Raw genomic sequence first — 50,960 nt, forward strand, 5'->3', positions numbered from 1 at the left:
AAAACTATCAACAACTTATGCTTGTAAAGCTTGTACAATAAGGCTTTGAGTTTTTGTTAGATTGATATTTATCAACTTTAGAACATTGCTGGACAGAGAGGGAGCTTGGGGACTTTTCTACAGTGTAAGTTCGGAAGAACCAATTTTTATAGCAATCTAGAATTTTTTGATCGCATTACTAGAGAGTACGAAGAAGCTTTATTTTGGCAAGAAGTTACGGGGAAATATGAAAATCTAGAGGCAGAATTACAGCAACTGTTAGAAGAAGTATCTGTTCAGGAAAATCAACAGTTAGATTCTACAGAAATTACTATTCCAGAGCGTTTATCTTGGCAGTGTTTCCAAACTCTTAAAGGTCATCAGGCAAATATTGGGGCGATCGATGTTAGTCCTGATGGTAAAATTATCGCTAGTGCGGGAGAAGATCAAACCATAAAACTTTGGCAGCGAGAAACGGGTAAATTAATTTATTCCTTTGTGGGAGTTAATGAACCGCTCCAAACTCTGGCGATAAGTCCTAACGGTAAATCGATTATTGCTGGTGGATTAGATGGCAGAATTAGTCAGTGGCAATTAGACACTAAGCAGTATAAAAGTAGTTTTTTCGCTCGTGTCAATGCTCCCCATAGCCATGATGGTGTCATTTTACAATTAGCTTTTGCTGCCAATGAAAGATTTATTGTTAGTGCTAGTAACGACAAAACTCTGCGAATCTGGGGTTATCATACAGGAGAATTAAAGCGAACTTTAATCGGTCATGAGGAGGCAGTTAATACCTGTGCTATTAGTCCCGATAGCCAAATTATTGCTAGTGGTAGTGATGATAAAACTATTAAATTATGGCGATTTGATCATAGTTATGCTTATCAAACTTTTATCGGTGACAGGGCAGCCGTTAACAGTTTAGCTTTCAGTAATGATGGTCAATATCTAATTAGTGGCGGTAGTGATAAAGTGATTAAAATCTGGGATATAAAGACAGGAGAAATGATTAAAAGTTGGCAGGCACACGAGCAGGCAATTATCAGTATTGCTATTAATCCTCATCGCCATCTAATTGCTAGTGCTTCCCGAACAGAAATTAAAATTTGGCAAGGACAAACAGGAGAATTAATTAAAATTTTACGGGGAACTGCTCCCTTAAAATTTAGTCCTGACGGTCACTTTTTAATTACAGGTAGTTATGGACATAAGGTAAAAATATGGTCAGAAATGTTAGGAGAATTAGAAATATTGCCCTCCGATTCCGAGGATTGGTGGGAGGTTTTAGAAATTTCTAAGAATGCCAGTTTTTCAGAAGTTAAACAAAGATATTATCAGCTTGCTCGTCAGTATCACCCCGATCACAATTCCTCCGCCATGGCGATTAAAATTATGCAAAAAATTAATCGAGCTTACGAGCGGTTTTTATTTTCTATCTCCCAACAGTAAAATTGTGAGCCTAGGGTGAAGTATTTAACTATCTTTCGATTCTCCCTTGATCCCCCCTTGATCCCCCCTTAATAAGGGGGGTGTCGATCCCCCCTTGATCCCCCCTTGATCCCCCCTTAATAAGGGGGGTGTCGATTCCCCCTTAATTTCCCCTTGATAAGAGAGGTGTCGATCCCCCCTTGATCCCCCCTTAATCCCCCCTTGATAAGGGGGGTATCTGATAATTTTTAACGCCTACCTACTTATCTCACCATTAAGATAAATGCTATAATTATTCGATTCAAGAGCCAAAAGTAAAACCAGAAATATAGAGAGCTTACTAACAAGCTCTCTATAAAGTTTAGGTCTTTTACCACTTATCTTCCAGACTAGGATTTCTTAGCAGTATTCAAGCTACCCACTTGAATATTCAGATTAATTTTTTGTCCTTCCCGGCTAATTTCTACGGGTAAATTATCACCGATTTGAGTATTAGCCACAATTTCCTGAACCGCATCGGGATCGGTAACATTCTTACCACCTACAGACTTTAACACATCACCCGATCGCAATCCTGCTGCTGCGGCGGGAGAATCTCTCATCACCCGCACTAACAAGACACCAGAATCATCGGGGATAGTCCAATTATCAGCCATGGGACTATCGGCTAATTGTTCTTTTACCTCTGGGGTTAACTGTACCATTTGAACACCGAGATAGGGATGTTCCACCTTACCCGTGGCGATTAATTGTTCAGCGATTCTTTGGGCAGTTTTAATCGGAATAGCAAAACCTAAACCCTGGGCATTTTGAATGATAGCGGTGTTAACTCCGATAACTTCTCCCCGAGCATTTAACAAAGGTCCGCCGGAATTTCCGGGGTTAATTGCCGCATCGGTTTGCAGGAAATCCACCCGTTTATCACTAGCACCAATTTGGGAGCCATTGCGTTCCTTGGCGCTAATAATCCCCGTGGTGACAGTGTTATCTAATCCCAAAGGATTACCGATAGCGATCGCCCATTCTCCCACCTGTAAACTATCAGAATTACCTAATTTAACCGTGGGTAAATTGCTCGTTTCCACCTGTACCACTGCCACATCAGTTAAAGGATCACTACCTAAAACTTTACCATCAATAGTGCGACCATCTTTGAGGGTGACAGTCACCTTATCTGCTCCCTCGACAACGTGAGCATTGGTGATAATTTTACCGTCATTACTGATAATAAACCCGGAACCTGTACCCCTTTGAACTTGTTTTTCTCCTCGCTCCGGTATTTGGGAACCGAAGAAGCGACGGAAAACAGGATCGTTAGCAAATTCCGAAAAATCACCGCCTCCATTGACTTCCCTAGAAGCATTAATTCTCACCACCGCCGGCCCCACTTCTTGCACCACAGAAGCGACAAAATTGGTGGGAATAACTAGGGTTGAGGGAGCGGCTGCGGCTGGTGTGGAGGGGCGAGGATTATTGGTAGCGGTGGCAATATTTTGGGCTAATTCTAGAGGATTTTGGCTGTAGGCATAGGTGGCACCGATACCTAACCCGGCACCCAAAACCAGTAAGGAGGAATAGGCAAAAAGTTTTTTCATTGCAGAAGATTTGGAGCGTTTGGGATTACCTTCGTTGAGCGGGGAAATATTATCGTTAAAAATATTGCGAGTCATAGTTTTTATTGTTTAACCATTTTGAGAAGGGAATAAAAGTCAGTCCTAATAATCGTGGGTGTGAGAGGAGTGTTTTGGAAAACGGCTTGGGACTGACTATCTCTAATTTAGGTGGGGGATATGAACTTACTGTGACGCAGACATGAACTTTTGATTACAAGCTCATTGTTTTATAGTTTTTGACAGCTATAAGCATTAATACGCATGGCACAAGTGAGATGCTCCTCAGCAGAATAGACTCACTACTATGGCACAATTTAATTTTTGGGTTGCATTAATTAACCTAATCTAGGGAAGATAACAATAGAAAAAATGGAATTGTGAGGATAGTTTTATGTTTTGTTAGCCTTTGGAATGCAGGAGAAAAGCCAATAACCAACCGCTTGCTAAACCGCTTAAATTTGTAACCGCAAGAATCAGAAAAATATTGAAATAACTAAAGTTTTTCTTATCTAAATTGATTGTAGTATAAACCTGAATAGATAATATTACTATGATCATTATTCCCATTACTATTACCCCAACAAAATTTCCTGACGTAACACTTAAAGTAATACCGCCTATCAATCCAGGAAAAACAAAGGACAAGAGAGTATGAAACCAAGCCGTATCTTTCCAGGGATCAAAAATTGAAGTTTTCTCTGAGAGCCAAAACACAGCCCAAGCCACAACCACAGCCCAAGCCACAACCACAGCCCCAGCCCCAGCCACAGCCACAGCCACAGCCACAGCCGCAACCCCAGCCACAGCCACAACCACAGCCCCAGCCACAGCCACAGCCACAGCCCAAGCCACAACCACAGCCCCAGCCGCAACCACAGCCATACCCACACCCACAATCACAAGGTCCCAAGGTGATGAACTCCCACCTAAAGTGTAACCAATTACACCATAAACAAGAAACACACCGATTAACCAACCCCAGGGAAGAGCTTTTAGTTTTTTCTGAAGAGAATTATCAGAAGGGTTTGGGTTAACAGGGGCTTTTGTTTCAGCTACTTTTGGCTCTTTCCTTGGCTGTGGGGGATTAACTTTTTCTTGACGATATTTTTCTTCTACAGGAGGCGGTGGTAATTCCAATTGTTGAAGCCAATCGGACATAGACTGAGGGCGGTTTTCTTTTTCCAAAGCCATCCCCAGAGTAATGGCTTTGTTAAGATGATCACTTAAATTAGGATTAATTTCTTTCGGTGATGTTAAGGGACGATTATCTAAACGGCGTTCCATTGAAGGAGTCGGTTTTTGCCCAGTTACCGCATAATAAAAACTGGCGGCTAGGGCATAAATATCCACGCTCGGCTGACGATTGGCCTTGCTACCTTTATAAACTTGTTCATAGGGGGCAAAACTGGGATTTGCGGCATAATCCGTCGAACTACTACCAGCCGGAATAATCTCTTTAGCAATGCCAAAATCAATCAAGATAGCATTCCCATTGGGTTGAATCATAATATTGCCAGGGTGAGCGTCTCGGTGTACCATTCCTGCTTGATGAACTGCCTCTAATGCGCTGCCAATTTGCCGAATATATTTTAAACATTCCGCTTCCGATAATTTTCCTTGAGTTTTCACCCTTTCCATCAAAGTTTGACCCTGAATAAAATCCATCACCAAACAGGGAACTTGACCTTCAGTAAAAAAATCGGAAATACGGACGATATGGGCATGGGGAGGCTGGGAAAATATGGCTAACTTGAGTGCTTCCGCCTCAAATTGTCTAACATAATACTCGTATTCCGGATCTCTTTTTTGCAAAATATCAGGAGTTTTGATCACCACTTCCATAATGAGTTGGCGATGACGTGCTTTATAGGTCAGGCCAAAACCTCCCCGTCCCAAGACCTCAAGGATCTCGTACTTGCCATTGTGGAGGAGTTGTCCCGCTTGCCAAACCATAGAATTTTGCAATAGTTATTTTTATCATACCAAAAAATCTGCTTTTGTCTCAAAATTGGCTTATGTTTTGGTATTTGAGTTTGTAGGGGCGAAGCATTCGGATAAAAAATTTACGGTTTCAGCGATAGGTTATTGCCCAAATGCTTCGCCCTTACGGGAGTTTGGTGGTGCTTAAGTTTACACCAATGGCACGTCTTGCATCCCATTGTGGTTAGTGAGTTTATCGAACTGCAATCGCCCTTGATCCCCCCTTAATCCCCCCTTGATAAGGGGGGTTTGATCCCCCCTTGATCCCCCCTTGATAAGGGGGGTTTGATCCCCCCTTGATTCCCCCTTGATCCCCCCTTGATCCCCCCTTGATAAGGGGGGTTTGATCCCCCCTTGATCCCCCCTTGATCCCCCCTTGATAAGGGGGGTTTGATCCCCCCTTGATCCCCCCTTGATAAGGGGGGTTTGATCCCCCCTTGATAAGGGGGGCATTTGATAATTTTTAACGCCTACCTACTTAGGAGAAGATGGGGGAGAACCTGTCGGAGTTGGTTGAGGTGTAAACTTTTGCTTCATCAATTCTGGTACACCTAAAGCCGTTAATAAAGTAGCAATCGCCGCGACACCAGCCCACACTAATGTCCAATTAATAACAATGGGTTGAGATATTTTAAATTGTTCTTGTTTGGGAATAGACAAACCTAAATCCTTAAACCATGCTTGCACTGACTGAGGACGTTTATCTGCGTCTAATTGCAATGCCCAAAGAATGGCTTTATTGATATTAGGGCTGATTTTTGAATTGTAGGTTTTCGGCTCAATTAAAGGCGGATGATCAATTTTTCGAGTCATCGCATCTTTTCTAGTCATCGCATTCACTGGAATTTTACCCGTTAAAAGCTCGTATAACACGGCTCCTAAACTATAAATATCGGTAAAAGCTCCGCGTTTATTATTAAGAAAATAACACTCAATAGGCGCAAAACCTGAGGCTAATTCCTGGGTACGAATTTTGGTTAATTCCTCATCAAAATCTAAGGCTAAACCAAAATCAATTAAGACCGCTTCTGGTTTACCAGTCCGAATCATAATGTTACCCGGTCGAATATCTCGATGCAGAAAACGGCGACTATGTACCACCATTAAAGCCTGTCCAATCTGCTCAATGTAGCGTAAGGCTTCTTTTTCTGGTAAAATTTTTGTTGATCGCCGATCTAAGGTCGTCCCATCAATATATTCCATAACCATGCAGTTAGCTTTACCCTCTGAAAATAACTCTTTAACTCGCACGATATGAGGATGATCACAACCTTTTAATTTACTCGCCTCCTGCCAAAAAAGTTTCTGTAAACGCTTAGACTCCCACAATTTAAAACCCACATCCCTCGGCGTTTTGATCACCACTGAATCACCATTGCGATCGCTGGCTCGATAGGTAATGCCAAATCTTCCTTCACCCAATACTTCCTGAATCCTGTACTGGCCATCTTTAATTTTCTTGCCCAGATCCCAAACCATTAACTCCTAGCTCCTCTGCTCACAAACATTAATTAAACTTATTTTAATAGCGATGTCATTTTCCTAGAAGTATAACCTAATGTGGTGTTAACGACCGGCGACCGGCGACTGGCGACCCAATTAGATAAATTTGACCTAATCTTAGGTTTTATGGCTAGGATTATCTCTTGTCTTTTTTCTCCTCCTGTCTCCTCATCTAAGGGAAGATTTTTGATTTTTACAGGATTTCTATTAATCTTTCAGCAACTCTAAGCGATAACGATACAAAGCCACAGGACGATTCGGCGCTTGGAAAAAATCCGGCGATTGGGGGGAAAGATAAATGGCTGTCACCTGATCGCCTAGAATTTTATTAGGAGATAATAACTGATAGGCGGTGGTGGTTTCCACCTCATTAAGATAAGTGTTGGTTTCTCCCCGGAAAATTTGTTGACTAATTTCTGTGGCAATAAATTGATTTTGGCTAGGAGTTTCGCTATTTCTGGCAATTACGGTGGAAATTAGTTGATGAGCGCCGCGTAAAAAGGTAATCTGACGATTGGGATTATTAGGGTCAGTTTTTACGGATAATACCGATTGATTACCTAAGTAGGCGCGACTAATTGCTAAACCATTAAAGGATCGATCGGCCACAATTGATGGTTTACTGATAATGGTGGATAAAAAGGCAGCATTTATCGGTCTGGAAATAGCTTTCTCGATGAATCTCACCGGAAACTCGATCGATTGTTCCAGGTAACGACGATTACTTTCAAAACCTGGTGTGATAATCTGGGGAGCAAGAGGAGCGGTTAAATCGATTAGGGTACTGGTGACAGTCCAATTGCCTACCATCCAATCGGGATAAACTAAATCTCCGCTGGCAAAACTAACCACTGGTTTAGTCATCCAGCGAGGATAATCGGTTAAGCGATCGCTTAAATTTCCCGCTATAGATAATTCTAAATGGTTACTACAGCCTAGAATCAATGCTAACAAGAACAAAACTATCCTTTGCATGGGTAAAAATATTTTTTAAGTAATATTCTTTAATTATGAACGATTTTATCAACTCCCAAGCCTTTAATCTCGATTCGGCAGTAATTCCCATCGCACCCACTGGTTTTAAATCTGGTTTTATTGGCATTATTGGTCGTCCTAATGTGGGCAAATCCACCCTGATGAATCAATTAGTGGGACAAAAAATCGCCATTACTTCCCCCATCGCTCAAACTACCCGCAACCGTTTGCGCGGCATTGTCACCGACGAGCGCTCTCAGATGATTTTTGTCGATACCCCCGGCATTCACAAACCCCATCACGAATTAGGCAAAGTTTTAGTTAAAAATGCCGAAAACGCCATAAATTCTGTAGATTTAGTTTTATTTGTTGTCGATAGTAGTAATTTTTTGGGCAATGGCGATCGCTATATTGCCGATTTACTGACTAAAAACCAAACTCCCACGATTTTAGGGCTAAATAAAGCCGATCAGCAACCGGAAGACCGAGAGCCTATCGACGATAGTTATCGCACCTTAGCGGCAGAAAATAACTGGCCTCTGCTCAAGTTTTCGGCACTGGAGGGGACGGGAATCGAAGAATTACAAAATCTGTTAATTGATTTCCTCGAAGTCGGTCCCTATTACTATCCCCCCGATTTAGTCACCGATCAGCCGGAAAGGTTTATTATGGGCGAATTAATCCGCGAACAGATTTTACTGCAAACCCGTCAGGAAATTCCCCATTCTGTGGCGGTGGTGATTGAACGCGTCGAGGAAACTCCCGCTTTAACCAAGGTTTTTGCCGCCATCAATGTGGAACGAGCTTCCCAAAAAGGGATCGTCATCGGTAAAAATGGCAGTATGTTAAAAGCGATCGGCTCTTCCGCGCGATCGGCTATTCAAAAGTTAATCGCCGGGGAGGTATATTTAAAATTATTTGTGAAGGTAGAACCGAAATGGCGACAATCTCGCTCACTTTTAGCAGAATTTGGCTATCGCACCGAGGAGTGAAGGGAGCGGGGAATTATGAATTATGAATTATCAATTATCAATTATGAATTGGTGAGCGGGAAGAGGGAATTATGAAGTGGGGAGAAAAAATAAAAATAATCTCCTGACTTCTGAAGACCGACTTCTGAAGACCGACTTCTGAAGACCGACTTCTGAAGACTGACGGCTGATAATTTTCACTTTTGTAGTAGAATGGAGAACCACTAATAACTGATTTCTGGAATAATGGCCGATATTACAAACCTAATCAAACAGGTACACCAAGAGGCAAAAAAAGAGGATTTTCCCATCGATACCCTGATTTACCAAGAGGCAAAAAAAGACCCCTTTGAACCAGTTTTATATGCTGGTAATCTTGCTAGTCAGTTATGCTTTTTTGGCCGGGATTTAGGACGAGATGAAGTGTACGCAGGACAACCTTTGATCGGGGCTGCCGGTAGAATGGTAAGAGAGGGATTTTTTCAAGCTTGGCAGGGGAGAAAATCTCATGATCGTCAAGAGTTATTATCGGTGTGCGATCGAATTTTCCTAACTAATACAGTTCCCTACAAACCGCCGGGTAATAAAGCTTATTCTGGGGAAGTGAAAGATCGTTTTCGTCCATTTATAGAAAAACTGCTCGTTTTTTATTGGCAAGGTGATCATATCATTCCCCTTGGCACGGAAGCTTTTAAATGGTTTGAACCCTACGGTAAACCGAAAGAAGTAGATAAATTCTATCTTGATAAAGAACGCTTTACCAAAAAACTGCTAGTTACCCTTACCGCTACCGATGAAGATGGATTAAAACAGCAAAAGAAAGTGACTTTATTGCCTCTCCCCCATCCTTCTCCTCTCAATCAAAGATACTATGCCCTTTTTCCTGATTTATTACAAAAAAGATTAACTGAATTTGCCTTTTAACCGATGAGAATTTACGGCAATCGTCCCATAAAAACCCTAGCAGGACAATTAACCCGTCCGACGACAGCAAGGGTGCGAGAAGCTTTATTTAATATCTGGCAACAGAAATTATCTGGCTGTCGTTGGTTGGATCTTTGTGCGGGTAATGGTTCCATGGGTGCGGAAGCTTTATGTCGAGGTGCGAGTCTAGTAATCGGAATTGAACAATCAGGACGCGCTGGCGAAATTATCAAGGAAAATTGGCGCAATTTAGCAACTTCTCCCCAGCAATTCCAAGTAATTCGGGGAGATGTGCTGACAAAGTTAGCCACTTTAGCGGGGAAAAGTTTTGATCTAATTTATTTTGATCCTCCCTACGAAAGCGGGTTATATTTACCGGTACTAACTGCCATCTCTCAATATAATTTATTAGATTCTCTGGGGGAAATTGCCGTGGAACACAATCCCAAATCTTGGCAAGCAATTAATCTAGAAGGTTTAACCATTTGTCGTCAAAAACGCTACGGCAATACTACCTTAACTTTTTATCAAAAAACAGATGAATTATGAATTATGAATTATGAATTATGAAGTGGGGAGAAGGGAGAATAAATAAAAATAATCTCCTGCCGACCGCCGAAAATGGTCAACTTTATTTGGCAGTCCAGAAAAAATTATTATTTCTCAACAAAATCACATAATTTGTCACTTTTCTTGATAATCATCCTGAGCAAATCGAGAAACTTTCTGGCAACCGCAGTTAATCGCTCCCTGTTTAAGCTATTTAAAGAAAAATTAGGGCTTATTTCGATAAAATTAGCATTAAATAGGCTATAGCTCCCTTAAAAACCTAAATCCCTTCTCCTAGTCCTTTTTTTGACCTAAAATTACCCCGAAGTTTCCTGACACGGCAGCGCAACCATCTCCCCTTAACCCTTGCTGCTCCCCAGATTATCCCCTATTTGTTGTATAAATTTATACCCGACAAAAATAGTCGGGTATATTTGACACCAAGATTTTGCCGGTGATAGGATGTGTGTAGATTCAGTTGACGGCAAGACAGGAAAATCATGACCCTAGCGACAAACATCAAAACCTCAAAATTCATCCCCACCTTTACCCGCTTGGTTTCTAAGGAAGGAGGGACTTCTTACCCCCTGAAAGCGCTGAATATCTGCGAAGAAACCTTTGCCCCCCTAGAAGTGGACTACGATTACGACCTCATCCGTCGCACCGTTACCAGAGAAAGCATTCAAGCAGGTCCCAATTCCATCTGGCGCTATCGTTCCTTTTTGCCGGTGGAAAGTGAAAATCCCATCGATGTGGGTACGGGTATGACTCCCCTAGTTAAATCCCACCGTTTAGCCCGGCGCTTGGGTCTCAAAAATCTCTACATTAAAAATGATGCCGTCAATATGCCCACTCTCAGCTTCAAAGATAGAGTGGTATCCGTCGCCCTTACCCGGGCCAAAGAATTAGGTTTTACCACCGTTTCCTGTGCTAGTACGGGAAATCTGGCCAATTCCACCGCCGCTATTGCCGCTCACGCCGGTTTAGACTGTTGTGTTTTCATTCCCTCCGATTTAGAAGCGGGTAAAATTCTCGGCACCCTAATCTATAATCCCACGGTAATGGCAGTTAAAGGCAACTACGATCAAGTTAACCGTCTCTGTTCAGAAGTGGGCAATACCTACGGTTGGGGTTTTGTCAACATCAATCTGCGTCCCTACTATTCCGAAGGTTCCAAAACTTTAGGCTTTGAAGTGGCTGAACAATTAGGCTGGAAACTCCCCGACCATATTGTCGCACCTTTAGCCAGTGGTTCCCTCTTTACCAAGATTTATAAAGGCTTCCAAGAATTCGTCAAAGTCGGTTTGGTGGCAGATAAAGCAGTGCGTTTTAGTGGCGCTCAAGCGGAGGGTTGTTCCCCCATTGCCCAAGCTTTCAAGGAAGGACGGGATTTTGTCGCCCCAGTTAAACCCAATACTATCGCCAAATCGATCGCTATTGGTAATCCCGCCGATGGTGTTTATGCCCTTGATATTGCGCGTAAAACTGGCGGTAATATTGAATCCGTCACCGATGCCGAAATTATCGAAGGTATTAAACTTTTGGCAGAAACGGAGGGCATTTTCACAGAAACCGCAGGCGGTACAACCATCGCTGTCTTGAAAAAATTAGTAGAAGCGGGTAAAATCGACCCTGAAGAAACCACAGTTGTTTATATCACCGGTAATGGTCTAAAAACCCAAGAAGCGGTACAGGGTTATATCGGTGAACCCCTGTTAATCGAACCGAAATTAGAAAGCTTTGAACGGGCCCTGGAACGTTCCCGCACCCTCGAACGCCTCGAATGGCAACAGGTTCTCGTCTAGAATTGATGTTCGGGGATGATGGGGCAATTATCCTCTTGCCTCATCTCCACAAGCAATTTAAATTCGCGCGCAGCTTACCGTCCTTTCCACTTTTTCCTTGATATCTATGGCTGTAAAAGTTCTCATTCCTACTCCCCTGCAAAAATTTACAGAAAATAAGGCTACCATCGAGTGTAGTGCTAGTAGTGTCGGTGATTTAATCGAATCCTTAGAAGCAAGTTTCCCCGGTATTAAGGCCCGCTTATGCGATGAAGAGGGCGCACCCCGGCGCTTTTTAAATTTCTACGTCAACAGTGAAGATATTCGCTTCCTCGATGGGACAAAAACCCCCTTAAAAGATGGCGATGAAGTCAGTATCGTTCCTGCGGTGGCTGGAGGTTAACCTCCCCATAAGTTTGTTTTCCGTCAATTGTAATTAAACCCCTAGAAAGTGATGTTTTCTGGGGGCTTTTCTTCAGGTAAGTTTTAGTTAGGGTTGCCAGAAAAACCTAATCTTTGTGTCCTTTGTGCCTTTGTGGTTGTTCATTAGTTATATTTAATCGACACCCAACGCATCTTTTGCCTTATAAACTCACTGACCACCTTGCGCCCCTACAGCCGGCATGATATTAATTAATGGTAGGGACATAAGGCTTATGCCCTTTTTTCGGTAAGATAAGCTTATCACCTTAACTCCAATAAAACCGCAGTTAAAACTATGCCTTTAAGTTGGAATGAAATTAAAAATCGGGCGATTACTTTTCAAAAAGAGTGGGAAGGAGAGACTTCAGAAAAAGCAGAATCTCAGTCTTTTTGGAATGATTTTTTTAATGTCTTTGGCATTTCACGGCGTAGGGTAGCTAGTTTTGAGCAACCGATAAAAAAAGCAGATAATAAACAGGGTTTTATTGATTTACTCTGGAAAGGAACGATTTTAGTTGAGCATAAATCGAAGGGGAAAGATTTAGAAAAAGCCACACAACAGGCTAAGGATTATTTTCCCAATTTAAAGGAACATGAGTTACCGCGTTATATTTTAGTATCGGATTTTCAACGGTTTAAATTATATGATTTAGATTCGGGCAATCAATGGGAATTTGAATTAAGTAATTTTGTTGATAACGTTCATTTATTTGATTTTATTGCTGGTTACGAAAAGCGAGTTTATAAAGACGAAGATCCCGTCAATCTTCAAGCTGCCGAGTTAATGGGAAAACTTCATGATTGCCTGAAAGAAATTGGTTATATGGGGCATAATTTAGAAGTTTATCTAGTGCGTTTATTATTTTGTTTATTTGCCGATGATACGGGTATTTTTAATAAGGGTATTTTCTGGGAATATATCGATTTACATACCAAAGAAGATGGCAGTGATTTGGCGATGCACATTGATGCTATTTTTCAGGTTTTGAATACACCAGAAGACAAAAGATTAAAAAATCTCGATGAGAATTTAACTCAATTTCCCTACATAAATGGCAAGTTATTTGAGGAGTCGTTACCTTTAGCGGCTTTTGATAGCAAGATGCGAGTCATGTTATTAGAAGCTTGTGCTTTTGATTGGGGAAAAATTTCTCCTGCTATTTTTGGCTCTATGTTTCAAGCGGTAATGAATCCAAAAGAGCGACGCAATTTAGGGGCGCATTATACCTCCGAGAAAAATATTCAAAAGGTTATTAAACCATTATTTTTAGATGATTTACACAGAGAATTTGAGAAGGTTAAAGGCCATCGCAATAAATTACTAGAATTTCATAAAAAGATTGCTAATTTATATTTTCTTGATCCTGCCTGTGGTTGCGGCAACTTTTTAATTATTACCTATCGGGAGTTACGCGATTTAGAGATTTTGGTATTACAGGAGTTAGATAAATTAGATAAAACGGGGCAGTTAGTAACAGATATTAGTACCATTATTCAGGTAGATGTTAATCAGTTTGCGGGTATTGAATACGATGAGTTTGCGGTGAGGGTGGCAGAGGTGGCAATGTGGTTAATTGATCATCAGATGAATATTAAAGTTAGTAATACTTTTGGTCAGTATTTTGTGCGTTTACCATTAAAGAAAGCGGCAAAGATTGTTAATGGAAATGCCTTGCGGATTGATTGGGAGGAAATTATATCAAAAGAGAAGCTCAATTTTATTTTAGGGAATCCTCCTTTTGTGGGGAAACAGTTACAAAATGCCGACCAAAAGGCTGACATGAATAATGTTTTAGGGGACATTAAAGGAGCAGGTGTTTTAGATTATGTGACCGCATGGTATATTAAAGCTGCTGAATTTATTCAAAATAGTTTAATTCGTTGCGCTTTAGTTAGCACAAATTCTATTTCTCAGGGTGAACAAGTTGGGATTTTTTGGCAAGAGCTTTATCAAAAATATAAAATTAAAATTCATTTTGCCCATCGAACTTTTAGCTGGAGTAATGAAGCAAAAGGAAACGCCGCAGTTCATTGTGTGATTATTGGTTTTGGTATGCAGGATGTTGAGAATAAACGTATTTTTGATTATGCTAATATTAAAGGTGAACCAACAGAAAGAAAAGTTAAAAATATTAATCCTTATTTAGTTGAGGGTAATGACTTAGTAATTTTAACTAGAAGAAAAACCATTTCATCTGTTCCAGAAATAAACTTTGGAAGTATGCCAAATGATGGTGGTCATCTTATTCTTTCACAATCTGAAAAAGAAGAATTAGTTAAGAAGGAACCTGATGCTGATAAATGGATAAGACGCTATACAGGGGCGCAAGAATTTATTAATGGTTATTCTCGTTATTGTCTTTGGCTTGTTAATATTCAACCTCAAGAATTAAAGAAGTCAAAAGAAATTTATAGAAGAGTTGAAGAAGTTAGAAAAGTGCGAAGTGAAAGCAATCGAAAAACCACTCAAGAATTATCTAAATTTCCAACTCTTTTTGGAGAAAATAGACAACCTGATACTAATTATTTACTTATTCCATGTGTTTCATCAGAGAATAGAAAATATATTCCAACTGGATTTTTATCTCCTGATATAATTACAAGTAATTCATGTTTAATTATTCCTTATGCAACTCTTTATTATTTTGGTATCTTAACTTCAGAAATGCACATGGCATGGGTTAAATATGTGTGTGGAAGATTAAAAAGCGATTATCGTTATTCAAACACCATCGTTTATAATAACTACCCCTTTCCAGAAAATATCACCGACAAACAAAAACAAACCGTCGAAACTTGCGCTCAAGCTGTGCTAGATACTAGGGTAAAATATCCTGATAGTAGCCTTGCGGATTTATACGATCCTTTAACTATGCCTCCCGACTTGCTCAAAGCTCACCAAAAACTCGACAAAGCCGTTGATTTGTGTTATCGTCCCCAACCCTTTACCAGTGAATTAAACCGTATTGAATACCTCTTTGAACTCTATGAAAAATTAACCGCTCCCCTACTCCCTACCAGCAAACAAAAACCCCCGCAAAGAAAAAATCCTCAATAACGAAGGCAAAAGGCAAAAGGCAACAGGCAAAAGGCAAAAGGCAAAAAGCAGCTTTGTTCTCCCCATCACCCCACACCCAACTTCCTCATCACCCCATCACCCCACTTCCCCACACCCCACACCCCACACCCCACACCCCACACCCATCCCTAAGCGCCGCAATTCCGGAGATTATATAAAAAAACACCCAGAACAATCGAGGTGATGGACAATACTAAAGGTTGTGTAGGTCATCAGAAAAGCCCTGTCAGGGTAAAATACTATGAAACTAGCGTCACGAGTCAATCAAGTCACCCCCTCCCTTACCCTAGCTATCGACTCTCTGGCCAAGGAAATGAAGAAAAACGGCGAAGATGTCTGTAGTTTTAGCGCCGGGGAGCCAGATTTCGACACACCCACTCACATCAAAGCTGCCGCGAAAAAGGCCCTCGATGAGGGAAAAACTCGCTACGGACCGGCTGCCGGAGAACCGGGGTTAAGAAAAGCCATCGCTGAGAAATTGCTGCGGGATAATCAACTAGCATACAATGCCGATAATGTCATCGTCACCAATGGAGGTAAACAGTCTCTCTACAATCTAATCATGGCGTTAATTGAAGCGGGGGACGAAGTAATTATTCCCGCACCCTACTGGTTGAGTTATCCTGAAATGGTGACGTTAGCGGGGGGAACATCGGTTATAGTGAACACTAGCCTAGAGAATCAGTATAAAATCACCCCCGAACAGCTAGAAGCGGCAATTACACCGAAAACTAAATTATTTGTTCTCAATTCCCCCTCTAATCCCACCGGCATTGTCTATACTCCCGAAGAAATCGCAGCTTTAGCAAAAATTGTGGTTGAAAAGGATATTTTAGTGGTTTCTGATGAAATTTACGAGAAAATCCTCTATGATGGCGCAATTCACCGCAGTATCGCTTCTTTTGGTCCGGAAATCTTTCGGCGCAGTATTATTAGTAATGGTTTTGCTAAAGCTTTCTCGATGACGGGGTGGCGCGTCGGTTATGTGGCAGGACCGGTGGAAATTGTCAAAGCTATGACTAAGATCCAAGGTCATAGTACCTCCAATGTCTGCACTTTTGCCCAGTACGGTGCGATCGCTGCTTTGGAGAGTCCCCAAGATTGCATCGAGGAAATGGTCAAAGCTTTTAGCGAGCGCCGACAGTATATTTTAGAACGAGTGCGAGCAATCCCCGGACTCAATTGTCCTACTCCCAACGGTGCTTTTTATGTGTTTATTGATATTAGTCAAACTGGTTTAAAATCACGGGATTTTTGTCAGAAACTCCTCGAAACCCAAAAAGTAGCCGCTATCCCCGGTATTGCTTTCGGTGCTGATGATTGTATTCGTCTTTCCTATGCTACAGACCTAAAGACGATTGAAAAAGGATTCGATCGCATTGATCAGTTTATCGGCAGTTTGTAGGATGATTACTTTGTCTGTTAGGGTGAATTTTGTTCGCCCTTTTTTTGGGTTTTCACAGCCAATTAGCTCTAATACTAAATCCGTTGGCTCTCCCGGGTTTGGTGGGTAAAATGTATTCTAAGATACGGTATTGCGGACGAGTGCGTAGAACGAACCACAGAGACACAAAGGACACAGAGATCGATCACTACTATATAAGTTAAACTTATCATACAAAGAATAAGACTGAAGTGCGAAATATGGGGTTAAATGAAACGGCCCTACCCCTGAACGGTTACAAATTTTTGTTAACATATTATCCACCGAAGAACCATAAATGTTAGAATCGCTGGCAATTCCCGATCTGAATCTTTACTATATGAGAGCAGTACAACCCAGCCAAACAGAGCCTGTTATTGTCGCTCAATCTTCCCCTGATCCTTCCCGATCAAATCCACCGCCAGGTAACGGCTTAGTTCCGATAGGAGTAACTGTTGTGCTTACTTTGATGCTGGTTGCTTTGTGGTCGCAAAAAGACAAAATTATTGGGGGTTTCAAGGCATGGACTGAACCAGAACCAGACTCAGACACGATTCGATCCCAAGAATTTGCTGTTGATATAGAAGTCTCAAATATTCGTACTCAGGATTATTTACGAGCCAATGTACAAGCGACAATTTATGTCTATATTGCCGACACAAAAGAAGACAACCAAAAGGCTCAAAAATTTTTGGTAGAAGAAGACAGTATTTCAACCATAGCCGTAGAGAAAGCTGTTAAAAAACGCGCCGAAACCGCCCTACGAGGAAGTGCCAGTAAACATACATTAGACTATCTCCATACAAATCGCACAGAGGTGGGAAAAGAAGCTACGACTATACTTGGTAACTGCCTAAATCCTCTAGGATTAACTGTTAGAGACCTAGTTATTGGTGAAATTGAAGAAAGTGCCAACTATACTGCTGACAACTATTTCGATGCCAAGGCAGTTGAGGCTCGAACAAAAGTGATTCAACCGGCAATTCTGGCAACTCGCACGGAAGAGTTAGAGACGGAAGAAGCAATACGAAAACAGGAATTAGAGAAAGGCAGAGATATAAGGCTAAAGGAATTACAGATAGGAATTGAACTGGAAAATCAAGAGCTTACACATCAAGAAACATCTTTGAAAAATTTAGGAACACTAGAAAAAGTCGAAAAGGCAAAGATCGACCACGAGCTAAAGATCGAAACCTACCAAAATGATAAAGAAAAAGAACTACAGGAGGCGCTCGAACTCTCTGAATTAGCTTTAAAGAAAAAGCTCGAAATTGCTGAGTTAAACGACAAAGAAGAGCTAGAATCTCTCAAACACGAAACAGAGATTAAAATTCAACTTAACAAGCTCCAACAGGACACAGACTTAATTGAGAAAAATAAAACGTTTCGCTTAAAACAAGCAACAGTCAATCAAGAAATAGAAACGGGAGAAATTGCTGCAACCATCTCGATTATTAGTAAAGAAAAAGAACGGCTGGAAACAGAAAAAGAACGCGCCCAAGCCGAAGAAGCTGTTACTACAGCAATTGAAAAAGCCCAAGCAGAACGCCAGAAGCTGCAAGCGGAAATAGCCGCAGAGTCAGTGGAGAACGAAGCCAAAACTATCGAACGTTTGGCACAAGCAGAAGGCAAGCGTTACCATCTGATACAGGCTACAGATGCCGATCGCACGGCTCAAATGATTCGGGAGTTAGCACCTCAACTAATAGAAAATTTACCCCAGGTTGTTGAAATTGCTAAAGCATTAGCTCCCCAAGCGGGGATTTTGGGAGACTCCAATATCTATAATTTTCCCAATGGAAATGGAGAAGAGATTAACAAGTTGATGCTTTCCACCAGTGGTATGTTACTGATTCAATCTTTACTAAATGGTAAGTTAGGAGATTTATTAGGTAAATCGCTCCGCTCTTTGAATAACGATAGCAGCAACGGACAGGATAATTCTGGCGTATAAGTAACAGCGAGATTGATTCATCTAAGCCAATTAATACCCGCCAATAAAACTAATTTTTCAACAGTAAAAAACTGAGTTTTGGATTTAAGTTCATGAACAAAGCAAAACAAAAACCTCCGCTAACATTTCCCCCCTTTCCCAAGACTACTAATTTCATTCTTACTTTTTTATTAGGACTTGGTATGAGTCTGTACTTTGCTAAGTTAATCAGTTTTACAAGTTTTGCGAGTAACAATGGCACCAAAATTAGCGGTTTGCAAGGTTACTTACAATGGTTCAATGGCATAAATAATATCTATCTAAGTCTGGTATTGGCTGGGGGATTAGGCGGGTTACTTTACTCCATATTGCTTGACGGCGAGTTAGAATTGCCGTCTTGGAGTAAGAAAAATCCCAATAATCTCAACCCCGGCTTTTTGGGAGAAATTTTTGTTGGCATAGGTGGGTCACTTATTGCCTATCAGTTCTTACCCCAGGAACTTAGACAAACTTATGATACAGGCGTGGAAATCACGATTTTTGTCACTGGATTGGTGGGCGGCTACGGTGGTAAAGCTATCCTAGATGCGGCATTAAAGAAGGTAATTAACCGTATAGACACGGCTGACCTAGCCAAAGAGAAAGCAGAATCTCAGGCAAAAGAACTCGAAGAAAAAACATACATCCGCAATCTAGTCAACCAGCAGATTCAAGAAGGGCTAAATCAGTCCGAATTATCAGAAATGCAAGAGAAACTTGAATCTGCTACTGATGATGTTAAAGAACGTGCTTTTAATCTTGCCCATGATGCCCGTAGCTTGGGAAGGAGAACTCTAACATTTAAAGATCGGGTCAATAGAACAATTCCGATTTTTGAGGCTCTGGTAGCCAGTGATAACAATAATCCTTCGTATAATGCAGAGTTAGGTTATGCTTATATCAGTTCACAGCCTCCTGATTTAGACAAAGCCATCTCCTATCTCGATCGCGCCATCGAACTACGAGTACCGGGGTCATCAACGGAGGGAGATAGCTGGAAGTATGAAATGAATCGGGCAATCGCCAGAATTGGCCTTGGCAATTCTCAATCAAGGGATGATATCCTAAAAGATTTGTTTGCTGTTGAGCAGAGGAAAGGACTAGCGCAAGCTATTGACGAGTATGAAAGGGATGGAGTAGATGGGGGAAATAATTCCATAAAAAACTGGCTGATCCAAAATCAAGATTGGGTAAGTCAACAGACTAACGGGAAAGCCTTACTTGATAAAATTCAACTTTCTGCGGCGGCGAAACCTGTCACCTCAACCTTATCAGTAACCCAGAATCGGGAAGATTTGGTCGCTGCTCCCCCCAATACAAAGATTAAAGCAACCATTAAAACCTATCTGAAAAAGCAACCCATGGATTCATCACAACTCGGTGAAAACGAGAAAAAAGAAGTTCCCGTGGGTACAGAGTATAAAATCCTCAAGCATTCACAAGAATCTGATGGACATTACCTCGTTGAATTAGACTACGGCCAGGGAATTTGGTATGTTTGGTCAGATCACTGGTACTTACCCTGGGAACACAAAATACTATCATCTGTTCCCCAGTCCAGTAAAAATGGTTCAGCGCGGGAAGCCATTGACCAATTATCAAGAATGTCTGCCATCTCCTCAACAAATAGAGGAACCCTCAAAGCCGCGGCCACCCGCTCAATTCAAAGATCAGCTACAGCCACAAAGGTAGAACCCGAAAATTGGGTCATTGCGCCCCCCAATACCATCATCAAGGCAACTACTAAAACCTATCTGAAAAAGCAGCCTATTGATTCATCAGACCTCGGTGAAAACGAGAAAAAAGAAGTTCCTGTGGGCAAAGAATACAAAGTCCTCAAGTATTCAGAAGAAATTGACGGACATTGCCTAGTGGAGTTAGACTACGGTGCTGGCATTTGGTATCTTTGGTCGGATCATTGGCATTTACCTTGGCAAAAATCTAGCAAAGACAATGGCCGATCATCTGTATCCGCGCCAGAATCAAGTCAGCATCAAGGCGTTAATCTTGTAACTCGTCAGCAAGCTGAGTCTGTCTATGGACGTAAAATGAGTGATAAACAATTCAATGACTTAAACTCTTGTTTACAGCGATTTGAAATTAATACAGTGCCACGAATTAGACATTTCCTCAGCCAAACAGCCCATGAATCAGGAGGACTGCGTTGGATGGAAGAAATTGCCAGTGGTAGTGCTTATGAAGGTCGCCGAGATTTGGGAAATACCTCTCCCGGTGATGGTCGTAAATATAAAGGTGCTGGTGTTATTCAATTAACTGGACGGCATAATTATCAGAAATTTGCAGACTTTATCAAGGATCAAAAAGTCATGCAGGGACATAGCTATGTTGCTCAAGTTTATCCTTTTACCAGTGCTGGATTTTGGTGGAAGAATAATAACATGAATGCTCTTTGCGATCGGGGTGCAACTGTTAGAGAGGTAACAAAAAGGGTTAATGGTGGTTATAACGGACTATCGGATCGTCAACGTTATTACGATAAAGCTTGTCAAGTTATCAAACAATTACCTTCTACACCTTTACATACGGAAGAGTTAGCCGCAAAGCCTGAAACAGGCAAGGCAGCGACAGAATCTAGCGATCAGGTTAGCAAAGTCGAAGTGGTTAGGGAAATGCCCAAAATTTTGACTCCGAAAGATGTAGATTGGAGTGATATGTCCACCCATTTAACCCCCCATTTCACTCTAGGAGAAAACTTACGAAACGACCCCCGACGCATTCCGCACGACACCACTTTGCAAAATAACATACTCACGATTATGCGAGAGTTGGAGAAGATTCGCACTGACTACGGCAAGCCCATTATCATCACTTCTGGGTATCGCCCTGAGCAAATCAATCGTGCTGTGGGAGGGGTAAGTAACTCGCAGCATATCCGAGGAACTGCGGTCGATATTTGCCCTGCTCATGGAGATGTGTTTGAATTTCAAAAGTGGGTAGATCAACACTGGTATGGTGCCTTGGGTTGGGGGGCGAAAAAGGGCTTCGTTCATATTGATTGTCGCAATGGAAAGGGATGGAAAACGGGAGGCGAAAAAGGTGTCAGATGGAACTATTGATGCCATGTAAAACTTTTAAATACACACTTAGGAGGATTCCTCATAATCACACTCACAACCATCGGCAGGGTACCGATTACTGCCGGACAGACAGCGTGAGAAAGTTGTTTAATAGCAGCGGTGCGAGAAACAGGAAAATTAATCTTTTTGTTTCTAAGAGACTTAAATGTATTCCTTCCTTCAATTCCCGCATAAAAATCGGCAAAAGTCAAGCAACTATGGGTAAAATTTTTGTTAGCTGGACGAATAGGTAACTGGTTCATAATGTTGATTGAATGACCGAGCGTCTTATCTCTTTTCTCAGATATTATTGTACTAGATGCTCAAGGGGACAGACGGACAGGGGGAGAATCTGATTAACTTTCCCCAGGGGCTTTTGTTAAGTTACATTAAGCCCTACAATAAAATTCTGGTGAGTTAGACGAAATTCGCTCGATCGCTCGGTCTTATCCGCTCCTAGCTGAGATAGAGAAAAGATAGCGCATCGAGAAACAGAAAACTTGAGCTACTCAAGCCTTCGTCAATACTGCTCTGTCATCTATCTTGAGTTATAACCTAGTGTCCCAAACCCTACCTAAACCCTCCCTAAAAAGAGAATTTTTGCCATTTACCCTACAGGATATCCGTCTAGCTATCCCGGCCCGTTGCTTCCAATCAAGCGTTTTTCGCTCTTTAGCCTACTTTTTTTTTGATATTGGCATTATTACCCTACTTTACTGGATAACTTACCAGATTAATCAAGCTTGGTTCTTCCCCCTTTTTTGGTTTATGCAGGGAACCATGTTTTGGGCCTTATTTGTCGTCGGTCACGATTGCGGTCACGGTTCCTTTTCCCGTTATCGTTGGTTAAATAACTTAATCGGTCATCTCAGTCATACTCCCATTCTCGTACCTTTCCACGGTTGGCGCATCAGTCATCGCACCCATCACGCTAATACCGGTAATATCGACACCGATGAAAGTTGGTATCCCGTCACGGAAACCCAGTATAACAATATGGCCTGGTACGAAAAATTAGCTCGTTTTCAGCTAATTTTATTTGTTTACCCCCTTTATCTTTTCCGTCGTTCCCCTAATAAACAGGGGTCCCATTTTATGCCCGAAAGCCCCCTCTTTCGCCCCTCGGAACGCTGGCAGGTACTGACTAGCACCGTTTGCTGTACCTTTATGTTAGGTCTATTAATCGGGGTTGGTGTTAGCCAAGGCTTTTGGTTTCTGTTTAACTACTACATCATGCCCTATATCGTCTTTGTGGTTTGGTTAGACCTGGTGACATTCCTACACCACACCGAAGATGATATTCCCTGGTATCGCGGTCAAGACTGGTACTTTCTCAAAGGGGCGCTTTCTACCATCGATCGCGATTATGGCATCTTTAATCCCATCCATCACCAAATTGGTACTCACGTCGCCCATCATATTTTTATCACTATTCCCCACTATCATCTCCAAGAAGCAACCGAGGCTATCCGTCCCGTCTTAGGAGACTATTATCGCCTCTCGAAAGAACCGATTTTCAAATCTCTCTGGCGGTCCTACCGCAATTGTCATTTTGTCAGTGACCAAGGCAGCAAGGTTTTTTACCTCAAAAACTGATCCTATCTTAGCTATGAGGGGGAAACGGCAGCAAAATCTGCCTCCTCCTCTCACACCGAGAATAGTTGCCAGAACTAGCGGTAAAGTCTTTCTCTGTATTTGGTTCACTGGCAAGGAATTAAGCTGATGCAGCGAAATTGAACAACATACAAAGGGAATGACATCGGCAGCATTGGCCAAGAATCAAAGAAATATCTAATTGGAGAAGCAACTAAAAATGTACCAAAGGAAATTAAGTCTCGCTATCCTCTTATTCCTTGGCCTTTAATCGGAGGAATGAGAAATATTTAGAAAAGGTGCTATTATGCTGAATAATACTTAACTTGTGTTAGAATCGGTTGCGCTCTTGTTGTTAATTTAAGGGATAGTTACATGAAAATTGTTACTGTTACTGAAGCCAAAGAACAAATTGATGAATTAGTGAATGATACCAATGATAATCATCAACCGATTTTGTTATCTGGTACGAAAAAGAATGCTATTTTAATTGCTGAGGAAGATTGGAACTCTATTCAAGAAACGCTTTATTTGTATTCTATTCCTGGTATGGTAGATTCAATTATTGAAGGTGGCAACACTTCCATTGAAGATTGTGTGGATGAGGCGGGTATCAGAGCAATTTTAAATGGATAATTGGCAGTTGGTTTTTACCAAACAAGCGAAAAAAGATGCTGAAAAGCTGGCTCGTACTGGGTTGGCAAAACAAGCTAACGAGTTATTAAATATTCTTCAGTCAAATCCCTATCAATCTTATCCTGTTTATGAGAAACTCAGTGGCGATTTAGCGAGCTATTATTCTAGACGTATTAATATTCAGCATCGTTTGGTTGATCAGGTTATTCCAGAAGAGAAGGTTGTCAAAGTTATACGGATGTGGACTCATTATGAATAACTACTCTTATTTATTTTACACTGGTAACATTATAAACTGAAAATGATTGATTTGGATTGTAAAAATACAGCAATTTGCGACTGAGGGAGGTACATACTAGAAACATGAAAAGCTTATGTTATAAGACTTTTGTCTTCCGCAAAGCAGTATAAATCCCCTCAAAATAACATAAAAATACGATATAAATTCCCCTCCTCAAACAATTGAATGAAGGGGCATTTATATCGTATTTTATAAGCAATTTAGCCTACTTTTCTGGTTTCTTTTTCAGTAGATTGGGAGGGTTTTAGTTTGCGCTTCAGGGTTGAAACTGCGCCAAGTGTACTGACTACCAGGAGACTTAAAGTTCAAGTTTTCCAGAAAGAAAGTTAAACTAATTAAACATTCATATTAGGGTTTTATGTTAAATCTAATGTGTATCGCATCGCTTCTTCCAATTGCTGTAAATAACTAGAAGAAAGTGTCCCCAACTGTCTCTGAAGTCGTTGTCTATCAATAACGACAATTTGATAACATAAGGCTACTGATTCCTGATTTAAACCTCCTTGTCCTGCGGGAATAACCATTGTTCCGGGGATTTGTGCACGACGTAAATTACTGGTTAATGGAATTACAACAACAGTGCTAGTGAAGCGATCAATATTGTTATATTCGACAATAATAACAGGTCGAATACCAGCTTGTTCTGAACCACGAATCGGATTCAAATCAGCTAGATAAATATCGCCTCGCATTTATTCCTTATCCTCTTGTTCAAGGTGAGATAAATAATCGGGTAAAATACTTTCTGAAAAGCTAATATTCTCTTGAGCAAATTCATTTTGTAACGATTGTGCTTCTGCATCTGAAATATTATCCCATTTCTGAAAACGTGAATTTCTTTGTAAGGATTGAGCGAATTCAAGGACTTGTTGCTGTTTTTCTAGCGGTAAAGTCTTAATACTTTGCAAAATCTGGTCTTGAAGATTATTAATATGGGTGATAGACATTTTAACTTTTACCATATCTACACTAAGCCAACCATTTTACCATAAAAAAACGCTCTTGTTGTCAATTAGTTAGCAGCAATTAAATAATAGACAATACACAATAGACAAAAAATACCCCCTCAACTGACTAAATGAAGGGGCATTTATGGTATTTTTAGAAGCAATTTAGCCTACTTTTGTGGTTTCTTTTTCGGTGGATTGAGAGGACTTCAGTTTGCGTTTGAGAGTTGAAGCTGCGCCGAGAGTACCGAGGGCAAATAGTCCAAGAAGGGAATTGGGTTCGGGAACCGCTTCGGAAACCGGTTTCATCGTCAGTGGCCCAGCGCCGCTGGTGAAATCAAGGAAGGTGGGGAAAGCCGTGGGATCTGCCGCATCTACTAGGGGTGAAATGTCGCGGAGGCTGAAGGCTGTTACGTTAGCTAGGCTGAAGTTAGTAGAGAAGAAATATTCCGTTAACCCATTAGATATGAGATCGCTTGCTATGAGAATGTCACCCACATAGAGATCGATGGTACTGTTGAATCCAGGTGGGAGGATGAAGCTTAAAAACTCGCCCAAGCCAAGGGAGTAGTCAAATCTTGAGACAAAAGGTGGGTCAAACCAACGGCGGGGCTCGGGATTAGGGAAAAGGAATTCGCCTCCTGCCACAACCGAGGGCAGCAACGGGTTATCTGGGGTGGAACCAGGTGGTGCGACGACAACCGCTTGGGCTACTTGCGGTGACAAGGCGCTCAGAGCAGTCGCCAGTCCAAGTGCCGCGCCTGCAAGCAAAAAATTAGACAGGTTCTTAATGTTCATGATGTTCATGAGAAGCTGAGAGATTTTTAAAATGGGAGCGCCCCCCTCGCAGCTAGATCAAGCAACAGCCCAACCCAACACCAAAGGGAGATAGCAAGAGCCTACAGACTCCCCCCCCTCCCACAACTGTATCAAAAGCTACAATTTAATAAATCTTTACATTCTTTTCTTAATCCCGATCAAGAAACCGCAGAACCGAATCGGTTGTGAACAGCCCACCGCTTTTACCATTTTTGGTTAGTATCTGGATGTGGTATTATTCGAGGTGTGTTCGGATTATCTGATACGATCAAGGTCTATGACAACTTACCATGAAATCCTCAGCCAAATAGAGAATCTTCCCCTTACGGATAAGTTGCGACTTTTAGAGGATTTAAAAACTATCATCAAGCCGACCCTAGCGCCAAAAGATGACGATGAGATCATTCCAGCCGAAGAACTTGCTGAAAGCCAAGCAGCATGGCAAGATTATTTATCCGGTCGAGATACTGGAATCACTTCAACAGAATTAAAATACAAATTATTTGGAGATAAACTTGGCTGATTATATTCTACTTAGACAAGCAGAACGCTACTTAGAAAGGATGCCTAAAAATGATCAAATTCGTCTTCTTGAAGCTTTGGATACTTTGATTTCGGATTCTACAAAATTAGATATTAAACCCCTTTACGGAAGAGATGAACTAAGATTGCGAGTAGGTAAGTATCGAGTGTTGTTTTTTGAAGATAGAGACAACAATCTATAGGTCATTACAACTATTAAACCTCGCGGCGATGTCTATAAATAATACCAGAACTCTTTTCTAGACTGCTGTTTCTCCTTTCGCCATAAGACAGTGATTCACAGAAGAAGGAGTCTCAGGTGTTTTTCCCTGTTTTGCCCCTTTTCAGGTGAACTATCCACTTCCGTGAGGGATTGTGACGCGGTATGTCGGATTTGCTGCCTCATTATTGGGAATTAATGAAATCTTGAGGATGAACGATGGTAATATTGGGAATAGGGATAAAGTCATCAGGATTAAAGGTTAATAAATGGGTAATGTTAGAAGCTTTCATAACAGCAAGAAGCCTAATATCATGAGTGCGTTTTCCTTTAATGTTGTAGATGGTGACTAATTGAAACCAAAGGGGAAAAATATCCGGCGTTTCTGCAATTAATGTAAAGTTATCTAATAAATCATTGACATAATTTGTAGCTTGTGCTGGAGTCCAACCTAAACCATTAACATCAAGGGGGCGGGTTGCAACTACCCAAAATTCAATTAAAACTTGAGGAATAATAACACATTCATTATAGCGGTGTGCAGTCGTATGAGGTACAGTGTCACGAGCTATAAACCATGCTAGGCAAGGCTTGGTCTGTATCTCACTCAAGCGCTTACCGCTATAGCTGTTTCAACGATTTGAGTAATTACATTATTAGCAAGAGAATAAGTTGCTGAAGACGTATCAGCCGCCCGAAGCAAAATGTTAGTATCCAGTAAATATTGAGTCATTAGTCTTCATACATAGTGTCACGGTGTAAAGCTTCATCAGGTAAATTCGCACTTGTTTTAGGAAGTTTAGCGATTACTTTCTGCCATTTTTGAGCTTTTTCCTGGGGAGTGAGACTATAATCTGGGGAAGGGAGGGAAATTCTTGAGGTGAGAGATTCGGTGAAGGATAACACCTCTTGTTGTTTTTCTAAGGGAAGTTTTCTTAGGTTTTTAATGATAACTTGTTCAATGTTCATTTGACTTAGACTAATAGGCAACCATATCGATCATATCTCATGCCGCAATTTCTCTATATTTAATAAATCTTTACATTCCTCTCCCTCATGGCTTACGCTGGTATCTGCACTACTTCCTTGTCAGCATCAGGATTTTCAGTGATTTGGGGATTTTGAGGATGGGTGATGGGTGAAGATGGAAACGCTCTCGACATTGACCTTGTAGATTATCATTGAGGGAAAAAACATGATGACCCTGAAAAATCCCGTACATCCGGGCAGAATTGTCAAAAGTTCGATTGAAGAGCTTGAATTGACCGTTACAGCTGCGGCAAAAATGCTGAACGTGTCACGCTCTAGACTATCTAACCTAATCAATGGCAAGGCGGGGATTTCCCCAGAAATGGCTGTGCGTTTGTCAAAGACAATCGGTAGCACCCCTGCTTTCTGGCTGCGCCTCCAGATGAATTATGATCTTGCTGAGGTTAAAAAACAGGAAGATAGAATTTTGTGAATCCGATTGGGTTACAACACCAAACAACATTGGGTTAGTGCGATCTCGAAGAGAGCCGCCTTCGACGGTGCGCTGCTTCTGTAGCTGATAAACTAGGGATACCAGCTTTGATCAAGGCATCAGCATGACCACTAACGCGGCAAAAACTCAATGGCAGTATTTAGAGAAACGTCCTCATTCCTGGCGACAACAGCTTTGTTTTCAAGGTAGGAGGCTGAAAGCTTTTGATGTCTGGTCAGATATGATTGTCAACGATATGACTCCTCAAGAAGCAGCTCTTAATTGGGAGTTACCTTTGGCTGCTATCTACGAAGCAATTGACTACTGCGAGGCTAATCAGCAGCTACTCAAGCAAGAAGCAGAAGAAGAACGCCACCGTCTGGAAGCAAAGGGGATTAGTGTTGAGCCTAAGATTATTGCTTGATGAGGACTCGCAATCCCAACTTCTGGTTAAGTTACTTACGGCTGCTGGTCATGACGTACTGACGATCAATAAAATTGGTTTGACTGGCTGCACAGATGATGTCGTACTTGACTATGCCATACAGGAAAATCGGATTCTGCTAACTCATAACTGCGATGACTTTGAAGAGTTGCACCAAGCCAATCCAAGCCATTCGGGGGTCTTAGCGGTTTACCGTAACGCTAACCGCTTTAAAAATATGGACTTCAAGGCAATTGTCAATGCGATCGCCAATCTGGAAACGGCTAACGTCCCTCTTGCTAATCAGTTCATTTCCCTGAACCACTGGAACTATTAATTCTGCTTTGTCGTGATCGCGTCACAAATTTTAAGTTATATATCTCTCTCACTAGCGATCGCTTTCTTTTCCCTGTTTTACTGCTTCTCAGGCGAACTATTCTCATTCCGTGAGATATTGTGGCGCAGTGTGTCGGATTCGCCTTTGCCTTCTCCCTTGACTGCGCTTCAACTCGATCGCAAACTAAATTAAACAGGATTACCTCGTACCAACCAGATGATAGACTGGGGATAATAGAAATAATTGAATATGGCTACATTACCGGAGGAAACCTTAGCGAGCATTTTTGATCTACTGCGTCAACTAGCGGATCAGATAGAGTACGCATCGGCAACGGAATGGCAACTTTTTACAGAATATGGGGAAAATGAACGGACATTATCAGAATTAGAAGAATTATCTAATGCCAGAGAGAGGGTAACTAATTCCTACTCCCGAATTAATAATATCCTGCTGAGAATTTTACAAGAGCAGCCGACTCTCTCAAATACGATGCTAGAGATGTTAGAAAGAGCGATTTTGCAAGGAACAGCCAGTGTGGATGCTGTTAGTGCTAGTGTTGATGAAGTAAAGAGGCAATGGAACTTATGATGACTTACCGCACCTCCTATCCCGATGAAGCAACGAGAAAACAATGTCTTGAAAACTTACGGGAAACTAACCGCCAGATTGAGCTTTATAATCTTTTTTTAGACGATATACTCGCCCAACTGGAAACAGAATCCCGTCAAAAGAGACGAGAAAGGCTATTGCAAAGAGGGCAAACTATTAAATAGAGGGATGCACAGAAGAAGGAGTTTCAGGTAGTTTCTCTTGTTTTACTCCTTCTCAGGCGACCTATCCTCATTCCGTGAGATATTGTGGCGCAGTACGTCCTATTCGCCTTTGCCTTCTCCCTTGACTGATCCTCAACTCGATCGCCAACTAAATTAAACACAATTAATATCAACCGACGGGATTCAACTGACCCAATTCCACGCTCACCGCATCAAAGCGATTGTCCCCGGGACAAGAGGAGAGAATTTCCCATCCCTAGTCGGCAATAACGGGTACGGTAGGGATCGAACCTACAACCGTCCGCTTAGAAGGCGGATGCTCTATCCATTGAGCTACGTACCCAGGAAAGCACAATTATAGATTATACTTCCAAAAGTGACAAGTGGTAGGACTAATTTTCGCCGTTGCCCCTCTTTGCCACTGTCCAAGCTTAATGATGATGGTGGTGTCCGTGGTGATGATGGTGATCGGAATGAATGTGAGGAATTGTTACAGAACTATTGACAGATAAAGCCTCTTGTGATATCAAAGCTTCGATGTGTTCCTCGGCCCAATCGGCAGCCATCTGGCAAAATTCGGGGTTATCGTTGACACAGGCCATCTGCACATAATTAACCTGGTCGTGTTTGCGGCGTAAAGCTTCGATAATATGCTCCACATCCAGTAAAGTTTCGTGATTTTCCGTAGCAAAGCCAATCGGCATGAAAATTAAGGCTTTTGCCCCTAATTCGATTAAATTCTTCGCCGCTAACTCTGCATTCGGTTGCGTCCATTTAATTAAGGGGGTTTGGTGATTTAACCAACCCACAGAAATCAAGGGATAACGATAGATTAATTTTTCCCGGACTAACTCGTATAAAGCTTGACTTTCATCGATTCCTGACGTAAATCCCTTAGCTTCGTGGGGACAACCGTGATTCATTAAAATAATGCCAATTTGCGAGGGAAGACAGCTACTAGCTACCTCGGCCGCGATTTTTTCCTCCACTAACCGCGCCATTAGATCTATATAAGCGGGTTGGTTATAAAACGAGGGAATATAGCGCAATCCTTTGACCCAATGTTCCCCCGTTTGTCCTTGAGCTAAAGCTTTGTTAACTTGTTCGATGGCAATGCCACTGGTAAAGATAGAATCAACAACGAGGAGAGGATAGATCAAAATTTTCTCAAATCCCCGCTCGCGGATTTCCGTTAACACCTGTGCCGGTAAAAAAGGCGCACAGAAGTTAAACGCTTTGAATACCTCCACCCGATTACCCCATTTTGCCTGTAAATTGCGCTCGATTTCCTGTCTTTGATGCTCGAAAATGTGGTTATGGGGCGAAATAAAGTGATTATGCTGGTGTTGCCATTCGTGTAGGTCAAATATGGCCAATAATTTCGCTAGGGGAGGATAAACCCAAGTCGGTACAGGAGCGAACTTAGCTGTCAGCAGATTTAAGGCCTGTTCATTATAGTTGGCAAAGTCCTCGTAACTCTCCACTTCCCCGTATCCCATCAATAATACCGCCACTCGATCGCTGTGGTTATGGGTAGCGGCTAACTGTTGTTGATCTGAAATGGCAACCACGTTTTTAACCCCGATTTTTTAAGTGAAAAACGCTATATCACTGGGATAGTAGCGTTTTTCCATCCTATCCCCTCGCACGCGATAGACCGCTAAAAATTTATAACCTCTACAGAATCATACAGATTGCTTATCATCCTGATTAATAAAACGAGATGTAAAGAAACTTTAAATAATGTTAAGATCGTTGCAGTCCCACCTATGAGAGATATGACAGCAGGCGTGTTTGGTAGCTTACCTTTTTCCAATCAGAGCGGCGATCAACTCATCAGTAAAGTGGTGAGTGCTGCGATCGCTGCATTATTCAAACGGACAGGCAAGCTGAAAGCGACTGTCCGCGCCGAACCCGTAGCCAAATTACTGCAAGGCAGTATCGACGGTTTTGACTTTATCGGTCAGTCGATGCTGATGTACAATGGCCTACGCATCGAAGCCATGGAATTGTATGTACAAGCGGTGGCGATCGATTTTAGTGCCATTTTTACCGGACAGGTAAAACTCCGTCAACCGACGCGGGCCACTTTGCGGGTAGTTTTAACGGAAGAAGACTTAACCACCTCTTTTAATACACCTTTTATTGTCGAAAAACTGCAAAGATTAGAGTACGAAGGTAAGTCAATTCACTGTCAGAATACGGAATTAATTCTCAATGACGATAAAACTTTAACTCTGAAAAGTCTCATCAAATTGGGAGAAGAAGAACCAATTCTTCTAGAAATGACCACTGCTGTGGTTGTGGAAGAACGGCGAAAAATTCAATTTGTTGAGGTGGTTTATCAAGGCGACGAAAGATCGAAAGCTTTAGGAGAAGCTTTAATCAGCCACGTTAACAACCTCATGGATTTAGATAAATTTGCCCTCGATGGTACCCAATTAAGAGTCGATCGACTACGTTTAAAAGATAAACAGATTATCTTTTATGGTATCGCCGATATCGAGCGTTTTCCCCAAAGAAAATAGGCAGTATTTTGGCCTTTTAATCGTGCTTGTGGCTACAGGGAGGCACAGGATCGTAACCTCCGGGGTGAAAGGGATGACAACGGAGAATACGCTTAATTGCTAACCAAGAACCCCGCAGCACACCAAAGCGCTCGATCGCTGCTATGGCATACTGGGAACAGGTGGGTTGAAAACGACAGGAAGGGGGAAATAGCGGCGAAATAAACCGTCGATATCCCTCAATTAAGCCAATAAAAATTCCTTTCATCAATGTCACCTCGATCGCCTAAACTAATAGATAGTCAATTTTCGCTTTTGCCACGTGGAACTATCCCACTCTCTCCTATTTTCGCTCGGTTTAGTCGCCTGTTACCTAGCTGTTCTGATTCTGATCGCTGAAAAATTAAAAAGTCTTTTCAGTACCAATGGCGAAATTACCCGCAAAGTTGTCCACATTGGCACGGGAAACGTCATCCTTTTGGCCTGGTGGTTAAATATCCCCGCTTGGGTGGGAATAAGTGCGGCCATCCTAGCGGCAACTATCGCTATACTATCCTATTTTTTACCCATTTTACCCAGTCTTAATAGTGTCGGTCGCCGCAGTTGGGGAACTTTTTTTTATGCTGTTAGTATCGGTGTTCTCGTGGCTTATTTTTGGCCAATTTCTCACCCCGAATATGCGGCAATGGGTATTTTAATTATGGCTTTAGGAGACGGATTAGCAGCCCTAGTGGGACAAAATTTTGGTCAACATCCCTACAAAATTTTCGGCAGTGGCAAAAGTCTGGAAGGTTCCCTGACTATGTTAGGAATCAGCTTTTTAGTCAGCTTGATTATTTTATCTTTTATTAATGGCATGAATCCGCCAATTATTTTAGTATCTTTATTAACAGCGATCGGAGCTACTATTCTAGAAACTTTCTCGAAACTAGGTATAGATAATCTCACTGTACCGATTGGTAGCGCCGCCATTGCCTATTTTCTTACCCAAATTTTCATCTCAATCTAGGCTATCTCAGCTTTCAAACTACCGAAGACCGACGATATTCACTGATAACTGATAACTGATAACTGATAACTGAAATGACTTTTACGATCACTCAAAACCAAAATCAATATCTTACCTATTGTCTCAAGGATGAAGAAGCTGACGCTTATCTGGAAGTAGTTCCCGCTAGAGGAGGAATCATCACCCGTTGGCAAATTTGCGGAGAAGATATTTTCTATCTGGACAGAGAAAGATTCAAAGATCCTAACCTCAGCGTCCGCGGAGGAGTCCCGATTTTATTCCCTATCTGTGGCAACTTACCCGATAATACCTATCAATACCAAGGCCGAAACTATAGCCTCAAACAACACGGATTTGCTCGTGATTTACCCTGGCAAGTGAGCAAACAAAGCACAGAAACTGCCGCTAGTTTAACCCTAGAATTAAACAGCAATGAAGCCACTCGTCAAGTATATCCCTTTGATTTTCAATTAATCTTTACCTATCAACTGCAAGGAAACAGCCTCAAAATTCACCAAAAAGTAATTAATCTTTCCCCCGAAAAAATGCCCTTTTCTATCGGGTTCCATCCCTATTTTCAAGTCACCGATAAAACCCGATTATCCTTTGATATTCCCTCCTCCCAATACCTCGATCAACGCACGAAAACCTTCCATTCCTACTCCGGCAACTTTGACTTTAATCTCGAAGAAATTGATGCCGCTTTTCCGCAAATTACTCGCCATCAAAGTAGTTTTAGTGATTCCTATCATCAACGTCAAATTATCCTCAGTTACGACGATCTCTATACAACTATAGTTTTTTGGACCCTGAAAGATAAAAATTATATCTGTCTCGAACCCTGGAGCGCTCCCCGCAACGCCCTCAACACAGGCGAACATTTGACCTACCTAGAACCCCAGAGTAGCCGCGAGGCGATCGTGGAAATGCGAGTCAATCAAATTTAAATTACCCCTTGACTTAGCCCCGATAAGATGTTATATTGATGAATCGTGTGCAGAACACGAAACGGGTCGCTAGCTCAGCGGTAGAGCACTCGGCTTTTAACCGATTGGTCTTGGGTTCGAATCCCAGGCGACCCATAAAAACTTACTGATATAGAAAGATTGACTTGTCTTCCCCTGTCTATGGATTAGCCTTACATACCAGCAGTCCCCAACTAGGACTGGCCCTCTCTAATTTCAGCGATGATAGTCGTCAACAAACTTGGGACTTAGACAGGGACTTATCGAACCTATTCCACCCCTATCTAAAACAGTTCCTAGCCCCGCAAAAATGGGCTGATTTAGCCTTTCTAGCCACTGCTAAGGGGCCGGGGAGCTTTACCAGTACCCGCATCGGTATAGTCACCGCTAGAACCCTAGCACAACAATTACAGCTACCGATTTTTACCGTCTCCAGTTTAGCGGCCTTGGCTTGGTCACAACGGGATTGTTACCCCCTCGATAGCTATCTAGCCCTAGAAATGCCCGCAACTAGGGGACAATTGTATGTGGGCATCTATCGGGGTAATCGGGTTTATTTAGCTGATAGCCTGATGACTCCGGAACAATGGCAGCAGACTTTAGAAAACTTAACTATTCCCTATCAAAGATTAGCCACACCCAGCTATTTAGGCATAAATGCCCCCGATATCCTCGATTTAGCCTATTTGGATTGGCAAACGGGAAAACGCCCCCATTGGTCGGAGGCGCTACCATTTTACGCGATGTGATTAGCAATTCCCTCTTTTTTTCCAACTATAACCAGCTAATCCGAGGGTTAGCAATCCTAAAACTGCGCTAGGTTCTGGGACAGGTTTGACGGAATAAATCGCCACATTACGACTCACTTCATTGGCAACAATTAACAGGGGAGTACCATTAGGACTATCGGCAGCGGGGATAAATAATAATCCTTCGGGAGAGATATCGCCTAATTGCGAATCGTTGATATAATTGGTGAACAAAGGATTACTAGGGTTGGTGATATCATAAACCATGAAACCGCCAGCCCTTTCTATTCCCACAAAACTATAGAGACGATTCCTCACGCTTCCTACTGCTAAACCTTCCGGTTCTGGCCCGCGGTTATCGCTACGACTATCGAAACTGCTAGGAGTGCCATCGGAATTAAAAATACTAGGAGTTAGGGGAGTTGTCGAAAAAGCCGCTAAAATTTGTTCAAAATCATCGCCACTATCGAAGACTTGGGACAGTCCATTAGTGACATTCCAAATAGAAAAAGAACGACCACCGTAGGCAAAAAGTTGGCTATATCGACCTTGGGCGTTAAGTCCGTCAATGCTAGAAACATCTAAACGTCCGAGATTTTGGGCTAATTGCAATTGGGCCGCATTAGGGAAAGCATTGGGGTCTAAAATTAGATTTTGATTAGAAACTCGTCGGGCCTCATTTCTAGTATCCCCTTCATTGGCAGTAATTAAATAGGTTTGTCCGGCGATAGTAACGGTAGCGATCGTATCCGGTTGATATAAGCCAAAAACCGGCCAATTATTAATTCTCACTGCTGGGGAATTAGCCGCTCCTCCAAATACTACCCCATCTTGATCGCTAGGATCCAAACCATTACCCGGTGCGTTAAAATTTTTGGCTCCTAAAGGTAAAATACTGGTGACTTGAGCGTTAACAATATTGACTATTGCAATAGCATTATTTTCCTGTAGAGACACCCATGCAGTGGTTCCATCGTCGGAAACGGTGATGTATTCCGGTTCCACATCTTGGGAAACCGTTTGACCGGGAAAAATACGGACTCCCTGACTTCTGAAAGTGTTCTCTTGACCATTAAAACTGATAAAGGTAGCAGTGTTGACCGTGGGATTGAGAATACCAGAGCTAAGGTCAATAATACTAATAGAACCATCGGGATTGACACCGTTAGCTGCTTCCCCTTCGTTAGCGACCAAAACCCGATTACCGTCAGGAGTAAAGGTTAACATATCAGGTAAAGCACCCACAGTAACCTGACTCTGAAAGACACCATTAGTATCGAAAAATACTACACTGCCGTTATTGGTAATCGGATTAGCTTCCATGGCCAGGGCCACGATACCATTTTTGATGGCAACGCTGTTAACCCCCGCACCGTAGGGGCTAAGATCGAGCGATGATAAGGTAATAGGACTAGCGGGATTGCTGATATCGGCAATATCTAGACGATTATTGGGACCGGTCACGAATAATCTGCGACTAGCGGGGTCATAAGCGGGAATTTCTGCCCCAAAATTATTTGTAGTATTGCCAAGACTGCTCAATCGGGTGATATTTAAAGCTGAGGCCGATTCGGTAACAATGTTGATACTGCCAGCAATTGACAGCAAGGTTAATAAAAATTTCCAATGGTGACGATAGATAGCATGAATCATATTTTTAGCTGAAACCCTGCAAAAAAAGGCTAAACAATCGCATTTTTTCAGCCCCAAGTTAAAGGAAGATTAAACAGGAGAGAAATTAAGGATATCTTCAAAATTTGGCCGAGAACAGTAAAAGCGAACTAGGAAAACGGGTTACTCGCTCGATTTTTAGTTGAACGGCTCATTTACCGGAGTGATAACATGGATTAGTATAAGCTCGATCAATATGGAATCAAGACTCGTGTTATCTACTCTCCTAGCCGATTTCAAGATCATTTTTGAACGTGACCCCGCTGCCCGCAACTGGTTAGAGGTACTGTTTTGTTATCCCGGATTACAGGCTTTACTGTGCCATCGCTTCGCCCATTGGCTATATCAGATCGGGATTCCCTTTATTCCCCGTTTAATTTCCCATCTTGCCCGTTTTCTGACTGGTATCGAAATTCACCCCGGCGCCCAAATAGGTCAGGGTGTTTTTATCGACCATGGCATGGGAGTGGTCATCGGAGAAACGGCCATTGTCGGTGATTATGCCCTCATCTATCAAGGAGTTACTTTAGGAGGGACGGGGAAAGAAAGCGGTAAACGTCACCCGACTCTAGGGGAAAATGTGGTCGTCGGCGCTGGGGCCAAGGTTTTAGGTAATATTTATCTGGGTAATAACGTTCGCGTCGGTGCTGGTTCTGTGGTCCTGCGCGATATTCCTGCCGATTGTACCGTTGTTGGTGTACCCGGTCGTTTAATCTATCGGGCCGGGACGCGGGTGGAACCCCTCGAACACGGTGATTTACCCGACTCGGAAGCGGTGGCTATTCGCGCTCTGGTGGACCGCATTGAACAACTGGAAAAACAAGTGTACGAATTGCAGCTAGAACGGTCAAAAGAACCAGATTATCGAATTAATTGCCCAGTTTTAGCCCATTTAGAAGAAGAAGCGAGTCATAGCTTTTGTCCTGGGGCCGATCGGGATATGCGCGAGTTTCTCGAAAGGGCGGTTTAACTCCGATAATCTTCTGATATGATAGAAGACTGGTTTTCTAAGTAAGTGGTTTTAATTAAATAGAAGATAGATTTTGCCTTCGATCCCCCCTTAATCCCCCCTTGATAAGGGGGGTATCTGACAATTTTTAACACCTACCTACTTAGTAGCTGAAACCCATTCATCAAGGCTATGATTGTTAAGGACTACTTGGCACCGTCCGATGGCTCAAACTGACTCAATCCGTATCCGTGGCGCCCGACAACACAATCTCAAAAATGTTGATCTCGAATTACCCCGCAATCAGTTGATTGTTTTTACGGGAGTTTCGGGATCGGGCAAATCTTCCCTCGCTTTCGACACTATTTTTGCGGAGGGACAGCGCCGCTATGTGGAGTCCCTCAGCGCCTACGCGCGCCAATTTTTGGGACAATTAGATAAACCCGATGTGGATGCGATCGAGGGTTTAAGTCCGGCTATTTCCATCGACCAAAAATCCACTTCCCACAATCCCCGTTCTAGTGTGGGAACTGTAACGGAAATTTACGATTACTTGCGTTTATTGTTCGGTCGTGCCGGTGAACCCCATTGTCCCCATTGTGATCGCAATATTGCCCCCCAAACCATCGATCAAATGTGCGATCGAGTGATGGAATTAGCCGAGAAAACCCGTTTTCAAATCTTAGCCCCAGTAATTCGCGGCAAAAAAGGCACTCATAAGCAATTAATCTCTAGTTTGGCCTCCCAAGGCTTTGCCCGGGTGCGGATTGACGGCAAGGTAGTAGAATTATCCGAGGGCATCGAGTTAGATAAAAAACATCTTCATGATCTTGAAATTGTTATTGATCGCCTGATCAAAAAAGAGGGTTTACAGGAAAGATTAGTGGATTCTTTAACCACTTGTTTAAAGCATTCCGATGGTGTAGCGATTGTGGAAATTCTCGATGAGAATAACGAAGATAATCCCGAAGTTACCAAAGAAATTGTCTTTTCCGAGAAATTTGCCTGTCCCGAACACGGGGCAGTTATGGAAGAATTATCCCCCCGTTTATTCTCTTTTAATTCTCCCTATGGTGCTTGTCCCAACTGTCACGGATTGGGCAGTTTACGGAAATTTTCGGCAGATTTAGTCATTCCAGACCCAAAACAACCGGTATATTCTGCTATTGCCCCCTGGTCAGATAAGGATAATTCCTACTATCTTTCTCTCCTCTACGGTTTAGGGCAAGCTTTAGGTTTTGAAATCCAAACTCCTTGGCATAAACTAACAAAAACCCAGCAAGATATCATTCTCTATGGTAGTAAAGAACCGATCTATTTTGAAGATGATTACCGTTACGATACTGGTCGCGGTTACTATCGAGAATTTGCGGGAGTTATCAATATCTTAGATAGGAATTATCAAGAAACCACCTCGGAAGTTATTAAACAAAGACTAGAGAAATATATTGTTAACCAAACCTGCGAAGTTTGTCACGGAAAAAGATTAAAACCGGAAGCTTTATCGGTACGTTTAGGACAATATACGATCACGGATTTTACTGGAGTTACCATTCGGGATTGTTTGCAGAGAATTAATGATTGTCATTTAACCCCAAGACAGGCATTAATTGGGGAATTAGCCATCAAAGAAATCAAAGCGAGACTACAATTTTTAATCGATGTGGGATTAGATTATCTTACCCTCGATCGACCGGCGATGACTTTATCCGGGGGAGAATCCCAACGAATTCGATTAGCCACTCAAATCGGTTCGGGATTAACGGGAGTATTATACGTTCTCGATGAACCTAGCATCGGATTACACCAAAGAGATAATAGTAAACTGTTAGAAACCCTGCAAAGATTGCGAGATTTAGGTAATACTTTAATTGTCGTCGAACACGATGAAGAAACGATTCGGGCAGCCGATTATGTGGTCGATATCGGTCCCAAAGCGGGGATTCATGGCGGAGAAATCATCTGTCAAGGCAGTTTTAAAACCCTTTTAAAGTCCAAAAAATCGATAACAGGGGCATACTTATCGGGACGCAAAGTTATTGAAACTCCCCCCCAAAGAAGGTATGGGAATGGTAATGCTTTAGTCTTAAAAAATTGCCATCAAAATAACCTAAGAAATATCGATGTAACGATTCCTTTAGGAAAATTAGTCTCGATTACGGGGGTATCTGGTTCAGGCAAATCCACCCTAATTAATGAGTTATTATATCCAGCTTTACAACATCATTTAACCCGTTTAACTCCCTTCCCCAAAGAGTTAGATAAAGTGGCAGGATTGGACGCGGTTGATAAAGTAATTGTCATTGACCAATCACCGATAGGACGCACTCCTCGGTCAAATCCTGCCACCTATACGGGGGTTTTTGACATTATTCGCGAGATTTTCACCGAAACCATCGAAGCAAAAGCTAGAGGTTACAAAGCGGGGCAGTTTTCTTTTAATGTTAAGGGAGGACGCTGTGAAGCTTGCCTAGGCCAAGGGGTAAACGTCATCGAGATGAATTTTCTCCCCGATGTCTATGTGCAGTGTGATGTGTGTAAAGGGGCGCGTTACAATCGGGAAACCCTACAGGTTAAGTATAAAGGTTATTCGATCGCCGATGTCTTAGATATGACGATCGAGGAAGCATTAAAGGTCTTTGAAAATGTCCCCCGGGCCACCACCAGATTACAAACTCTCGTGGATGTGGGTTTAGGATACTGTAAACTCGGTCAAAGTGCGCCCACTTTATCCGGTGGAGAAGCGCAAAGGGTGAAATTAGCGGCCGAATTATCCCGACGGGCCACGGGAAAAACCCTATATTTGATCGATGAACCGACTACGGGGTTATCTTTTTATGATGTGCATCATCTCTTAGATGTGTTACAAAGATTGGTCGATAAAGGTAATTCGATTATCGTCATCGAACATAATCTCGACGTGATTCGCTGTAGCGATTGGATTATTGATTTGGGACCGGAAGGAGGGGACAAGGGAGGAGAATTAATCGCGGTGGGAACACCGGAAACCGTGGCTAAATGTGAAAAATCCTACACCGGTCATTATCTTGCCCAAGCATTACTTCAATATCCCCCAAAAAAGCGGGATAATATTAGGGAAGAACACAGAGATAATAAAGCCAATGATCAAGATTAGTATTTAACTCTTGTTCGCTCTTAATTTCCTGACCGGTTTTCCAAGAATAAATTTTAATCTCTTGAAAGTAAGACCTTAACTGTCTTAATTGTTCTTTGGGGGTGGCGTAATAATTTCGCAGACGAAAATTATGGGGTTCATCCCGAATAATTGCATAGTCAGCAGTCAATAACTGTTGGTAGCTAAGAGAGGGATTACAGGCCCGCAAAATCGCCCAGATGACTAAATTGACATAGCTACTAAAAGGATTGAAACTAATCTTTTTTTTCCAATCGAATTCTGGGATAATTCCCTGAAGATTATGACTAGAAAAGCAAAAATAACCGCCAGTTTTACCGATGCGGCTAATTTCCTCTAAAACTAGAAAACGGTCAGCATGGGAAATATAATCAATGCCATTAAAACTAAAGAGAATAAAATCAAAATAATTATCCGCAAATTGTTCTAGATTTCTAGCATCGGCCACTTGCCAGACTAAATGGGGGAATTTTTGACGACAAGCGGCGATCATTTCCGCAGAATAATCAACACCGATATATTCTCCCACAAGAGGGGCAAAATACTTCGTAGTCCGTCCCGCACCTACCCCTAAATCAAGCATTTTCATCGTTGATAAATGCTCTTGCAGCAGGGTTAAAATTGTCTTTTCTGCCGGCTGTAGCGCGGTTAATTGGGCATAATAACCGACAATACTAGGGTCTCTATAGGTTTGCTGATTTTTGTCCTTAATCATTCTCGATCGCTCTTTCCTGCTGCCATCTTTAAGAAAATATTTAGACTATCATAAGATGCGCTTGAATTATCAACTTGGCATCAATGCAGCTTTTTAGTTCTTTTGTCTCATCTACAAGCATAGCATTTTCCAAAAGTGATAAAAGAAATATAAAGTTATTTTATAGTAGTTGTCTTTGGTGTCTGTCTGTGTTACAATTACCACAGCCAGTGATTATTAACACTTAGATAAAAAACTTCAAATATTATCTTAATCAATAGGAAAAAACATTTGTCTTGAGATGATATGAACAAAACTATTTTGAGCAATGCAATATTTATGACGTTTTTTTTATCGACGGTTAGTCATCGATATACTCAGAATGAGGCTTCTTTTCCTATTCGAGCTTTGGAAGGAGATAATTGTAATCGAGTAGTTGAATTGATCTATCAATCAGAAAAATTAGCATCAAATGACTCTAGCACAAAAGTTTATTTTGAAGGGTTTTTAAGAAGAATAGGAAAAGATGAAGATCAAACAAATACATTGGGATTTTGTGAACCAGCAACGGACAGGGAAACTCTATCTATTAAGATTGTTGTTGAAAATAATAATGAAATAAAAAAGATTGAATTACGTTCAGAAAAATCTCCTGGATATATGATATTCACACCCATATCTTTCGATATAAAAAATAATTATATTTTAGCTCGATACTATTTAGCTAATAACTGGGGTTCAGTAGATACTGGATATTTCACATACGATCTAAAATCCGATAAATTATCTTATATAAAAGCTTGTCAAGAAGAAGATTGGGTCGAATATAGAGACTTTATTTCTTCATTAGAAATTGCTTTTAAGTGTTCTTCTTACGGTCAAGATCCAACAGAAACATCATTTATTTATGATATTTTTAATTCTAGCAATGGTCAAGTTTATCGAGTCAGAGAAAGAATCAGAATCAAACACGAAAGATTTGGTGAAATTGTTGATTCAATGTCAATCATCAAAAGGCAGGTTTTTTAACTAAATAAATCCTGCTAATACTGTATCAAAAATTACAGCTAGTTTAACGCTATTTTACATTTATAAGGAACTTAATTGCGTCGATAAACGCAGAAAGGAGTAATTCCAGATATAATATAAAGTCGTTAATAAGAAGGTTAAAAACACTGGTTCACCATCTTTAAGAAAATATTTAGACTATCATAAGATGCGCTTGAATTATCAACTTGGCATCAATGCAGCTTTTTAGTTCTTTTGTCTCATCTACAAGCATAGCATTTTCCAAAAGTGATAAAAGAAATGTAAAGTTATTTTATAGTAGTAGTCTGTCAAGTTAAAATTGACGGATATAATTTAGTTAATTTGATACGAGCATCTTCGGTAGTGAATTGCCAATCAACAGGAGAAGAAGATTGATTTCTTTGTTGTTCCCAAGCCTCCACTTCTTGGATTAAAGTTTCCTTGTCAGAAATACGTCGGTTAAGACACTGTCTATTTAAAACACTCAACTCAATTTCCGCCATATTTAACCAACTTCCATGTTTAGGAGTGTAATAGAACTCTAATTTATCTAAGATACGACGAGCTTCAGGGGGAGGAAATGCTTTGTATAATGAAGCTTTAACATGGGTATTTAAGTTGTCTTGAACGACTCGGATTTTTTCAGCATCTGGATAACGTTCATCTACCAAGTATTTCATTTGTTGGGCATAATCAATACTCGTCCGTTGGTCAGTGACCTCAACGTGCCTCCAAGCTTTTAAAGGTTCAAAAAACATAAATATATTACTAACTCCTTCTCGTTCATATTGATAATCAAAGCGTTCAGGTTGTCCGGGTTCAGGAGGTAAAGGTGGTCGAGTTTCTGAAATGAGTTGTTTGCAGCTTTCATCAAAACAAACCAAGGGATAGGCTGGGTCGTAGGGCAGGATATATAGCCCTAAAACTTCTGACCTCTGACACACAAACTCAGCATCTTCATTAGGGGGAATTACCCAACATTCTTGTAACCAAGGTTTAATTTCGTTTTTTTTAACACTTGTCTAATGCTTTCATGAGAAATGCTTTCTACATACTCTAACACGACCATTTGTTCTGCTAATAATCGTAACGTCCAACGATGATAACCTGTTGGCGTTTCTGAGCAAGCCAGAGCTATTAAATGGGCTTCTGTTTCTCCATCTATCTTTTTCAGTTTTGACGAGTTTTGGGGGCGAGGATTTATGGCTTTTTCTCATCCTTCTTCAACAAATCTTTGTCTGACTCTTTCTATTGTCCTTCTACTGACATCCAAGGCTTCACTGATCTGATGATCATTCCAGCCCCCATTCTCTTGACTAATATCTGCTTTGAGCAAGATACGAGCATGATTAATTTTTCGGGCAGCCGCTTTCCCTTTTTGGGTCAATTCTTGCAAATAAGTACGTTCATTCTCCGTTAGGGAGACAATATATTTTTTAGCTGGCATAACTGGAAGAGTTAGTCTAAATTTAACTCTCCTATTATCTGTCATTATTGCTTTGACAGACCACTAGCACCGGGAGAGGAAAGCTATGCTTTCAGGTTTACTAAACAAGGGGCAAAACAGTTTTGGGACAGAATCCAACAGCGATACAGCCCAGCAAAATTCTTTGAATGAAAAATATTTATCTGAAGATGCAAGTGACGTTATAAAAGCTGGCTCTAAATCTTACATGAATTATCGAGAACGGGCTGAATGGTTGAAAAAGTTAAAACAGCCGAAACAGGAAAACTAGGGTTAACTGTGATCTTTCAAAATAAAATTCCCCTTTTTCTTGGGGAATTTTATTTATCTTGTCTGATGGGATTATTTAGGGCTTCCAGTAATATTCAGCAAACCCTATATACTGGTCATCATTCATGCCATCGCTAAAAGCGAGGGACGAATGCTGACACTAAGTTAAAATTGCGGTAACGCACCATAAATTCTTATGCTTGGTTTTTGTCAGTTTAATGGGCGGAGTCGGACTCGAACCGACATGAGGGGCTGCCTCGCCACATTTTGAGTGTGGTGCGTCTACCAATTTCGCCATTCGCCCTTGGCACTAGCTTTATCATTATAACCCATTTTTGGCCCCTTTAACAAATTGTGATAATCGGGGGAACTAGCCCAACGATCAATTTCTCGCGCGCGTAGGACGGGGAGGGGATGGGTTAACTGTTGGGTTTGCAAACCCTTTAACATTTCGCCCATTTCCGAGGCGCTGACGGCATCGTAGGACTTGGCCTGATCGATAAAAGCCTCTAAATTTAATAAAGGTGCGAGACTGGGGGAACCTCCGGCTAACTTCATTAACACCGACATGACGATTTTTGGGTCTTGAACTGCCAATAAAGCCGCTCGATCGCAGCTAAACTCGGCGCAGCGCACCCAGGCTAACATTCTTTCCTGTAGGGATCGTGCTAACATTGTCCCCCAATTGGGCAGCAATCCCGCCGCTAGGACCATAATATTGGCTAAAGTGAGATAAACGCCGTGTTCACATTTGAGATGACCTAATTCGTGGGCGATTACCGCTTGAATTTCTGCGGGAGTCAGCATTTCAATTAGGGAAGTGTGGATAACCATAAACGGTTTTTTGCCGCGCATGGCGAAGGTATAGGCGTTAGGAACGGGGTTTTGTTGAATGTATAATTGAGGTGGTTCTAAGTCGAGAATTCGGCAAGCTTCTAGGAGTAGATTATGCAGGTCGGGTAATTGTTTTTCCCCCACCAAAACACTAGCAGCAATATTATTTAAGTAAAAGAATTCCTCAGCGACGGAACCTAACAAACTTCTTACGGCTATATCTAACCCAGGCAATTGTTTGAGGGAATTAGTCGCATCCAGGTCGATAGGATGCCGAAAATCATTGGCTTTTAAGCCGAGTAATAACTGTTTTGATAATTCCATATTCTTATTCATTTAACCAAGCTTTGACGCGTTCTAAACTTTTCCAATCGGGTTTTCTAGCCAAACCATCGGCGATATTTTCATCCACTTCTTGGCGAACTTCTTTGTTTAAACTAACTAATTGTTGGATTAGTTCGATATGTTCTCTGACTCCGGCGGTTTTGGTTTCTAACATAGCCAAAACCAAATTGATCCGGTTTTGGGGGGAAACTTTATCGAGTTTAACGGCTTTTTGGGCGGCTTTTAGGGCTAATTCCGGTTTATCGGTGAGCATATATAACCAAGCTAAACAGGACCAAACGGCGGCATTTTTCGGACTGCGATCGCTTAATTGTTTAAATTCTGGCAATAAACTGGCGGCGCTTTCTCCCTGTTGGTAGCGTTCTAAACCTTGTTCGAGGGTAAAATTGGCGGTTTCTGTCATTTTCAGTTGCGGGGTTAATCAAGGAGCAAATTTAACGGTTATCGGTGTATTACACGGGGTTAATACAATTCAACTTTATCTAGTATTCTAGCAAAATTTGTCCCCTTGTCAGCAAAATTTTAAAAGACGATGCCGCGTTCTCGCCAGATCATCAATAGGCCACTCATCGAAACGAATAACATCACTGCTTGTTTAAATTGCTGGGGACTCATTTTTTCTAAAACTTTTTGTCCTAACCAATTACCCGGCCAGGCCGCTAATCCTAATAATAAACCGTAACCGAGAAAAGGCAGATGTAAAACTCCAAAAGCTGCGTAGGCGATTAATTTGGCCACATGAACTACTACCATGTGAACGGATTTCGTTGCCACCATTGGTTCTTTAACTAGCCCATAGTTGATATAAAACAGGTTCATCATCGGGCCAGTACTACCAACTAATCCCGATAGGAAAGCGTAGATAAATCCCGAGGGCATAAAATACCAAGTTTTAATCTCAAAAAAAGGATTTTCTTCTTGGGGAAATAATTGTTTAAGCGAGGAGAAAACCAGAAAAATTCCCAAAACTAGCGGCAACCATTTGAGTTGTAAATGGGCAAAGACAAAAGCACCGAGGGTAGATCCCATAATTGCCCCGGGTAGATACCACACCGTCGAGGGCCAGTCAATGGCGCGCCAATACATTCCCATGCGTTGGACGTTACCGAGTAGCATCCCCGTGGTTAAAACCGGAGGAATGACGGCAGCATCGAGAAACCAACCTAAAACGGGGAGTAGAATCAGGGGACTGCCCCCACCAGCAAGGGTACTAAAAAACCAAGCTAGACTACCTGCCAACATCAAGGTAACAATGATCATCGAGTTGTAAAGTTAAGTTAAAAAGAGCTACTTAATCTATTATGATATCCTCTTTGGGGTCTTCATCGGTATAATGCCATTCCACATTGGGCATAGCCTCGAAAGCTTGCCGGACGTAATCTTCCCAGAGTTTCCGCATTTTGGCTAGGTAGGGATCTCCTAGGCGCAATTGTAACTTATGACGTAGGCTTAGGCTATTAGCTTCATACATACTCAAATAGATAGGCGGTCCGACGGAAATATTCGATTTCATGGTCGAATCGATGGAAAGTAAGGCACATTTTGCCATTTCCTCTAGGGGTGTATCATAGGTAATAGTGCGATCGAGAATCGGTTTACCGTATTTAGTTTCACCTATCTGTAAAAAGGGCGTTTCTTTGGTGGCTTGAATATGATTTCCCTGGGGATAAATCAGGAATAATTGCGGATCTTCTCCTTTAATTTGTCCCCCAAGAATAAACTTACATTTAAAATCAATATTATCTTTTTCTAGCCAGGTTCTTTCCCTAGCTTGTACTTGACGACTTTTATCACCGATATAGTGGGCGATATCGTAGAGATGAGTCAGAGAATGGAGATTTTTATCCTCTTGATTGTGCAGATCTCTTTTTAGTTCGTGAATCACTCCTTGGCTAATCGATAAATTCCCCGATGTACAGACCATAATTACTCTTTCTCCCGATACCGAAAAGTCAAATAATTTCCGATAGGCCGAGATATAATCGACTCCCGCATTCGTGCGAGAATCCGCCCCCATAACAATGCCAAAACGATTGATAATTCCTAAACAGTAAGTCATTTTAAATTATAAATTATGAATTATGAATTGGGAAGTGGGGAGATGAGAGTGCCAGAGTTGGGATAAAAAAGCTAAATTCTGACGACCAACAACTGATAACTGATAACTGAATTAAGCCATAACCATACCACCATCGACGTTAAAGACTTGACCAGTGATATAAATAGCGGCGGGATCGGCGGCTAAAAAACGCACCATTCCGGCAACTTCTTCCGGTTTTCCATAACGGGAGAGGGGAATATATTTGAGAATTTCATCTGCTTTGAGGTCATGAGTCATATCGGTTTCAATAAAGCCGGGGGCCACGGCATTAACAGTGATGCCTCGACTGGCAAATTCTTTGGCTAAAGTTTTCGTTAAACCGATAACACCGGCTTTAGCGGCGCTGTAATTAGATTGACCCGGATTACCCATCAAACCGGATACAGAAGTGATGTTAATTATGCGGCCGCTTTTCTGTTTTAACATCAATTTACTGACGGCCCGAGTGCAGAGAAAAACCCCGGTTAAATTGAGATCGATGACCGCTTGCCAGTCTTCTAATTTCATTCTTAACATTAGGGTATCCCGGGTAATACCGGCATTATTAACTAAGACATCAATATGACCGAATTTTTCCTTGGTACTGTCCACTAAATTATCCACTTCTTCGCTTTTAGCCACATCTGCTTGTAGAGCTATTGCCTTTCCCCCGGCCGCGGTAATTTCTTCGACAACGGCATCGGCAGCACTGCTAGATTTAGCATAGTTCACCACTACAGTAGCACCCTGGCTGGCTAATTCCAAGGCGATCGCTTTACCGATCCCTCGCGAGGCCCCGGTTACTATGGCTACTTTGTCTTGTAAATGCTGGCATTCTGCGGGTAATAGTTTCATAATTTTCTGCATTCCCCAAATAATCGTCAAATCTCAAGAGAAAACTTTGTACTGATAACTTTGCTCAAAACACTTCATTATCTCACAAGCGGGCCAATCTGACCGCAGCAATCCTCAAGCGCGATCGCTCTGTCCCCACTTTCCTCTATAGTATCAGGGAGAATTGGCTGCCACTAATTGATCGAGTTGCTGCTGCATCAAATAACAGACTTTCTCATAACATTCGCGTACATAACGGCGGTCCCGGGCTGCTTTTTTGCCGTAACGTTCAAAAATAATTGGGGGACAAACCCGCGTATGTATCGGTACGGGTAAGGGAATATTCGGCAAGGGACCGATAGCTAGTCCCCAGGGTAAACCGAAATAGATGGGACAGGTCCCAGGGTCAATACCGAAAGGCCAAGGCATACCCTTTTTATGCAATTCTTTTAATTGAGGATAAATATCTTCGAGGACAAACAGAGTCGAGTGAGCGCCGTGGGAAATGGCGGGAATAATCGGCACTTCGTACTGTAAAGCTAGTTTAACAAAAGCTTGATTACCGGCAAAATGAATTTTATTTCTTAAACTGTGGGGACGGAAAACATCGGTAGCACCTCCTGGATAAATTAAGACACTAGCACCACTGTTCAAAGCTGCGATCGCCATTTTCGGATGAGCATGAATGGCCCCCATTTGGGCCACTAGATGCGCTTGGGATGGAAAAACTTGCCAGACTCGCGAATCCATCAAACCATAGACTAAGCGATCGCTGCCAAATCGTTGAAACCAATCATACATCATCATAAACATATCGGGAGCCGCTAAACCGCCGTTATGGGAGCCGATGAATAATACCTGTCCTGAGGGGGGAATATTTTCCCAACCATCGGTTTTAACGCGAAAATAATGGTGATAAAACCAATCCAGAAGGGGGACAAATTTTTCGATCACCTGCGGATCGCGATCCTCTAATGACCAACCCGTGAGGGTATCAACAGGGGCCTTGGCCGCTTGTAGGGATAATTCGGCAAAAGTGGCCGTAGATGAGACAAAAGAGCTAAAAATCTGCATTGATGGCCAGTGGATAATTTAATCGCATCTTATTATCGCAAATTTGGGTTAAAAAACCCATCGTTTTAGAACGGCTTTCCTTGATAATTTTAACATCTTTAATGTCTAATCTTCACAGTTGAACCAATTTTTATCTAATAATTGCTCTAAACTGTAAGGACATTCTCGGGGAAAATCGCTAGAAAAACCAGTTTTTTCTTGAACATAATCTAAAGCATCCTGATAGATTATCGGTAATTCCTCAGCTAAATAATTCTGTAAATTCGTCGTTAAATATTTTCTTAACTGAGTGCGAAAACTGATAATTTCCGCTCGCCAATGATTCCGATTTATTTCTGCTTCTGTTGTCCAATAGTGTAAAAGTAATAAATGTATGATCACTTGTTCAAGTAAGCTACTGACTCGGTTTTTATCTCTTTTACTCAAGCTTTCTAATTCCTCAATTAAATGGATTATATCTAATTCATCTAAGCGATTTTCCTTGAGGAGTTTTATTGTTTCCTCTAACCAAAGATGTTGATCAATTTCGTAAAGTAGGGGCAGGGTTTCTCCTCCCTCTACTTGCAAGGGATTCTGATTTAAAGTTTTCATTGCATTGTTTACGGTTCTTAATAGGAGATAAGTACCCTCATAGTGAGGACTTTAACCCTCATATATATATTAAGCCACTTTCTCCTAATTTTGATAGTGACACGGGAAAAATCACCGCCCACGCATATTGTCCCGTATTGCACGATCATCGCTGCCTAGAACGGGATGAATACGACAAATGTTACCACAGTCAGGCAAGTTCAGCTCTCGTTGCAGGGATAAGATGGTATTTTGTAGTTTCGATATTTTTGCACTTATTGCCTCTATTTTTTCCCTGATTGAAACAAGCTGTTCTCCAGCATCTTCATAGGCACGTCTTGTTTCCTGGTCTTTAGGATGTCGTCTTCCCCTGTTTTCGCGAGGATATACAACTGTATAAAGCACAAACAATGGATATAATCTCTTCCTCTCCTCCTGCCATTCCGAGATTTTCTTCTCCAGTTCTTTTATTAGAACTCTTGCAAATTAATTAGGGCTTGCTGAATAAATCTAAAAACCTTGCTGGATAAGACTTTTAGACTTTTTGGCAATCAAAAAGTACCAGCCCTGGGAGTGAGCGGGGGGAAAATTCAGGTACTTTTTCCCTGAAAATTAGGTAATTGACCACCTCAAAATCGGTAAAACCCCACACCCTACACCCCACACCCGTTCGGACCTGGGCGTGAGACTTCGGACGTTCGGCGAGCTCAGTCGAGCGGACGGTGAGCTTGTCGAACCGCCGCGTGAGCTTTTGTCGAACGCTCGGTCGAACGCTGATCTCACGGCCGAAGCCTGCCCCCACGAAAAACTTTTTCAGCAAACCCTAATTATATGTTATAGTAATGAGTTGACTAATTTTCCCCAAAAAATTAGTTGATTAGTACATTTGTTATGAATAAAAACCTGAAGTTTTACTTTTAACTCAAAACTCTTTAGAGCTGCTTTAATTTGGTTATCAAAACCTCTTTATTTAAGCGGCACAAACTATCTCAATTATAAAAATTGAGAATAAATTCTCCTTGTAGATTAATGTTTGACAAC

The 50,960-nt window shown here is 41.7% G+C and carries 49 protein-coding genes, 3 tRNA genes and 2 pseudogenes; 29 read left to right on the top strand and 25 right to left on the bottom strand.

What is annotated here, in order from left to right:
* The first annotated feature begins 105 nt into the window (after window positions 1-105).
* The gene (locus tag IM475_RS08220; protein ID WP_287727255.1) at window positions 106-1,431 is read left to right on the top strand and encodes a WD40 domain-containing protein; all 1,326 of its coding nucleotides are present in this window, start codon (window positions 106-108) and stop codon (window positions 1,429-1,431) included.
* Between the two features lie 368 nt (window positions 1,432-1,799).
* Here the strand turns inward: IM475_RS08220 and IM475_RS08225 are convergent, their stop codons facing one another.
* The 4 genes from IM475_RS08225 to IM475_RS08240 form a co-directional block, all read right to left on the bottom strand.
* Window positions 1,800-3,080, bottom strand: coding sequence for an HhoA/HhoB/HtrA family serine endopeptidase (locus IM475_RS08225; protein ID WP_287727256.1), 1,281 nt, complete (start codon window positions 3,078-3,080; stop codon window positions 1,800-1,802).
* A gap of 342 nt (window positions 3,081-3,422) precedes the next feature.
* Window positions 3,423-4,976 (bottom strand): serine/threonine protein kinase, encoded by a 1,554-nt coding sequence (locus tag IM475_RS08230; protein ID WP_287727257.1) that lies wholly within the window; start codon window positions 4,974-4,976, stop codon window positions 3,423-3,425.
* 501 nt (window positions 4,977-5,477) lie between these two features.
* The gene (locus tag IM475_RS08235) at window positions 5,478-6,482 is read right to left on the bottom strand and encodes a serine/threonine protein kinase (protein ID WP_287727258.1); all 1,005 of its coding nucleotides are present in this window, start codon (window positions 6,480-6,482) and stop codon (window positions 5,478-5,480) included.
* Window positions 6,483-6,713: 231 nt separating this feature from the next.
* On the bottom strand, window positions 6,714-7,481 hold the full coding sequence (locus IM475_RS08240) for a DUF6816 family protein (protein WP_287727259.1): 768 nt from the start codon (window positions 7,479-7,481) through the stop codon (window positions 6,714-6,716).
* Window positions 7,482-7,516: 35 nt separating this feature from the next.
* Between IM475_RS08240 and era the strand changes: the two genes are divergently transcribed.
* The 9 genes from era (at window position 7,517) to IM475_RS08285 (ending at window position 21,683) form a co-directional block, all read left to right on the top strand.
* A complete protein-coding gene (era, locus tag IM475_RS08245; RefSeq protein WP_287727260.1) occupies window positions 7,517-8,473 on the top strand; it encodes a GTPase Era in 957 nt (318 codons plus the stop codon).
* 225 nt (window positions 8,474-8,698) lie between these two features.
* Complete coding sequence (locus tag IM475_RS08250; protein ID WP_002776061.1) at window positions 8,699-9,376, top strand: uracil-DNA glycosylase family protein; 678 nt, start codon at window positions 8,699-8,701, stop codon at window positions 9,374-9,376.
* Window positions 9,377-9,379: 3 nt separating this feature from the next.
* Window positions 9,380-9,925 carry a 16S rRNA (guanine(966)-N(2))-methyltransferase RsmD gene (rsmD, locus tag IM475_RS08255; protein WP_287727261.1) on the top strand — a complete coding sequence of 182 codons (546 nt, stop codon included), beginning with the start codon at window positions 9,380-9,382 and terminating at the stop codon, window positions 9,923-9,925.
* 500 nt (window positions 9,926-10,425) lie between these two features.
* Window positions 10,426-11,730 (top strand): threonine synthase, encoded by a 1,305-nt coding sequence (gene thrC, locus IM475_RS08260; RefSeq protein ID WP_002750866.1) that lies wholly within the window; start codon window positions 10,426-10,428, stop codon window positions 11,728-11,730.
* A 106-nt stretch (window positions 11,731-11,836) separates the two neighbouring features.
* Window positions 11,837-12,112 carry a MoaD/ThiS family protein gene (locus tag IM475_RS08265; RefSeq protein ID WP_002735127.1) on the top strand — a complete coding sequence of 92 codons (276 nt, stop codon included), beginning with the start codon at window positions 11,837-11,839 and terminating at the stop codon, window positions 12,110-12,112.
* A gap of 315 nt (window positions 12,113-12,427) precedes the next feature.
* Window positions 12,428-15,190 carry a class I SAM-dependent DNA methyltransferase gene (locus IM475_RS08270; protein ID WP_287727262.1) on the top strand — a complete coding sequence of 921 codons (2,763 nt, stop codon included), beginning with the start codon at window positions 12,428-12,430 and terminating at the stop codon, window positions 15,188-15,190.
* A gap of 262 nt (window positions 15,191-15,452) precedes the next feature.
* Complete coding sequence (locus IM475_RS08275; RefSeq protein WP_287727263.1) at window positions 15,453-16,616, top strand: pyridoxal phosphate-dependent aminotransferase; 1,164 nt, start codon at window positions 15,453-15,455, stop codon at window positions 16,614-16,616.
* A gap of 316 nt (window positions 16,617-16,932) precedes the next feature.
* Entirely contained in the window at window positions 16,933-18,588 is a 1,656-nt protein-coding gene (locus IM475_RS08280) for an SPFH domain-containing protein (RefSeq protein WP_287727264.1), read from the top strand.
* Window positions 18,589-18,770: 182 nt separating this feature from the next.
* Window positions 18,771-21,683: a D-Ala-D-Ala carboxypeptidase family metallohydrolase gene (locus IM475_RS08285; RefSeq protein ID WP_287727265.1), complete on the top strand. Its 2,913-nt coding sequence runs from the start codon at window positions 18,771-18,773 to the stop codon at window positions 21,681-21,683.
* Here IM475_RS08285 and IM475_RS08290 read toward each other — a convergent pair.
* Complete coding sequence (locus IM475_RS08290) at window positions 21,677-21,946, bottom strand: hypothetical protein (protein WP_287660617.1); 270 nt, start codon at window positions 21,944-21,946, stop codon at window positions 21,677-21,679. The genes IM475_RS08285 and IM475_RS08290 overlap by 7 nt on opposite strands.
* 295 nt (window positions 21,947-22,241) lie before the next feature.
* Here IM475_RS08290 and IM475_RS08295 point away from each other — a divergent pair, with 295 nt between their 5' ends.
* The 3 genes from IM475_RS08295 (at window position 22,242) to IM475_RS08305 (ending at window position 24,171) form a co-directional block, all read left to right on the top strand.
* Window positions 22,242-23,279: a fatty acid desaturase gene (locus IM475_RS08295; RefSeq protein WP_287727266.1), complete on the top strand. Its 1,038-nt coding sequence runs from the start codon at window positions 22,242-22,244 to the stop codon at window positions 23,277-23,279.
* Between the two features lie 372 nt (window positions 23,280-23,651).
* On the top strand, window positions 23,652-23,912 hold the full coding sequence (locus IM475_RS08300) for a type II toxin-antitoxin system Phd/YefM family antitoxin (protein WP_002736246.1): 261 nt from the start codon (window positions 23,652-23,654) through the stop codon (window positions 23,910-23,912).
* Window positions 23,905-24,171 carry a Txe/YoeB family addiction module toxin gene (locus IM475_RS08305; RefSeq protein ID WP_287727267.1) on the top strand — a complete coding sequence of 89 codons (267 nt, stop codon included), beginning with the start codon at window positions 23,905-23,907 and terminating at the stop codon, window positions 24,169-24,171. Before IM475_RS08300 ends, IM475_RS08305 begins: the two co-directional genes overlap by 8 nt.
* Before the next feature lie 242 nt (window positions 24,172-24,413).
* Here IM475_RS08305 and IM475_RS08310 read toward each other — a convergent pair.
* From IM475_RS08310 to IM475_RS23130, 4 genes and pseudogenes are all read right to left on the bottom strand, one after another.
* A pseudogene (locus tag IM475_RS08310) lies at window positions 24,414-24,518 on the bottom strand (PEP-CTERM sorting domain-containing protein); the annotation flags it as partial.
* Between the two features lie 51 nt (window positions 24,519-24,569).
* Window positions 24,570-24,905, bottom strand: coding sequence for a type II toxin-antitoxin system PemK/MazF family toxin (locus IM475_RS08315; protein ID WP_287727268.1), 336 nt, complete (start codon window positions 24,903-24,905; stop codon window positions 24,570-24,572).
* Window positions 24,906-25,160: a hypothetical protein gene (locus IM475_RS08320; RefSeq protein WP_287727269.1), complete on the bottom strand. Its 255-nt coding sequence runs from the start codon at window positions 25,158-25,160 to the stop codon at window positions 24,906-24,908. It abuts the gene before it with no gap.
* A 165-nt stretch (window positions 25,161-25,325) separates the two neighbouring features.
* Window positions 25,326-25,967, bottom strand: a complete 642-nt coding sequence (locus tag IM475_RS23130) for a PEP-CTERM sorting domain-containing protein (RefSeq protein WP_502865517.1) — start codon at window positions 25,965-25,967, stop codon at window positions 25,326-25,328.
* A 289-nt stretch (window positions 25,968-26,256) separates the two neighbouring features.
* On the opposite strand from IM475_RS23130, the gene IM475_RS08330 reads away from it, so the two are divergent.
* A complete protein-coding gene (locus IM475_RS08330; protein ID WP_287727270.1) occupies window positions 26,257-26,502 on the top strand; it encodes a hypothetical protein in 246 nt (81 codons plus the stop codon).
* Window positions 26,495-26,704, top strand: a complete 210-nt coding sequence (locus IM475_RS08335; RefSeq protein ID WP_002798168.1) for a type II toxin-antitoxin system RelE family toxin — start codon at window positions 26,495-26,497, stop codon at window positions 26,702-26,704. Before IM475_RS08330 ends, IM475_RS08335 begins: the two co-directional genes overlap by 8 nt.
* Window positions 26,705-26,906: 202 nt before the next feature.
* Here the strand turns inward: IM475_RS08335 and IM475_RS08340 are convergent, their stop codons facing one another.
* Window positions 26,907-27,293, bottom strand: coding sequence for a type II toxin-antitoxin system VapC family toxin (locus IM475_RS08340; RefSeq protein WP_502865525.1), 387 nt, complete (start codon window positions 27,291-27,293; stop codon window positions 26,907-26,909).
* Window positions 27,294-27,453: 160 nt separating this feature from the next.
* The gene (locus IM475_RS08345) at window positions 27,454-27,690 is read right to left on the bottom strand and encodes a hypothetical protein (RefSeq protein ID WP_008202209.1); all 237 of its coding nucleotides are present in this window, start codon (window positions 27,688-27,690) and stop codon (window positions 27,454-27,456) included.
* A 226-nt stretch (window positions 27,691-27,916) separates the two neighbouring features.
* Here IM475_RS08345 and IM475_RS08350 point away from each other — a divergent pair, with 226 nt between their 5' ends.
* From IM475_RS08350 to IM475_RS08370, 5 genes are all read left to right on the top strand, one after another.
* Window positions 27,917-28,183 (top strand): HigA family addiction module antitoxin, encoded by a 267-nt coding sequence (locus IM475_RS08350; RefSeq protein WP_228020776.1) that lies wholly within the window; start codon window positions 27,917-27,919, stop codon window positions 28,181-28,183.
* A 124-nt stretch (window positions 28,184-28,307) separates the two neighbouring features.
* Entirely contained in the window at window positions 28,308-28,607 is a 300-nt protein-coding gene (locus IM475_RS08355) for a hypothetical protein (RefSeq protein ID WP_147069458.1), read from the top strand.
* Window positions 28,582-28,944, top strand: a complete 363-nt coding sequence (locus tag IM475_RS08360) for a DUF5615 family PIN-like protein (RefSeq protein ID WP_287727271.1) — start codon at window positions 28,582-28,584, stop codon at window positions 28,942-28,944. Before IM475_RS08355 ends, IM475_RS08360 begins: the two co-directional genes overlap by 26 nt.
* A 249-nt stretch (window positions 28,945-29,193) precedes the next feature.
* On the top strand, window positions 29,194-29,535 hold the full coding sequence (locus tag IM475_RS08365; RefSeq protein ID WP_159292852.1) for a hypothetical protein: 342 nt from the start codon (window positions 29,194-29,196) through the stop codon (window positions 29,533-29,535).
* On the top strand, window positions 29,532-29,720 hold the full coding sequence (locus IM475_RS08370; RefSeq protein WP_104396508.1) for a hypothetical protein: 189 nt from the start codon (window positions 29,532-29,534) through the stop codon (window positions 29,718-29,720). The genes IM475_RS08365 and IM475_RS08370 overlap by 4 nt, the downstream gene beginning before the upstream one ends.
* Window positions 29,721-29,990: 270 nt before the next feature.
* Here IM475_RS08370 and IM475_RS08375 read toward each other — a convergent pair.
* Together IM475_RS08375 and IM475_RS08380 are read right to left on the bottom strand one after the other, a co-directional pair.
* Window positions 29,991-30,063, bottom strand: a tRNA-Arg gene (locus IM475_RS08375).
* An 88-nt stretch (window positions 30,064-30,151) separates the two neighbouring features.
* Window positions 30,152-31,291 carry a ferrochelatase gene (locus IM475_RS08380; RefSeq protein ID WP_287660623.1) on the bottom strand — a complete coding sequence of 380 codons (1,140 nt, stop codon included), beginning with the start codon at window positions 31,289-31,291 and terminating at the stop codon, window positions 30,152-30,154.
* Between the two features lie 198 nt (window positions 31,292-31,489).
* On the opposite strand from IM475_RS08380, the gene IM475_RS08385 reads away from it, so the two are divergent.
* The gene (locus tag IM475_RS08385; RefSeq protein WP_287727272.1) at window positions 31,490-32,248 is read left to right on the top strand and encodes an LmeA family phospholipid-binding protein; all 759 of its coding nucleotides are present in this window, start codon (window positions 31,490-31,492) and stop codon (window positions 32,246-32,248) included.
* Window positions 32,249-32,264: 16 nt separating this feature from the next.
* On the opposite strand, the gene yidD is transcribed toward IM475_RS08385, so the two are convergent.
* Complete coding sequence (gene yidD, locus IM475_RS08390) at window positions 32,265-32,495, bottom strand: membrane protein insertion efficiency factor YidD (RefSeq protein WP_079208867.1); 231 nt, start codon at window positions 32,493-32,495, stop codon at window positions 32,265-32,267.
* 54 nt (window positions 32,496-32,549) lie between these two features.
* Between yidD and IM475_RS08395 the strand changes: the two genes are divergently transcribed.
* The 4 genes from IM475_RS08395 (at window position 32,550) to tsaB (ending at window position 34,950) form a co-directional block, all read left to right on the top strand.
* Window positions 32,550-33,236, top strand: coding sequence for a diacylglycerol/polyprenol kinase family protein (locus IM475_RS08395; RefSeq protein WP_287727273.1), 687 nt, complete (start codon window positions 32,550-32,552; stop codon window positions 33,234-33,236).
* A 74-nt stretch (window positions 33,237-33,310) separates the two neighbouring features.
* On the top strand, window positions 33,311-34,183 hold the full coding sequence (locus IM475_RS08400) for an aldose epimerase family protein (RefSeq protein WP_287727274.1): 873 nt from the start codon (window positions 33,311-33,313) through the stop codon (window positions 34,181-34,183).
* 63 nt (window positions 34,184-34,246) lie between these two features.
* Window positions 34,247-34,318 (top strand) — tRNA-Lys (locus IM475_RS08405).
* 29 nt (window positions 34,319-34,347) lie between these two features.
* Window positions 34,348-34,950 carry a tRNA (adenosine(37)-N6)-threonylcarbamoyltransferase complex dimerization subunit type 1 TsaB gene (tsaB, locus tag IM475_RS08410; protein WP_287727275.1) on the top strand — a complete coding sequence of 201 codons (603 nt, stop codon included), beginning with the start codon at window positions 34,348-34,350 and terminating at the stop codon, window positions 34,948-34,950.
* Here tsaB and IM475_RS08415 read toward each other — a convergent pair whose 3' ends face one another.
* Window positions 34,951-36,603 carry a choice-of-anchor I family protein gene (locus IM475_RS08415; protein ID WP_287727276.1) on the bottom strand — a complete coding sequence of 551 codons (1,653 nt, stop codon included), beginning with the start codon at window positions 36,601-36,603 and terminating at the stop codon, window positions 34,951-34,953.
* 214 nt (window positions 36,604-36,817) lie between these two features.
* Here IM475_RS08415 and cysE point away from each other — a divergent pair, with 214 nt between their 5' ends.
* Both cysE and uvrA read left to right on the top strand, forming a co-directional pair.
* Window positions 36,818-37,591 carry a serine O-acetyltransferase gene (gene cysE / locus IM475_RS08420; protein ID WP_287727277.1) on the top strand — a complete coding sequence of 258 codons (774 nt, stop codon included), beginning with the start codon at window positions 36,818-36,820 and terminating at the stop codon, window positions 37,589-37,591.
* 202 nt (window positions 37,592-37,793) lie between these two features.
* The gene (gene uvrA / locus IM475_RS08425) at window positions 37,794-40,706 is read left to right on the top strand and encodes an excinuclease ABC subunit UvrA (protein ID WP_287727278.1); all 2,913 of its coding nucleotides are present in this window, start codon (window positions 37,794-37,796) and stop codon (window positions 40,704-40,706) included.
* On the opposite strand, the gene IM475_RS08430 is transcribed toward uvrA, so the two are convergent.
* Window positions 40,663-41,439 carry a class I SAM-dependent methyltransferase gene (locus IM475_RS08430; RefSeq protein ID WP_287727279.1) on the bottom strand — a complete coding sequence of 259 codons (777 nt, stop codon included), beginning with the start codon at window positions 41,437-41,439 and terminating at the stop codon, window positions 40,663-40,665. The two genes, uvrA and IM475_RS08430, sit on opposite strands and share 44 nt — an antisense overlap.
* Window positions 41,440-41,724: 285 nt before the next feature.
* Here IM475_RS08430 and IM475_RS08435 point away from each other — a divergent pair, with 285 nt between their 5' ends.
* On the top strand, window positions 41,725-42,447 hold the full coding sequence (locus IM475_RS08435) for a hypothetical protein (protein ID WP_287727280.1): 723 nt from the start codon (window positions 41,725-41,727) through the stop codon (window positions 42,445-42,447).
* 308 nt (window positions 42,448-42,755) lie between these two features.
* Here IM475_RS08435 and IM475_RS08440 read toward each other — a convergent pair.
* Window positions 42,756-43,894: pseudogene (locus IM475_RS08440) on the bottom strand (IS630 family transposase).
* Window positions 43,895-43,979: 85 nt separating this feature from the next.
* Here IM475_RS08440 and IM475_RS08445 point away from each other — a divergent pair.
* Window positions 43,980-44,183, top strand: coding sequence for a hypothetical protein (locus IM475_RS08445; RefSeq protein ID WP_287660633.1), 204 nt, complete (start codon window positions 43,980-43,982; stop codon window positions 44,181-44,183).
* A gap of 218 nt (window positions 44,184-44,401) precedes the next feature.
* Here IM475_RS08445 and IM475_RS08450 read toward each other — a convergent pair.
* The 8 genes from IM475_RS08450 to IM475_RS08485 all read right to left on the bottom strand — a co-directional run bounded on the left by IM475_RS08450 (window position 44,402) and on the right by IM475_RS08485 (window position 49,940).
* Window positions 44,402-44,486 (bottom strand) — tRNA-Leu (locus tag IM475_RS08450).
* Window positions 44,465-45,352, bottom strand: coding sequence for a M48 family metallopeptidase (locus IM475_RS08455; protein ID WP_287660634.1), 888 nt, complete (start codon window positions 45,350-45,352; stop codon window positions 44,465-44,467). Before IM475_RS08455 ends, IM475_RS08450 begins: the two co-directional genes overlap by 22 nt.
* Entirely contained in the window at window positions 45,345-45,764 is a 420-nt protein-coding gene (locus tag IM475_RS08460) for a tetratricopeptide repeat protein (RefSeq protein ID WP_287660635.1), read from the bottom strand. The genes IM475_RS08455 and IM475_RS08460 overlap by 8 nt, the downstream gene beginning before the upstream one ends.
* Before the next feature lie 119 nt (window positions 45,765-45,883).
* Window positions 45,884-46,621 carry a sulfite exporter TauE/SafE family protein gene (locus tag IM475_RS08465; RefSeq protein WP_159253905.1) on the bottom strand — a complete coding sequence of 246 codons (738 nt, stop codon included), beginning with the start codon at window positions 46,619-46,621 and terminating at the stop codon, window positions 45,884-45,886.
* Window positions 46,622-46,652: 31 nt separating this feature from the next.
* Complete coding sequence (locus IM475_RS08470; protein ID WP_004163590.1) at window positions 46,653-47,420, bottom strand: proteasome-type protease; 768 nt, start codon at window positions 47,418-47,420, stop codon at window positions 46,653-46,655.
* A 111-nt stretch (window positions 47,421-47,531) separates the two neighbouring features.
* Complete coding sequence (gene fabG / locus IM475_RS08475) at window positions 47,532-48,308, bottom strand: 3-oxoacyl-[acyl-carrier-protein] reductase (protein WP_002782849.1); 777 nt, start codon at window positions 48,306-48,308, stop codon at window positions 47,532-47,534.
* Window positions 48,309-48,449: 141 nt separating this feature from the next.
* The gene (locus IM475_RS08480) at window positions 48,450-49,349 is read right to left on the bottom strand and encodes a lysophospholipid acyltransferase family protein (RefSeq protein ID WP_287660636.1); all 900 of its coding nucleotides are present in this window, start codon (window positions 49,347-49,349) and stop codon (window positions 48,450-48,452) included.
* A gap of 105 nt (window positions 49,350-49,454) precedes the next feature.
* Entirely contained in the window at window positions 49,455-49,940 is a 486-nt protein-coding gene (locus IM475_RS08485) for a DUF29 domain-containing protein (RefSeq protein WP_287727281.1), read from the bottom strand.
* Window positions 49,941-50,960 lie beyond the last annotated feature (1,020 nt).

Source organism: Microcystis sp. M061S2 (assembly GCF_020245605.1).
In the GTDB taxonomy this organism is placed as follows: domain Bacteria; phylum Cyanobacteriota; class Cyanobacteriia; order Cyanobacteriales; family Microcystaceae; genus Microcystis.

What these genes read in the sequence shown, in the direction of transcription:
- IM475_RS08270 (WP_287727262.1), top strand. Translation starts at nt 12,428, where the DNA reads ATGCCTTTAAGTTGGAATGAAATTAAAAATCGGGCGATTACTTTTCAA.
- IM475_RS08430 (WP_287727279.1), bottom strand. Translation starts at nt 41,439, where the DNA reads ATGATTAAGGACAAAAATCAGCAAACCTATAGAGACCCTAGTATTGTC.
- IM475_RS08460 (WP_287660635.1), bottom strand. Translation starts at nt 45,764, where the DNA reads ATGACAGAAACCGCCAATTTTACCCTCGAACAAGGTTTAGAACGCTAC.
- IM475_RS08225 (WP_287727256.1), bottom strand. Translation starts at nt 3,080, where the DNA reads ATGACTCGCAATATTTTTAACGATAATATTTCCCCGCTCAACGAAGGT.
- IM475_RS08320 (WP_287727269.1), bottom strand. Translation starts at nt 25,160, where the DNA reads ATGTCTATCACCCATATTAATAATCTTCAAGACCAGATTTTGCAAAGT.
- IM475_RS08345 (WP_008202209.1), bottom strand. Translation starts at nt 27,690, where the DNA reads ATGAACATTGAACAAGTTATCATTAAAAACCTAAGAAAACTTCCCTTA.
- IM475_RS08280 (WP_287727264.1), top strand. Translation starts at nt 16,933, where the DNA reads ATGTTAGAATCGCTGGCAATTCCCGATCTGAATCTTTACTATATGAGA.
- IM475_RS08355 (WP_147069458.1), top strand. Translation starts at nt 28,308, where the DNA reads ATGACCACTAACGCGGCAAAAACTCAATGGCAGTATTTAGAGAAACGT.
- uvrA (WP_287727278.1), top strand. Translation starts at nt 37,794, where the DNA reads ATGGCTCAAACTGACTCAATCCGTATCCGTGGCGCCCGACAACACAAT.
- thrC (WP_002750866.1), top strand. Translation starts at nt 10,426, where the DNA reads ATGACCCTAGCGACAAACATCAAAACCTCAAAATTCATCCCCACCTTT.
- IM475_RS08385 (WP_287727272.1), top strand. Translation starts at nt 31,490, where the DNA reads ATGAGAGATATGACAGCAGGCGTGTTTGGTAGCTTACCTTTTTCCAAT.
- IM475_RS08370 (WP_104396508.1), top strand. Translation starts at nt 29,532, where the DNA reads ATGATGACTTACCGCACCTCCTATCCCGATGAAGCAACGAGAAAACAA.
- IM475_RS08330 (WP_287727270.1), top strand. Translation starts at nt 26,257, where the DNA reads ATGACAACTTACCATGAAATCCTCAGCCAAATAGAGAATCTTCCCCTT.
- fabG (WP_002782849.1), bottom strand. Translation starts at nt 48,308, where the DNA reads ATGCAGAAAATTATGAAACTATTACCCGCAGAATGCCAGCATTTACAA.
- IM475_RS08285 (WP_287727265.1), top strand. Translation starts at nt 18,771, where the DNA reads ATGAGTCTGTACTTTGCTAAGTTAATCAGTTTTACAAGTTTTGCGAGT.
- IM475_RS08240 (WP_287727259.1), bottom strand. Translation starts at nt 7,481, where the DNA reads ATGCAAAGGATAGTTTTGTTCTTGTTAGCATTGATTCTAGGCTGTAGT.
- rsmD (WP_287727261.1), top strand. Translation starts at nt 9,380, where the DNA reads ATGAGAATTTACGGCAATCGTCCCATAAAAACCCTAGCAGGACAATTA.
- IM475_RS08230 (WP_287727257.1), bottom strand. Translation starts at nt 4,976, where the DNA reads ATGGTTTGGCAAGCGGGACAACTCCTCCACAATGGCAAGTACGAGATC.
- era (WP_287727260.1), top strand. Translation starts at nt 7,517, where the DNA reads ATGAACGATTTTATCAACTCCCAAGCCTTTAATCTCGATTCGGCAGTA.
- IM475_RS08480 (WP_287660636.1), bottom strand. Translation starts at nt 49,349, where the DNA reads ATGCAGATTTTTAGCTCTTTTGTCTCATCTACGGCCACTTTTGCCGAA.
- IM475_RS08445 (WP_287660633.1), top strand. Translation starts at nt 43,980, where the DNA reads ATGCTTTCAGGTTTACTAAACAAGGGGCAAAACAGTTTTGGGACAGAA.
- IM475_RS08290 (WP_287660617.1), bottom strand. Translation starts at nt 21,946, where the DNA reads ATGAACCAGTTACCTATTCGTCCAGCTAACAAAAATTTTACCCATAGT.
- IM475_RS08350 (WP_228020776.1), top strand. Translation starts at nt 27,917, where the DNA reads ATGATGACCCTGAAAAATCCCGTACATCCGGGCAGAATTGTCAAAAGT.
- IM475_RS08305 (WP_287727267.1), top strand. Translation starts at nt 23,905, where the DNA reads ATGGATAATTGGCAGTTGGTTTTTACCAAACAAGCGAAAAAAGATGCT.
- IM475_RS23130 (WP_502865517.1), bottom strand. Translation starts at nt 25,967, where the DNA reads ATGAACATCATGAACATTAAGAACCTGTCTAATTTTTTGCTTGCAGGC.
- IM475_RS08365 (WP_159292852.1), top strand. Translation starts at nt 29,194, where the DNA reads ATGGCTACATTACCGGAGGAAACCTTAGCGAGCATTTTTGATCTACTG.
- IM475_RS08275 (WP_287727263.1), top strand. Translation starts at nt 15,453, where the DNA reads ATGAAACTAGCGTCACGAGTCAATCAAGTCACCCCCTCCCTTACCCTA.
- IM475_RS08315 (WP_287727268.1), bottom strand. Translation starts at nt 24,905, where the DNA reads ATGCGAGGCGATATTTATCTAGCTGATTTGAATCCGATTCGTGGTTCA.
- IM475_RS08485 (WP_287727281.1), bottom strand. Translation starts at nt 49,940, where the DNA reads ATGAAAACTTTAAATCAGAATCCCTTGCAAGTAGAGGGAGGAGAAACC.
- IM475_RS08265 (WP_002735127.1), top strand. Translation starts at nt 11,837, where the DNA reads ATGGCTGTAAAAGTTCTCATTCCTACTCCCCTGCAAAAATTTACAGAA.
- IM475_RS08465 (WP_159253905.1), bottom strand. Translation starts at nt 46,621, where the DNA reads ATGATCATTGTTACCTTGATGTTGGCAGGTAGTCTAGCTTGGTTTTTT.
- IM475_RS08415 (WP_287727276.1), bottom strand. Translation starts at nt 36,603, where the DNA reads ATGATTCATGCTATCTATCGTCACCATTGGAAATTTTTATTAACCTTG.
- IM475_RS08470 (WP_004163590.1), bottom strand. Translation starts at nt 47,420, where the DNA reads ATGACTTACTGTTTAGGAATTATCAATCGTTTTGGCATTGTTATGGGG.
- cysE (WP_287727277.1), top strand. Translation starts at nt 36,818, where the DNA reads ATGGAATCAAGACTCGTGTTATCTACTCTCCTAGCCGATTTCAAGATC.
- yidD (WP_079208867.1), bottom strand. Translation starts at nt 32,495, where the DNA reads ATGAAAGGAATTTTTATTGGCTTAATTGAGGGATATCGACGGTTTATT.
- IM475_RS08300 (WP_002736246.1), top strand. Translation starts at nt 23,652, where the DNA reads ATGAAAATTGTTACTGTTACTGAAGCCAAAGAACAAATTGATGAATTA.
- IM475_RS08435 (WP_287727280.1), top strand. Translation starts at nt 41,725, where the DNA reads ATGAACAAAACTATTTTGAGCAATGCAATATTTATGACGTTTTTTTTA.
- IM475_RS08400 (WP_287727274.1), top strand. Translation starts at nt 33,311, where the DNA reads ATGACTTTTACGATCACTCAAAACCAAAATCAATATCTTACCTATTGT.
- IM475_RS08455 (WP_287660634.1), bottom strand. Translation starts at nt 45,352, where the DNA reads ATGAATAAGAATATGGAATTATCAAAACAGTTATTACTCGGCTTAAAA.
- IM475_RS08235 (WP_287727258.1), bottom strand. Translation starts at nt 6,482, where the DNA reads ATGGTTTGGGATCTGGGCAAGAAAATTAAAGATGGCCAGTACAGGATT.
- IM475_RS08250 (WP_002776061.1), top strand. Translation starts at nt 8,699, where the DNA reads ATGGCCGATATTACAAACCTAATCAAACAGGTACACCAAGAGGCAAAA.